This is a genomic window from Exiguobacterium aurantiacum (genome assembly GCF_001766415.1).
GTDB classification, from domain to species: domain Bacteria; phylum Bacillota; class Bacilli; order Exiguobacteriales; family Exiguobacteriaceae; genus Exiguobacterium; species Exiguobacterium aurantiacum_A.
Window position 1 is genome coordinate 171,741 of the sequence record NZ_MKXO01000004.1, and the last position, 57,671, is coordinate 229,411.

The following is a 57,671-nucleotide window of genomic DNA, read 5'->3' on the forward strand; positions in this document are numbered from 1 at the left end:
CATAGGTAACTAGAGTGTGATATTTAAGTTTTGTTGTAATAAGTAATTGATTTTACTTTGCTCAGTCTCGCTCAGCATTTGGTTTTGCTTCGGTACAACAATCGTTTCTCTTGCCTCAACGTACAGGTAATGATTTGTCTCGTCCCCACTCACTCGTTCAATCGCGTCCCATGCGACTTGAAGGCGTTTATTGACGTTGTTGTGGAGTGAATTGCGCTCAATCCCGTTTTCGTTGATGTACAACGTGATGTCACGTGGCCATTTCGTCTCTTGTTTCAGTAGATAGCGGAATTGCCAAAGTGTGATGTTTACATACGCTTTTTTTAAGAAGGGGAACAATAGAAGCGCTAGGAACAAACTTGAACCGATGGCGAGTCCAAGGAACAGGGGGACAGAAATCGTTTGAGGTAACAAAAAAATTGCGAGCAAGAATCCCCATAATACTGTAAGCAACATCAATACAATCGTGACGTGTCTAGCTCTTCTTTTATGGTAATCGGAATTTTCGATGAAGTTTTTTTGTAAGGCGAAAAAATCATCTTTTGTCAATTGAAAATGAATCATCAAGCGTTGGCTCCTTTCTTCCGTATAATCGTCTAAATGACTGGACTAATTCCTGCAAATAACGTTAACATACGCTGGGTTAATTTCCCATAAAAAAAGCCCAGTGACTGAACACTGGGCCATCTTACAAGATTATCCGTTTACGACCGTACCGCCGTTGACGTGCATGACCTGCCCGCTGACGTACGTCGAGTCGTCGCTTGCGAGATAGACGTAAGCCGGAGCGAGCTCTGCCGGTTGACCCGCACGCTTCATCTCAGAAGAGTCACCGAACGTGGCGACTTTCTCGGCCGGGAACGTAGCCGGGATGAGCGGTGTCCAAATCGGGCCTGGTGCGACGCCGTTGACGCGGATCTTCTTCTCGGCCAAGTTTTTGGCGAGCGAGCGTGTGAACGATGTGATCGCACCTTTCGTCGACGCATAGTCGATCAACTGGTCGTTACCTTCATACGCCGTGATCGACGTCGTGTTGATGATGCTCGCGCCTTCGTTCAAGTACGGGAGCGCCGCTTTCGTCAAATAGAACATGCTGAAGATGTTCGTCCGGAACGTCCGCTCGAGCTGGTCGTCCGAGATGTCGAGGAGCGACTCTTGCGGATGTTGCTCGGCGGCGTTGTTGACGAGAATGTCCAAATGGCCGAACGTCTCGAGCGTCTGCTTGACGACGTCTTGGCAGAACGCCGAATCACCGAGGTCACCTTGCAGCAACAAGCACGCTTGACCGAGTTCTTCGATCCGTTCTTTCGTCGCCTCGGCGTCCTCGAGCTCGTTTTGGTCTTTGTAGACGATGACCGAGTTTGCGCCTTCGTGGGCGAAGAAGATGGCGACCGATTTCCCGATCCCTGAGTCACCGCCTGTGATGATGGCGACTTTGTCTTTCAATTTGTCGCTTCCTTTGTATCCTTCACGCTCATAGATCGGGAACGGCTCCATCTTCGAATCGATTCCCGGTTGATGGGCTTGCGCTTGTCCGTCCTTCTTGAACGATTCAAAATCCTTGCGGCTGCCGATTGTATTTAAACGATTATCACTCATATTGTTTAGTCCCCTTTCAAAAATTGACTCAATGTGTCTATACCACACACATCAAAAAATAATCGTAAATCAGAAAAATGGAATGAATTTGAAAAATGAACGCTTGCGAATGAATTGTCATTCATTTATGATAGAAGAGTAAACACGATGGTGATTGCGATTTTTTTTACGCGTGAAATGAATCACTATTCATTCTCATTGAGGGGGGAACAATATGACGAGTCACATCGAACAATCAGCCGACCTCCGTTTGACGAGCAATATCCGTTTTGCGGTCGTCATCGGTTCAGGAGTAATGGGGGCGGGGATTGCGGCCCATTTGGCGAACGCGGGGGTTCGTTCGCTCATGCTCGACATCGTACCACGTGAATTGACGGCGCAAGAAGAAGCGAAAGGACTCACGCTCGAATCACCGGAAGTACGGAATCGGATCGCGTCCGAGAACCGTCACAAATTGTTGAAACAAACTCCGGCGCCGCTCGCGACGGCGGAACACTTGAACTTCATCGAGGTCGGGAACTTAGAAGATGATCTCGAACGATTGAAAGAAGCCGACTGGGTCATCGAAGTCATCGTCGAACGGCTCGACGTGAAACAGCAACTGTTCGACAAAATCGCACCTTACATCCGCGAAGACGCGATACTCAGCTCGAACACGTCTGGGATCTCGATCGAAGCGATGGCGAGCGCCTTGCCGGAAGGTTTGAAGTCACGCTTCCTCGGGACGCACTTCTTCAACCCGCCGCGCTACTTGAAGCTGCTCGAACTCATCCCGACGGAGAAGACGGCGCGCCCGGTCATCGATTTCATGGCCCGCTTTGCTGAGGACCGTCTCGGTAAAGGCGTCGTCGAGGCGAAAGACACGCCAAACTTCATCGGTAACCGCATCGGCACGTACGGCCTGCTCGTCACGTTCGAGGAGATGTTGAAACAGAACGCGACGATCGGCGAGATGGACTCGATCACAGGACCGCTCATCGGCCGTCCGAAATCAGCGACATTCCGTACGCTCGACGTCGTCGGTATCGACACGTTCGTCCACGTCGCCGGGAACGTCTATGAGGCGCTCGAAGCGGGCGAGGAGAAAGATACGTTCGATGTCCCTGCTGAAATGAAGACGCTCGTCGAAAAAGGTTGGATCGGACAAAAGTCTGGTCAAGGGTTCTATAAGAAAGACGGGAAAGTCATCCAGGAACTCAACTTGAGCACGTTTGAGTACGAACAATTGAAAGCGATTACAGGACCTGAGCTCGACCAAATCAAGTCGCTCCCAGGCTCGAAAGCGAAACTGAAAGGCGCAATCTTGAACAAGGGACGCATCGGACAGTTGCTCTGGCCGGTGACGGCGAAGACGCTCGTCTACTCAGCACGACTCACAGGTGAGATCAGTGACTCGATCGTCGCCATCGATGACGCGATGAAGTGGGGCTTCGGTTGGAAGTTCGGACCGTTCGAGACATGGGACGCACTCGGTGTCGAAAAATCGGTCGCACGCATGAAAGCGGAAGGATATGCCGTCCCGGCGTGGATCGATGAGATGCTCGCTGCCGGACACACTTCCTTCTATAAAGGGGACCAGTATTACGATCAAGCGTCGCAGACGTACGTCGAGAAGACCGTCAACCCGAAAGAATTGAAACTTGCACCGCTCGCCAAGTCGAACGGGATCATCCTCGAGAACGGCGGGGCTCGCCTCATCGACATCGGTGACGACGTCGTCGCCCTCGAGTTCACGTCACCGAACAACGCGATCGGGGTCGACATCATGCAGATGATCGAGCAATCGATCGACCTCGTCGAGCAAGACTTCAAAGGACTCGTCCTCGCCAATGATGGTAAAAACTTCTGCGTCGGCGCCAACCTCGCGATGATGCTCATGGAAGCGGAAGACGAGAACTGGTATGAGCTCGACTGGATCATCAACAAGTTCCAACAAGTCGTTCAAAAAATCCGTTACGCAGGTCGCCCGGTCGTCGTCGCACCTTACGGCATGACACTCGGAGGTGGCACGGAGATCAGTTTGCCGGCAGCACGCATGCAAGCGGCGCTCGAAACGTACATGGGACTCGTCGAAGTCGGTGTCGGTCTCATCCCTGGCGGCGGCGGCAACGTCAACACGTACCGTCGTCTACTTGAACAGACGCCAAAATCGATGCAAAACATCGAGAAGGCGGCACAGCAGACGTTCGAGAACATCGCGATGGCGAAAGTATCGAAGTCGGCGTATGACGCGAAAGCGCTCGGCTATCATCGTCCGGTCGACGGCATCTCGATGAACCGTGACCACTTGACGTTCGACGCGAAACAAACCGTCCTTGGACTTACAGACGGATACGTCGCGCCGATGCGCGAGAAGTTGCCGGTCGTCGGTCGAACCGGGAAAGCGACGCTCGAACTCGCAGCGTACGAGATGTTCTACGGTGGTTATATTTCAGAGCACGACTTGAAGATCGCCAAAAAACTTGCTCACGTCATCAGCGGCGGCGATTTGGCATACGGCACGATGGTCGACGAGCAATACTTCCTCGACATCGAGCGTGAGGCGTTCTTGAGCCTCATCGGAGAACCGAAATCGCAGCAACGGATGCAACATATGCTCGTCAAAGGCAAACCACTTCGGAACTGACAAAAGGGGGACTTAACAGATGAGAGAAGCAGTCATCGTGGCCGGTGCACGAACACCGGTCGGAAAAGCAAAACGCGGGTCGTTCCGAAACGTTCGTTCGGACGAGCTCGCAGGTCACGCCATCAAAGCGACGCTCGAGCGGTCGGGTTATAACGGACCAATCGACGACGTCATCATGGGATGCGCTATGCCGGAAGCGGAGCAAGGGATGAACATCGCCCGTTATGCGGCCGTACGCGGCGGACTATCACACGAAGTACCCGCCGTCACGATCAACCGTTACTGCTCGTCAGGCCTTCAAGCGATCGCGGACGCGGCAGCGAAGATCATGATCGGTCAAGCGACGGCAATCATTGCCGGCGGAATGGAATCGATGAGTCTCGTCCCGATGGGTGGACACGTCATCCGTCCGAACCCGACGATCATGGAGACGGCGCCTGAATACTACATGAGCATGGGCCACACGGCTGAACGCGTAGCGGCCGAGTACAACATCTCACGAGTTGACCAGGACCTGTTCGCCATCGACAGCCATCAAAAAGCGGCGGCTGCGATCGCGGGCGGCAAGTTCGAAGAAGAAATCGTACCGGTGACGGTCATCGAGCACGTCCTCGGTGAAGACGGGAAAGTCGCGGAACGTGAATTCGTCGTCAAGCACGACGAAGGCGTCCGGGCCAACTCGACGGTCGAAGCACTCGGCAAATTGCGTCCAGCTTTCAAAATCAAAGGGTCGGTCACAGCCGGTAACGCGTCACAAGTATCAGACGGCGCTGCAGCCGTACTCGTCATGGAGCGGGAAGAGGCGGAACGCCAAGGCTTGAAGCCGATGGCGAAGTTCCTCTCGTTCGCAGTCGGCGGGGTCCGCCCGGAAGTGATGGGGATCGGACCGGTCGTCGCCATCCCGAAAGCGTTAGAGATGGCTGGCGTGAAGCTTGAAGAAGTCGGATTGTTCGAGTTGAACGAGGCGTTCGCGAGCCAATCACTCGGCGTCATCCGTGAACTCGGCATCGACCCGTCCAAAGTGAACGTCAACGGCGGCGCGATCGCCCTCGGCCATCCACTCGGTTGTACGGGCGCGAAACTTGCGGTATCGATTCTGCATGAAATGAAACGACGCAATGAGAAATATGGGGTTGTCACGATGTGCATCGGTGGCGGAATGGGCGCTGCTGGCGTCTTCGAATTACTATAAGGGGGAAATGACTATGGAACGTACAGAACACGAATTGATTAAAGGCGGTAGCTTTGTCATTGACGCACTCGACGCGGATCGTCTCTTCACACCGGAAGACTTTTCAGACGAGCATAAGATGATCGGGGACACGACGTCGAGTTTCGTCGACGACCGTGTCATGCCGGTACTTGGACGCATCGAAAAACATGAGTTCGATCTCTCGGTCGAACTGTTGAAAGAAGCGGGCGAGCTCGGTTTGCTCGGTGCTGATGTACCTGAAGAGTACGGCGGTTATCAGCTCGACAAGATCTCGTCATCAATCATCACGGAACGGTTCGCCAAAGCCCGTTCGTTCGCCCTCAGTTACGGCGCTCACGTCGGAATCGGGACGCTTCCAATCGTCTTCTTTGGGACGGAAGAGCAAAAGCATAAGTACTTGCCGAAGCTCGCAACGGGCGAATGGATCGCAGCGTACGCGCTCACAGAGCCAGGCTCAGGGTCGGACGCGCTCGGCGCGAAGTCGACAGCTGTCTTGAACGAGGCTGGAACGCACTACGTCTTGAACGGTGAGAAACAATGGATCACGAACGCAGGCTTCGCTAACGTGTTCGTCGTCTACGCGAAAATTGACGGCGACAAGTTCAGCGCCTTCATCGTCGAACGCGACTACAACGGCGTCTCGACAGGTGCTGAAGAGCAGAAGATGGGCATTAAAGGATCGTCGACGCGGACGCTCATTTTACAAGACGTCGAAGTCCCGGTCGATAACCTGTTAGGTGAAGTCGGTAAAGGGCACGTCATCGCCTTCAACATCTTGAACGTCGGTCGTTACAAACTCGCGGTCGGAGCGGTCGGTTCATCAAAACGTGCATTCGATCTCTCGGTCCAATACGCGAACGAGCGTAAGCAGTTCAAGACGCCGATCAGCCAGTTCCCGCTCATCCAAGAAAAATTAGCGACGATGGCGGCGAACATTTACGCGATGGAGAGCTCGGTCTACCGCACAGGCGGCTTGTTCCAAGACAGCCTCGACGCGCTAGGTGACGAGAACATGCGCGACGGTTCGAAAGTCGCCCAATCGATCGCGGAGTATGCGATCGAATGCTCGCTCAACAAAGTGTTCGCGTCTGAGACGTTCGACTACGTCGTCGACGAAGCCGTTCAAATTCACGGCGGCTACGGCTTCATGACCGAGTACGAGGTCGAAAACTTGTACCGTGACTCACGGATCAACCGGATCTTCGAAGGAACGAACGAGATCAACCGCTTGATCGTCCCGAGCACGCTCCTCAAGAAAGCGATGAAAGGCGACTTGCCACTCCTCGCCGAAGCACAGAAGCTCCAAAAAGAGCTCATGAGCTATATGCCGCAAGAGCTCGACGGTTCACCGCTCGCGCGCGAGAAGATGCTTCTATCGAACATGAAGAAGATCAACTTGATGATCGCAGGGACAGCCGTCCAGAAATACCAGCAGAACCTCCAAAACGAGCAAGAGATCCTCGCCAAGCTCGCCGACATCATCAGCGCTATCTATGCGCTTGAAGCGGCGATTGCGCGGACGGATAAAGCGATTGCTCGGACTGGTATCGATAAGAACCAACAAAAAGTACGTTACACGGAAATCTTCGCCGAGCAAGTGTTCAAGCAAGTCGAGCTCATGGCGAAAGAAGTGTTGTACGCGGCAGCGTCAGGCGACGAGCAACGGATGTTGCTCTCGGCGATGAAGAAGTTCAGCCGCTATCAGCCAATCAACGTCATCGGTACGAAGCGCGAAGTCGCAGCGAGTCTCATCAAAGCGAACAAGTTCATCGTTTGACACTCCCACGGCTAAAGCCGCAAGCTCACCCCTTCGGTATGAGTGGGATTCTGAAGTGCTTGTGCGAACGCAGTCCATTTCTGTTTTGTTCAAGCCTTCAGATGAGGGTGTGGCATCACCCCTCCTGAGACAGACCGTATAGGTTCTCAGGCTGGTCGACTGTTACCATCGACCACAGGTGCGTATCGGATATTCATCGCACCGACTAGATCTCTGTGTTTTTTGAATCCGCACGGACAGGAATATGTTCGGTCTTTCGCTTTATTTTTTGCTCCACAAGAAGGGCATGTCTGGGAGGTGTAGGCCGGATTGACAGATTCGACCTTGATGCCTTCGAGCTTTGCCTTGTACGTGATGAATAGTGCCAAGCGATAGAACGACCAGGTGTGCAGGTTCTTGTTGTGTTTACGGCTTGTTCTTGCCGTCTGTCGGATGTTCGCCAATCTTTCGAGGCGGATGACAGAAATCTTGTTCTCTTTCGCGAAGTCGACGATCTCACGGCTCACCTTGTGATCTTTGTCTTTCATCCAGCGCTGTTCTTTGTTGTTCAGCTTCTTGATCGCATCCAGTTTCTTCTGTTGACCGAGCTCTTTCCGTTTCGCACGAAACTTGCGCTTCATATACTTGTTCTCACGCCCGTTCCCGAAGAACCGCGCCTTGTCACGATCTGTCGATGCGACGGCGGGGACTTTCAGGCCGAGGTCGACCCCGAGCACGTTGGTGCCCCCCTTCTCCGTCGTGGGGATCGTGACGGCGATCTGGGCGATCCACTTGTTCGACTTCTTGATGATGCGGAGCGTCCCGAGCTTGTTGGCGAGGAGCGTGGCGTTCCGGTTGTCCGGGTCGACCATCTCGGCGCGGATCGCCGTCTTCTTGACCTTTCCGTCGATCATGACCGGGAAGGAGATCGACTCGAAGTCGAACGAGTAGTTTTGGTTGTTCCAGGTGCAGTACGGCTTCTTGAGGACAGGGACGACCTGGAAGCCCTTCTTCTTCGCCTTTTTGAACATGCTCTTCGCATCCTGGATGGCCTGATTCTTGACGGCGCTCGGCAGATCGGAACTCACGTTTTTGCTCGTCAGCTTTAAGTTTTCTCGAGCCTGCACCATGTCCGAGACGAGCTGGTTCGTCGTGCCGATGTAGGTGCGCATCATCCGCTCTAAGATCGATTGTTGCTCTTTTGTCGGATGAAGTTTGATGTTCACCGTCAATGTCTGCGACACGGTGTCACCTCCTTGTCTTTTGTTCCTCGACATAACGCTTGATGGTCTCGCTGGAAACATTTCCGGCCGTCGAGACGAAGAAGGATCTCGTCCAAAGGCTTGTGAGATGTGTGAGATGGGGAAATTCCTCTCGTAGTCGCTTCGACGAGACGCCTTTGATGCGCGCCATGATGTCAGACGGACTGAGGGATGGCAACGCCGACAAGAATAGATGTGTGTGGTCCCGATCACACGCGATGGCGATGAGTCGAATGTCGAGCTCTTCGCAGACATCACGGACGATCTCTTTGAATCGTTGCTCGAACGTATCGTCATCAAATAGTTTTCGGCGATACCTCGGGCAGAACACGAAATGATAATGGATCATCGATACGGTGGTTTTGGTTCTTCTGTAGTTGTTCATACGTCCATTGTATCATTAGATTTATTAGAGTGATACATTTTATCGGGATAAGATTCTGCTTGTTGATTTCTGAAATTCCGACTAACGGGACTCCGAAATCAAGCTCACGTTCATCCCACCACTAAAGGAGTGGGCTTTCTCGTTCGCAAATTCTGTAATAAAAATTTCTCGAACAGGGAGGGGTGGCCGGACGCGGTCAGCCCTTTCTTTTTCGTTTGATCAGAACGTACAATGAGGAAAAGGAGGAATGTTTATGAGACGAGATCAACTGTTGGAACGAATGGAACGAATCGGGCGTTTGGTCGCGAAACAAGAAGGGGCGCTGATGCTGCTCGCCCTCGGTTCGATTGGCCTCGAGACCGAGCGGCTCGACGACTACTCCGACCTCGATTTCTTTTTGATCGTCGAGGACGGACGAAAAACCCGCTTCATCGACAACTTGGACTGGCTCGAGGTTGAACCGATCGCTTACCAATTCCAAAACACGAAAGACGGCCACAAGATCATGTACGCGGACGGTATTTACGGGGAGTTCGCCGTGTTCGAACTGTTCGAGATGCCACACATCGCCTATACCCCGGGACGGATCGTCTGGAAACGGGATGAAGCGCTCGAATCGTTTGCGACGCCTAAGCTCGTCACGGACGTCCCAGACGCAGCGTATTGCTACGAAGAGGCGCTGACGAACCTGTACGTCGGTCTGCTCCGTGAACGACGCGGAGAGCGTCTCGCCGGCTTCGAACTCATCCAAGTCGCGGCCGTCAACAACGTATTGAAAGCACATGGAGAGACGGGCGACCCGTTCAATCCGACGCGCCGGGTCGAGGCACGGCACCCGGAGCTCGTCGCCGGGCTCAACGAGTGGCTGCCAGGTTACGGCAAGTCGGCCGAAGCGGCCGCGGCGATGTTGCGCTATATCGAAACAAGACATCCGGTCAACGCGACGTTGAAGCGAGAGATCGAACGCTTGCTCGAGGCGTGATTTGCGGGAATGGAGTATGCTACAGTAAAACAAGAGGTGATAAATATGGTGACACTATATGGCTATCCGCCATGCAGTACGTGTAAGAAGGCAGAGAAATGGTTGAAGGAGAACGACGTCGCGTATACATACGTTCATATCGTCGAGGCGACACCGTCAAAAGATGAACTCGCGTCGATCTGGCAACAGTCAGGGCTGCCGCTCAAAAAGTTTTTCAATACGAGCGGGCAAGTGTACCGCAACGAAGGCATTAAAGATAAGCTCCCGAATTTGTCAGAAGACGAACAAATCGAGCTTTTAGTCAGCAATGGTATGCTTTTAAAGCGTCCAATCGTCACTGACGGTCAAAAATCGACGGTCGGTTTTTCAGAAAAGTCATTTACAGACGTTTGGGGCTAAGTGCTATAATACACATGTGAGTCTAATTTATTTGAGGGGGAAGTCATGATGAGCAAAGTACCTGCAAATCTACGTTATTCAAAAGAACACGAATGGGTTGAAGTGAACGGAAGCGTTGCCCGCATCGGGATCACGGATTTCGCACAAAGCGAACTAGGGGACATCGTGTTTGTGGAACTTCCTGAAGTCGGCGGCACGATTTTGCTCGACGAGCCGTTCGGTTCGGTCGAATCGGTCAAGACGGTGTCTGAACTGTACGCACCGATCTCTGGGAAGATCACGGCGGTGAATGAATCACTCGCGGATTCGCCGGAACTCGTCAACGAAGCACCGTTCGAAGGCGCATGGATGATCGAAGTCGAGTTGAACGATTCAACGGACGTCGACAAACTCATGTCAGCCGAAGAATATGAAGCGATGATTCAAGGCTAACAAAAATCCCGGTTTCTCTTTATGAGAAGCCGGGATTTTTTGATTTAGTCGAAGTCGAGGCGGTAATGTTCAGGCTGGATGAGTGATGTCCGGTTGAACAGTCGGTAGAAGACAATCCCGAGCGTCACCGGAATGAGGCCGAACAAGACGATGACGAGCATGACGTTCCAGAGCGCGAAGCCGCCTGGCATCAAGTGCAGGGCGTTGACAGGTCCGATCAGTCCAGAGACACCGAATCCGGCACTGATCGGTGTTCCTTCGATACGAAGGATACCGGCGAGCGCCCCGAGAATGGCCGCGTTCGCGAGCACCGGCAGCATCATGATCGGACGACGGACGAAGTTCGCCATTTGAATTTTCGGTGAGCCGAGGAAGTGAGCGAGCGACGTCCCGGTCGCGTTCATCTGCCACCCGGCGATAGCGAGACCAAAACCGGCTGCGACGACGCCGAGGTTAGCGGCCCCGGCGGCAACACCGGACAGACTGATCGCCGTCGCAATCCCGACTGTCGAGATCGGGGAGACGATGATGAGCGAGAACGCCATCGCGATCAACATACCCATCACGATCGGTTGGAGTTCAGTCATCGTCATGATGACGGTGCCGATGTACGTCGTGATCTGTGAGATGTACGTGAGTAAGAACATGCCGATTCCGCCGGCGACGACGATGACCGTCATCGGTAAAACGAGGACGGTGTACGTCTTTAAGCGTGGCGACAGCTGCATAACCATATATGTCGCGAGGGCGGCGGTCACACCGGCCGTGATGACGTCGCCGATTCCGGCCATGAGGAACGCGCCTTCCTCGATACGGATAGCGCCGCTCCCGACCTGGGTCGCGATACCGATCGTCCCGGCCTCGAGCGCCGAGCGTCCGAATTGCATCGCGACGGTGACACCGATGATGACCGGGAGTAGGCGCATCGCGATCGTCGTCGCGTCTAAGATGAACTGCAAAGACGGAAAATACGGTAAGATGGCTTTCGTTAATTCACCGAGCAACGCGCTCGGGATGAGGGCGATTAAAATAGCGAGACTGAGTCCGTTCAATACGTTCATCAAAAATTGTTTGCCTGTCAGTTTCGTTTGTTCCGTCATAAGTCGATTCACCTGTCCTTTTCTACGTATACGCTGTTATGTACGAAAGCGTTAAAGTTAATGACCATACTATGCCTCTTTTCGTGAAGCGTCAACAGGAAATGTTGAACGATTCAGAAAATTCGTGGGGTGAGCACAACTTTTGAACAGATCGGCTCACATTCATATACTTATAAAAGAGGTGAGAACAATGATTACAGACGGATTGTTATATATATACGCCCCGATGTGTGGAACATGCGCTGTGGCCGAGCGGATGCTCGCCGTCGTCGAAGCGGTCGACCCGACTCTCGCGATTGACAAGCAGGACGCCAACTTTATCCCGCAAGAGTTAGAAGCGTATCAAGTGATGAGCGTCCCGGCGCTGTTAAAGCTTAAAGACGGCCAAGTCGAAGACCGATTATATGCGTTTCAAAACGTACAGCACGTCCTATCTTTCGTTAAATGAGATAGGATGATTAGAATAATCAGAAAATTTTAAATAATCAGTTGACACAGAAAGTTCACGAATGGTATATTCATTACAACATCTTACTTGAACACAATATAGGACGAGATTCTCCAGCCATCAAGACGTTTTAGAACAGCCGGTGCATCACTTTACGCGACTTTTAGGTGGACCTTCCCTTCGATTGTCCCCCAAAAAAATCAAGCGCAGGGACACCTACCGCGTAACCGCATGGTACGTTCTAAGGCCGAGTGATGGATGGCTTGAATCCCCCATATAAGGATGAACACTCTGATCGGGCAAAAGAGTTTCATCTATGGGTTGTCCTTCCGTGACTCAAGGTGCTACGTTCTGTGTCATCCTCGGATGGCACCTTTTTTTGATTTTTCGCACAAAATAGTTTGACATGAAAATAATGTGTCGCTATTATAAAGCTAATCGAATAAACAACACTCTTATCAAGAGAGGCTGAGGGACTGGCCCTATGACGCCCAGCAACCGCGGAGCAATCCGAAATGGTGCTAATTCCAGCAAGGTGAGAACCTTGGAAGATGAGAGCAATCGTTGTCCGTACCGATAAAGTACGCACGTTTGCTCAAACGTGTGTACTTTTTTTGTTGTCAGGAGGGAAAGGTATTGATTCAATTACGTAATGTGGCCAAATGGTTCGACACGAAGAACGGTCGAGTCCAGGCGGTCGATGATGTGTCGCTCACAATCGAGAGCGGCGAAATTTTTGGAATAATCGGATATTCAGGGGCGGGGAAGTCGACGCTCATCCGTCTGCTCAACCGACTCGAGTCACCGTCAAGCGGTGAAATCGTCGTCGCAGGGAGCGAGCTGACGAAGCTCACTCCGAAAGAACTGCGCGGGGTGCGCAAAAACGTCTCGATGGTATTCCAACACTTCAACTTATTATGGTCGCGCACGGTCGCTGAGAACATCAGCTTCCCGCTCGAACTGATCGGGGTACCGGCCAGTGAACGTAAACGCCGCGTCCAAGAGCTCGTCGATCTCGTCGGTCTCGCCGGACGTGAAGACAGCTATCCGTCGCAACTTTCGGGCGGTCAAAAACAGCGAGTCGGGATTGCCCGCGCGCTCGCTACAAATCCAGACGTGCTCCTCTGCGATGAAGCGACGAGCGCACTCGACCCGAAGACGACCGATTCGATTCTCGAACTGCTCGTCAGCATCAATAAAAAACTCGGACTGACGATCGTCCTCATCACCCATGAGATGCACGTCATCCAAAAAATCTGTCATCGCGTCGCCGTCATGGAGGCAGGGAAAGTCGTCGAGACCGGCCAAGTCGCGGACGTGTTCCAACATCCGGAACAGCCGATCACGAAAGAGTTCGTCAAACAGATCGGTGCCGTCGACGACATGTCGCTCACGTTCGAGCATTTGAAAGCACGTTATCCGAGCGGCCAAATCGTCAAACTCAAGTTCTTGAACGAGACGGCCGAACAGCCGATTTTATCGGAAGTGTTGAAACAGCACGACATCGGCTTCAACATCATCGGCGGTAACGTGACGCAGTCGCAAGTCGGTGCGCTCGGGACGCTATTCATCCAATTGATCGGAGAGCCGGCTGAAGTCGAGCGGGCCATCGCCTCAATCCGGTCGCAGGCAGTGGAAGTGGAGGTAGAAAACGATGTTTCCTAATGTAGACTGGCAAGTCATGTTCGAACAGACGTGGGAGACGCTCTATATGACGCTCGTCGCGGGAGCCGCGACATTCGTCATCGGTCTCGCCCTCGGCATGCTCTTATATGTCACGAACGAACCGCTCATGACGAAGAATCGTCCGATTTACACGATCATCAGCGCGGTCGTCAACGTGTTCCGCTCGATCCCGTTCATTATTTTGATCATCTTGCTCATCCCGTTCACACTCCTTCTCGTCGGAACGATGCTCGGCTCGACGGCGGCGCTCCCGGCGCTCATCATCGGGGCGGCCCCGTTTTATGCACGTATGGTCGAGCTCGCGCTTCGTGAAGTCGACCGCGGCGTCATCGAGGCGGCCGAGTCGATGGGCGCGACGAAATGGCAGATCGTCTATAAAGTGTTGTTCCCAGAAGCACTCCCGGCCATCGTGTCAGGCATCACGGTGACGATCGTCGCCATCGTCGGTTACACGGCCATGGCCGGAGTCGTCGGGGGCGGTGGCCTCGGGAACTTGGCGTTCCTCGAAGGGTTCCAGCGTTCACAAAGCGACGTCACGTTCGTCGCGACCGTATTGATCTTAGTCATCGTCTTCGTCGTTCAGTTCATCGGCGATCGACTCGTTTCAAAAATCGATAAGCGTTCCGCTTAATCAAATAGAAAACTTGGAGGGTATCACAATGAAATCATGGAAAACAGTACTCGGATTGACAGCAGCTTCAGCACTCACAATTCTCGCGGCATGTGGCGGCGGGGACTCAGAATCAGGCTCGGGCGACGATAAGACGCTCATCATCGGCGCGTCGAACGTACCACACGCCGAGATTTTAGAGCACGTCCAAGACGAATATGAAGAAAAAGGCTACACGCTCGAAATCAAGAAGTTCCAAGACTACGTGCTCCCGAACAAGACGCTCGCAGCTGGTGAACTCGACGCGAACTACTTCCAACACGAGCCGTACCTCGAGTCACAAATGGCTGAGAACAAAGACTATAAATTCGCTTCAGCCGGGGGCGTCCACATCGAGCCGATCGGTGTCTACTCACAAGACTACAAATCACTCGATGAGCTTCCGGACGGCGCTGAAATCATCATGAGCTCGTCGGTCGCTGACCACGGACGAATCTTGACGATGCTTCAAACTGAAGGCTTGCTCACGCTCGCTGACGGCAAGACGACAGACGCGACAGTCGCTGACATCGTCGACAACCCGAAAAACTTGGAGTTCAAGACGGACGTCGAAGCGGCACTTCTCCCGCAAGCGTTCAACAACGGTGAAGGCGATGCCGTCCTCATCAACACGAACTACGCGATCGATGCCGGCCTCAACCCGCTCGAAGACGCAATCGCTCTTGAAGGCGAAGATTCACCGTACGTCAACTTGATCGTCACGCGTGAAGGCGACGAAGACGATGAGCGCGTCAAGGCACTCCTTGAAGTATTGACATCAGAAGAGACACAACAGTGGATCTTGGATGAGTACAAAGGTGCGGTCGTACCGGTTAAATAATGATTGATCTGAGGGTCCGGGACATCCCGGGCCTTTTTTGTTTGCAGTGGTTTTGCTTCAATAATAGAAGTAAACTATTTATATGTAGAAAAAGGGGGGATCCGGGTGAGCATACGACAGATTCATCCGCTGACGCTTGGCGTCTTGTTCGGTACATTTTTTGCACGGCTGTCGACGTTTTTTGTCATGCCGTTTTTTGCGATTTATCTCGCGACGCTCGGTTTCTCGGCGAGCGTGATCGGGACGGTGTTCGCGACGTCGGCATTATCCGGTCTATTTATGAGCTTTTTCGGGGGGACGCTGTCTGACCGCTACGGGCGCAAACAGCTGATGTTGATCGGTATCGGCTTGAACGCTTTGACGTTCACCGGCTTCGCGCTCGCAACCGAGTTGATTTGGTTTTACATATTTTCGGTATTGATGGGGGTTTCACGTTCATTCCTTGAACCGGCGTCTCGGGCCTTGATCAGCGACACGACGCAACCCGACCAGCGTGTCATCGTCTATAACGTGCGCTACTTCATGATCAACATCGCTGCGGCAATCGGACCGCTGCTTGCGGTCGTCTTATCACTTACGGGAGCGAAGAGCGCGTTCTTCGTCGTGACCGCCGTCTATGTCCTTTACGGCCTCGTCATCTCGACGTTGTTCCGGAAATATCCGTTTGAAGAAGGGGACGGTGTTAAAGCTAGGCCGCGCCTGACGGAGACGTTCCGTGTGTTAAAAGAAGACAAGACGTTCCGCTTCGTCATCATCGGCATGATCTTCGCCATCATCGGCTACAGTCAATTCAATTCGACGTTGCCGCAGTTCATCGCGTTTCACGACGGATTCAGTGACGGGTCGCGCCTGTTCGCTTATCTGTTGACGGTCAACGCGATCACCGTCCTCATCGTCCAGTATCCGATCATGCGGTTCGGCATTCGCGTCTCGCCGATCAAGTCGCTGTTCTTTGGGATCGCGACGCTCTCGATTGGGCTGTTGTTAATCGGCTTCGCTGCCGAGGTGTGGGTACTATTCGTCGCGATGGTCATCTTCACGGTCGGGGAAGTGCTCATGTTCACGATGACGGACGTGTTGACAGACGAGTTGGCACCGGAACATTTGCGCGGCACGTATTTCGGGGCGATGGGGTTGACGGCACTCGGTCAATCGATCGGGCCGGTCATCGGCGGACTGCTGCTCGACGGCTTCGACAACGCGTCGCTCCCTGTATTTGGGAGCCTAGCCGTTCTGACCGCGTGTGGCGCCTTTTTCTTCACCGGCGCGCTACGGGAAAAACAAGCGAATTCGGCTCAAGTCGAGGAAAATGTTGGATAATATCTTGATTTCCCGATGTTCTCATTCTCAACATTTATGTTCTATTGAGAATGAAATATAAGGTGAGTCGCTTGAAATAAAAAATTGCCTAGATTAAGATTAGAATATATCTAATCTACGCCACAAATGGCGAGAAAACGGAAGGGGTATCCGAATGTCTAACGTACCACACATGAAAATTGATGACCTCCGCGTCTCAATCGAAGGAAAAGAGATCGTCAAAGGTCTTAATCTTGAAATTAAAGGTGGCGAAATTCACGCCATCATGGGTCCTAACGGGACTGGTAAATCAACACTCGCATCTGCCCTCATGGGTCATCCATTGTACGAAGTGACAGGAGGAAGCGTCGACTTGAACGGAGAAGACGTCCTCGAGATGGAAGTGAACGAACGCGCGCAAGCAGGCATGTTCCTCGCGATGCAATATCCGGCTGAAATCAGCGGAGTCACAAACGCCGACTTCTTGCGTTCAGCGATCAACTCGCGCCGCGAAGAAGGCGAAGAGATCTCACTTATGAAATTCATCCGCGAACTTGATTCGAAGATGGGCGTTCTTGAAATCCCTTCAGAAATGGCACACCGCTATTTGAACGAAGGCTTCTCGGGCGGAGAGAAAAAACGTAACGAGATCCTTCAAATGATGATGATCAAACCGAACATCGCGATTCTTGATGAGATCGATTCAGGTCTTGATATCGATGCGCTCAAAGTCGTCGCCAAAGGCGTCAACGAAATGCGCACTGAAGAGTTCGGTTGCTTGATCATCACGCACTATCAGCGTCTCCTCAACTATATCGAGCCAGACTTCGTCCACATCATGATCGACGGGAAAATCGTCATGTCGGGTGGCAAAGAGCTCGCACAACGACTCGAAGCAGAAGGTTACGACTGGGTGAAGCAAGATCTTGGGATGACAGTAGACACAGAAGCGTAAGGGGGCTGTACGATGACCGTACAATTTGAATTAGATGCACAAGCAGTAGCGGCACGTGCAGAGGCGCTCGGTGGACCAGCATGGATGGTCAACCGACGTAAAGAAGCAGCAGAACTTGCGCCGACTCTCGCCTTGCCTAAAGTTGAAAAGATCAAGATTGATAAATGGGATTTCACAAGCGGAGACGTCGAACTCGCGAAGCTTGACGGGTTGACGCCTGAAATCGAAGTATTGCTCGGAGACCACCGGACAAACGTGCTCGTTGAACGCAACGGTCATGTCGTCTATAACGAACTTACGATGCCAGAAGGCGTCTTGTTCATGGGAATCCAACAAGCGATGGAACAACATCCGGACCTCGTCGAGAAATACTTCATGACAGAAGGCGTTCGTGTTGACGAAGATCGCTTGTCTGCCTTGAACGCAGCGCTCACGAACGGTGGGGCTTTCTTGTACGTCCCGAAAAATATGCAATTGAAAGACCCGCTCCAAGCCATCTTCACGATGGAACAAGCGAACGGTTCGTTGTACCACCATACGATCGTCGTCGCCGACGAAGGCAGTGAAGTGACGTATGTCGAAAGTTTCTTGTCGAACACGAATGAGCCGCACACGGTCAACGCCGTGACGGAAGTGTTCGTCGGAGCGAACGCGAAAGTCGTATTCGGTGGGGTCGACCAGCTCGCTGAGTCAGCACTCACGTTCATGAACCGCCGCGGTGTCGTCTACGAGAACGCTCATCTTGATTGGGCACTCGGACATATGAACGACGGCAACTCGCTCGTCGAGACGAAGACGCATCTCGTCGGAGACAACACGTACTCGAACACGAAAGCAGTCACGATCGGTCGTGGCGCACAGAAACAAAATTTCAACATCCGGACCGACCACTTCGGGAAGTCTTCGGAAGGGTTCATCTTGATCCACGGTGTTCAAAAAGACTCGGCAACAGCGATCTTCAGCGGGACATCGATGATTCATCACGGTGCCTCGAAGTCGAACGGTGTCCAAACGGAACGCATTCTCATGTTGTCTGAAAAAGCACGGGGTGACGCTAACCCGATCCTCCTCATCGATGAGGATGACGTTATGGCCGGCCACGCCGCTTCAGTCGGACGCGTCGACGACATTCAGTTGTACTACTTGATGAGCCGCGGCCTGTCACGTAAAGAAGCAGAACGTTTAATCATTCACGGATTCTTGAACCCGGTCGTCGAGCAACTCGCGATCGAGTCGGTCAAAGACCGTCTCCGTGAAGTCATCGAAGGGAAAGTGCGTTAAGATGATTGATGCCTCGATTCGTAAACAGTTCCCGATTTTAGATCAGGAAATCAACGGCCATCCGCTCGTCTATCTCGACAGTGCGGCGAGCTCCCAAAAACCGCTTGCTGTCATCGAGGCGATCGAGGATTACTATCGCCGCATCCACTCGAACGTGCACCGTGGCGTCCATACGCTCGGCACGCACGCGACGGATGCGTATGAAGGGGCACGGGAGCGTGTCCGTTCATTCATCAACGCCTCAGTACCGGAAGAGATCATCTTCACGCGTGGGACGACGACGGCGATCAACCTTGTCGCTTCAAGTTATGGGGACGCCAACGTCAGCGCGGGAGATGAGATCGTTCTCACACCGATGGAGCACCACGCGAACTTGATTCCATGGCAACAGCTCGCCAAGCGCACAGGTGCGAAACTCCGTTACGTCGAAATGACGCCAGACGGCCGGATCACGCTCGACGCGGTGCGGGAAGTGTTGTCGGACCGGACGAAGATCGTCGCCATGAGCCACGTCTCGAACGTGCTCGGCACGATCAACCCGATCGCGGAAGTGGCGAAACTCGCCCACGAAAAAGGCGCGGTCATGGTCGTCGATGCGGCGCAAAGCGTACCGCACCGGAAGCTTGACGTCCAAGCGCTCGATTGTGACTTCCTTGCCTTCTCTGGCCATAAGATGCTCGGTCCGACCGGGATCGGTGTCTTATACGGGAAGAAACAGCTGCTTAAAAACATGGAGCCGGTCGAGTTCGGCGGTGAGATGATCGATTACGTCGACTTGTATGAGTCGACGTGGAAAGATATCCCGTACCGCTTTGAAGCGGGAACGCCGATCATCGCCGGTGCGGTCGGTTTGGCTGCCGCCATCGACTTTTTAGAAGACCTTGGTCTCGAGAATGTCGAGGCGCACGAACGGGCGCTCGTGACGTACGCCATCGAACAGATGCGTACGATCGAAGGGATCGAGATCTTCGGTCCTGAGGAACGCGTCGGGCTCGTCACGTTCAACTTGAACGACGTCCACGCCCACGACCTTGCGACCGTCTTGGATATGCAAGGGGTCGCGGTACGGGCCGGTCATCACTGTGCCCAACCGCTCATGCGCCTCCTGAAGCAATCATCGACTGCCCGAGCGAGCTTCTACTTGTATAACACACGAGATGAAGTCGATCGCTTCATCGAAGGGTTACGTCAAACGAAGGAGTATTTCAATTATGAGTTTTAACAATCTCGACATGTTGTACCGACAAGTCATCATGGATCATTATAAAAACCCAAGAAACCGTGGCGTCATCGAAGATGGCGTGACGATCGACTTGAACAACCCGACGTGCGGGGATTCACTCCGACTCCAACTTCAAGTCGAAGACGGAATCGTGAAAGATGCCAAGTTCGAAGGGGAAGGCTGTTCGATCAGTCTCGCCTCGGCATCGATGATGACCCAAATCGTAAAAGGCAAGTCTGTAGACGAAGCGCTCCAATTGGCGAACATCTTTTCACAGATGGTCCAAGGGAAAGACTACGATACAGACACGTTCGACCTAGGCGACATCGAAGCGTTGTCTGGTGTCTCAAAGTTTCCGGCTCGCATCAAGTGTGCCACGCTCGCGTGGAAAGCGCTTGAAAAGGGAGTCGACGAGGAAGCGTAAGTAGAAGGAGGAGACCGATATGGCGAAAAACATGCCAGACGTTGGCGATTATAAATATGGCTTCCATGATCGAGACATCTCGATTTTCCGTTCAGGCCGCGGCTTGACGAAAGAAATCGTTGAAACGATCTCGAACATGAAAGAAGAACCGGCATGGATGCTCGAGTTCCGTTTAAAATCACTCGAACAGTTCCGGAAGATGCCGATGCCGACATGGGGCGGCGATCTCACGTCACTTGATTTTGATGAGATCACGTACTACGTCAAACCGTCTGAGAAGACGGAACACTCGTGGGACGAGGTTCCTGAAGAAATCAAACGGACGTTTGATAAGCTCGGAATTCCAGAAGCGGAACAAAAATACTTGGCAGGTGTCTCGGCTCAGTACGAGTCAGAGGTCGTCTACCATAGCATGCAAGAAGACTTCGAAGAAAGAGGTGTCATCTTCAAAGATACGGACACTGCTTTGAAAGAAAACGAAGACTTGTTCCGTGAGTATTTCGGGAAATTGATCCCGCCGACGGACAACAAGTTCTCGGCACTCAACTCGGCCGTCTGGTCAGGTGGCTCGTTCATCTATGTGCCAAAAGGCGTGAAACTCGAGCAACCGCTCCAAGCCTACTTCCGGATCAACTCGGAAAACATGGGTCAATTCGAGCGGACGCTCATCATCGTCGACGAGGGCGCTTCGGTCCATTACGTCGAAGGATGTACGGCACCGGTCTACACGACGAACTCGCTTCACTCTGCTGTCGTCGAGATCTTCGTCAACAAAGACGCATACTGCCGCTATACGACGATCCAAAACTGGGCGAACAACGTCTATAACTTGGTCACGAAGCGTGCCGTCTGTGAAGCCGGCGCGTCGATGGAGTGGATCGATGGCAACATCGGATCGAAACTCACGATGAAGTACCCGGCCGTCATCTTAAAAGGTGAAGGCTCACGTGGAATGACGCTCTCGATCGCACTCGGCGGTAAAGGGCAGCACCAAGACGCTGGGGCGAAGATGATTCACCTCGCGCCGAACACGTCGTCGTCGATCGTCTCGAAGTCGATCTCGAAACAAGGCGGAAAAGTCTCATATCGCGGAATCGTCCACTTCGGCCGTAAGGCGAAAGGTGCCCGTTCGAACATCGAATGTGACACGCTCATCATGGACAACGAGTCGACGTCGGACACGATCCCGTACAACGAGATTTTGAACGACCAAGTCTCGCTCGAGCACGAAGCGAAAGTCTCGAAAGTGTCAGAAGAGCAACTCTTCTACCTCATGAGCCGTGGGATCTCGGAAGAAGAAGCGACCGAGATGATCGTCATGGGCTTCATCGAGCCGTTCACGAAAGAATTACCAATGGAATATGCTGTCGAAATGAACCGTCTCATCAAGTTTGAGATGGAAGGTTCGATCGGATAATTCTTAATATGTCGAGCTCCTAAATCAGGGGCTCGACTTTTTTTGTCGTGAAACAGCTAAGAGTCGGGTATGCTAAAAGAGAGACTGTTTTTAGGGAGGAATGATTGAATGGAAACAATTGATCCAAAAGACATTACCCGCATCGCTGTCGTCGGTGCCGGCTGGGTCGGCATCAGTTTTGCTTACCAATTATCGATGGCGGCACTTTGTGAAGAGCTCGTCTTGATCGACTCGAACCACGCGAAAGCGGAAGGGGAGGCGATGGACTTGAACCACGGCATCTCGTTCGCACCGAGCCCGGTCCGGATTTGGGCAGGGGATTACACGGATTGCCGTGACGCCGACATCGTCATCATCACGGCAGGCGCCGCCCAAAAGCTCGGGCAGACACAGATGGACCTGGCGGGGCAAAACGCTATCGTCGTCCGTGACGTGACAGAACAAATCATGGCGAGCGGCTTTGACGGGATCATCGTCGTTGCGACGAACCCGGTCAACGTGATGGCCCACGTCGCCTGGAAAGCGTCGGGCTTGCCGAAACACCGCGTCATCGGCTCAGGGACGGTGCTCGATACGGCACGTCTGCGTTTTAAGCTCGGCGAGTACTTCGACTTGTCGTCGCGCAACTGTCACGTCTATTATATGGGCGAACATGGTGCCGGTGGTTTCGTCGCCTGGGACAACGCCCGGATTTACGGGAAATCCATGAAGCAACTGCTCGCAGACAATGAATCATATCACCAAGAGGATTTAGACGCGATCTATCAAGAAGTGCGCGATGCGGCGAACCAAATCATCGGCTATAAGAGTGCGGCCTATTACGCGATCGGCCTCGGCTTGCTGCGCATCGTCCGGGCCATCGTCCGGAACGAGAACACGGTCGTGACGATCGGCGCCCACCTCGACGGGGAATACGGCGCCTCCGACCTCCATATCGGGGTACCTGCCTTGATCGACCGGAGCGGTATCAGTCAAATCATCGAGATCGACTTGACGGCTGAAGAGCAACAACAGTTCGACGCCTCGGTCGGACGGATTCGCCAGGCGATTGACAAAATCGATACAAGTTCATAACAAAAACCCGGCTGCCCTTGCAGCCGGGTTCGTTGTTACGACGCCTTTTTCTCGGCGACGTCTTTCTTGTAGTATTTTTCAGACGAGAAGAATTCAGTCGTCAGTCGCTTCACTTCACCGCTTAGCATCAATACGGCGATCATGTTCGGGATAAGGATCATCGCGAGCATGAAGTCAAGGAAGTTCCAAATCATCTGGGCGCCACCGATCGAACCGATGACGATCGAGGCGATATAGACGACTTTCATCACTTTACCGGCCGTTAAACCGAACAAGTACTCGGCTTGGCGTGAACCATAAAAGATGATGACGATGATCGTCGACAAGACGAAGAAGATGAGTGAGATCGTCACGAGCAAGCTACCCGTATACCCGAAGTATTCACGGAAAGCGATCGTCGTGAGGGCGGCCGGGTCGCTCATCGCGCCTTCACGCGTCCAAACGCCAGACGACAAGACGACGAACGCGGTCGTGCTACAGATGATGAGCGTGTCGATGACGATCCCGATGACGGCCCAGAAACCTTGGCGGACCGGATGATCGGTCTGGGCGGCCGCGTGCGCGATCGGTGCCGTCCCAAGACCGGCCTCGTTCGAGTAGAGTCCGCGGGCGAAGCCCCAACGGATCGTCTCGGCGATGGCGGCCCCGGCAAATCCGCCGAGCGCGGCCATCGGTTGGAACGCGTACGAGAAGATGAGACCGAGAACGTCAGGGATTTGCGAGAAGTTCATCAAGACGATGATGAACCCGGCCCCGACGTACACGAGTGCCATCGCCGGGACGATGATCTCCGTCACTTTAGCGATCCGTTTCATGCCTCCAAAGACGACGAGCGCGACGAGGCCGGCGACGATAAAGCCGGTGACGAGCGTATCGCCGTTGAACGTCTCACGGACGGCCGAGCTGACGGCGTTGCCTTGGACCATGATGCTCGGGATGAGCTCGATCATGAGGGCGAACGCGAACCAGGAGGCGAGCCATTTCCACTTCAGCCCTTTGGCCATGTAGTAGACCGGACCGCCGACAAATTCCCCGGCTTCATTTTTCTCGCGGTAACGGACGGCGAGGACACTTTCTGAGAATTTGATGGCCATCCCGACGACGGCGATGACCCACATCCAGAAAATGGCGCCCGGTCCCCCGAACATGATCGCGGCCGGGACACCGATGATGTTGGCGGCACCAATCGTCGACGATAACGCCGACGTCAACGCCTGGCGAGGACTGATGTCGCCTTCGCCTTTCGGTTTTTTAAAGACGCTTCCTAACGTTTGTTGAACTATGTAGAGCGGGTATCGGAATTGGAAGAATCCTAATTTGATGGTCAAGTAAAGACCTGATAACACGAGCAGGGAGATGATTGGGACTCCCCATAGCCAATTCGAAAACGACGTCACGATATTCACAATCTGTTCCACATCACCACTCCTAATCCAGTATTTTATTTATATAGTTTTACCTAAGCAGCGTCTCGCTAAACCTGTTATTTCATATGAAGGAGGAGAATGCGCATGAAACTGGCTAAACAATTGATCGTCTCAGGACGCGTCCAAGGGGTCGGCTTTCGCTATTTTTGTCAAGCGACCGCAATCGAATCGAATCTAAAGGGATGGGTCCGGAATTTGAGCGATGGTACGGTCGAGCTCCATGTCGAAGGGGACGAGGCCGACTATGCATCGTTCAAACGAGCGCTCTATGACGGCAATCGGTTCGTCGGCGTCGAACAGATCGAAGAAACGGATATCGCGGAAGCATCATACCGTAAATTCGATATCCGCTATTGACTATTTTTTTGAAAAGATGACATGAATTCGGTTGACAAGTAGGCTCCTGCTGTAAAAAGAGGGAGCTTTTTTTATATGAAAATCTACTTCTCAGAAAAATAAACATCTTTTTTAAAGATAGGGTGGTCAAAAAAAGGATAGTGTGTATAATGGAATAGACCAAGCGCTTTATTGTCAGAAAATTTAGTCATTTAGTCGGAATTTGTTCAACACGGAAGGTACTACAATGTATGTGGAGGTAGTTGTATGAAAAAATCAACATTATTCCCGTTAGCGTTTACGATTTTCGCATTATTCTTCGGAGCCGGGAACTTGCTGTTCCCACCGATGCTAGGAGCGTTGGCAGGTGAGAACCTGTTCCCAGCCCTAGTCGGATTCGTCATTACCGGCGTCGGACTTCCTTTACTCGCCTTGTTCGCAGTCGCGCGGGTCGGTGGAGGGTCTGATCAAATCGCAAGGTACATTCCGAAGCGTCTTGCTCTTCTTTTGACGGGATTAATGTACGTGGCAATCGGACCGTTCTTCGGGATTCCTCGGACGGCAGCGGTCACGTATGAGATGGGAGTCGTGCCGTTCCTCGGTGCGCCGTCAACGTTCACACTCGCCATCAGTTCAACTGTCTTTTTCGGCTTGACGTTCCTTTTGACGCTCCGCGCTCAAAAATTGATCGAGATCATCGGACGGATCATCACACCGATCCTCCTCGTCTTGCTCGCTGGCATCGGGATCACAAACCTTGTGGCTCCACTCGGCTCACCGGCCGCGCCAGCAGCAGGGTATGAGACGTGGCTCGGGGCACTCGGTGAAGGCTTTAAACAAGGTTACTTGACGATGGACGTATTCGGGGCACTCGTCTTTGGTGCAATCGTTCTCGTCACGCTTAAAGCGAACGGGATGTCGGATCAAAAAGAAGCGTCATCGCTTCTCCGGACATCGGGATTGCTTGCCGTCACGTGTTTGATGCTCGTCTACATCTCGCTCGCATCGATCGGAGCGAACATGACGGGTATCACGGGAACTACTGACGGAGCAAGCCTCCTTCAAACGTTTGCCGGTACATCGTTCGGTCAAGTCGGCATGCTCGCACTCGGGGCAGCGGTCTTCCTTGCTTGTTTGACGACAGCGGTCGGACTCATCACCGAGTTCTCACGGTTCATGAGTAACACGTTCGAGTCGCTCAAGTACTACCAAGTTGTCATCGGGACAACGTTATTCGGTTACTTGATCTCACTCGTCGGCCTCGGTACGTTGATTGAAATCGCGATACCGTTGCTCACGCTCTTGTACCCGGTCATGATCGCACTCGTGCTCGTTTCGGTCACGGAACGGATTCAACGTAACCCGCACGTCGCGATGAAGGCGACCGTTTACACGGCGCTCGTGTTCTCGTTGTTCGAGACGGCACAAGGCTTGGCTCCAACAGCCGTGACTGCATGGATCACGAACTTACCGATGGCTGAGATCGGGCTCGCCTGGGCAGTTCCGACGTTGATCGTTTATGTCGTCACACTGTTCTTACCGAAACAGCGGTCGAGCGGGTCACTCGCTGAGTCACGCATCTCATAATCACAACGACACCCATCCTCTGGTCCAGGATGGGTGTTTTGCTGTCTTATCGTTTGCTCATTCCATTCATCAACAAGTAAAATGAATAGATGAAAAGGAAGTGACGTGCGTTGACGACAAAACAAAAGAAACAATTGGCGATTCTCATGCTGAACATGTTCATCGCCGTAGCAGGATTCGGGATTATCATTCCAATCATTCCCGACTATTTAAAAATGATTGGCGAAGGCGGTACCGCCGCCGGACTGATGATTTCGGTCTTTGCCGGGGCGCAGTTGCTCATGTCACCGATCGCGGGGAAATGGGCGGACGTCTACGGTCGCCGACTGATGATCATTTCAGGGCTCATCGGGTTCACCATCTCGATGGCAGTCTTTTACTTATCGGACAATTTGACGGTCTTACTGATCTCGCGCGCCATCGGCGGAGTCGGGGCCGCATTGCTCATTCCAGCCATCTTTGCTTACGTGGCCGACATTACGACGCTCAAACAACGGGCGAAAGGAAATAGCTATATTTCCGCGGCAATGTCGCTCGGGATCGTCATCGGACCAGGGATCGGGGGCTTCGTCGCCGAGTTCGGGCTGAAGGCACCGCTGCTTTTGTCGGCGATCGTCTCATTCGTCGCCGTCATCTCATCGATCATTCTATTGAAAGAACCGGATCGGGAAGCTTACGTCCGGACGAACGAGACCGAATCGCTGCCACGGCAACTCTTGTCGTCGACTCGAAAGCCGTACTTCTTCGTGCTCGTCATCAACTTGGTCATGGCGTTTGGGCTCATGGCATACGAGTCGGTGCTCGGATTGTTCGTCAGTGAGACGTTCAGTGCGACGCCGCAAGAAATTGCCGTCATGATCACAGGTACGGGGATCGTCAGTGTCATCGTTCAGCTGTTTGCCGTCGACCGACTCGTCTCGCTCTTCGGTGAGATCAAAGTCGTGCTCATCTTCATTATGCTCGCGGCACTCGGTTTCTTGTTCTCGCTGTTCGCGGGATCGTATGCGATCTTCTTCGCGATCACGCTCATCATCTTCTTGTCGACCTCGATTCTTCGTCCGGTGTTGAATACGCTCGTGTCGAAGATGGCGGATAAGGAACAAGGCTTCGCGATGGGGATGAACAACGCCTATATGAGTATCGGCAATATCGTCGGACCGACGCTTGCCGGGATCGCCTTCGATATCGACATGCGCTATCCGTTCATTATGGGACTTGTCTTGTTGCTCGTGACGTTTAGCGGGACACTCAATTGGTCGAAGCGAAACGCGGAGACATCGTTCGAACAATAATGTGAGGAGGGAACACGATGATTTATGTCGGTGTGACCGGTTGGGGAGACCACGACCTGCTCTATACGACGCCGGAAGAGCGGAAGCACAAACTGTCGACATACGCCGGCCACTTTCCGACGGTGGAGGTCGACTCGTCGTTCTATGCGATCCAACCGGTGAAAAACTATGAGAAATGGAATCGTGAGACGCCGGACGGCTTTCAGTTCGTCGTCAAAGTTTCCAGGGAAATGAGCGGTCACGACCGTGAACCGAAGCTGCCGCTCGCCGAACTGTTCGAGCGCTACCGGACATCGGTCGAGCCGCTCAAACAGGCGGGGAAACTTCGGGCCGTCCTCGTCCAACTCCCGCCGTGGTTCGACGTCTCGAAGCCGCATCTCGACTATTTGCGGACGATTCGAGCGGAGCTGATCGACTATGACATCGCCGTCGAGTTTCGGAACCCGACGTGGTTCTCGGAAGCATTTCGCGACCGGACGCTCGCGTTCTTGACCGAGCAACACTTCATCAACACGGTGTGCGACGAACCGCAGACGAAAGAGAGCAGCATCCCGTTCGTCCCGGTCGTCACAAACCCGGAAGTCGCAGTCGTCCGTCTGCACGGCCGCAATACGGCCGGGTGGCTCCGCAAACCCGGGATGACGAGCCAAGAGTGGCGTCACGTCCGCTGCTTGTATCGATACAGTGAGGATGAACTGCAAGAACTTGCGACGGCGTGCCGGGCACTCGAACGAGATGCCAAGTCGGTCTACGTCTATTTCAACAACAACTCGGCCGGGGATGCGGCACCGAACGCAAAACGTTTGATTGAGATTCTCGGTGCCGAGTATGAGCTCGCCCCGAGCCAAATCAGCCTGTTTTAGGAAGAGGGGATGGCCGTGCGTACGATTAAAATCTTTCATTACAATGACTTGCATTCAAAATTTCATAATTGGCCCCAACTTGTCTCCTTTTTGACCGAACGCCGACACGAGGACACGCTCGTCTTCGACCTCGGCGATCATGCCGATCGAACACACCCGGCGACGGAAGTGACGAAAGGGCAAGTGAACGTCCGCTTGCTCAATCGGCTCAATCCGACGGCCGTGACGATCGGCAACAACGAAGGCATCACGTTTCCGCACGACTGGCTCGATTCGCTCTATGAGGATGCGACGTTCCCCGTCTTGCTCGCGAACGTCTATCAAGCGGACGGGACGCGACCGGACTGGGCGACGGAGACGCTCGTCCTCGAGCGATCCGGTGTGCGTGTCGGTCTGTTCGGCGTGACCGCACCGTATGAAGAGCTGTATCCTGAACTCGGTTGGCAAATTGAGTCACCGCTGACGGCGACTGCTCGGGCACTCGAGGAACTCAAAGGATGTGACGTCATCATCGCGCTCAGTCACCTCGGTTTCTATGCCGACGAACGACTCGCCGAAGCGTTCCCGGCCATCGATGTCATCCTCGGGGCGCATACGCATCACGTGTTGGACGACGGCGTCATGAAGAACGGGGTATTGATCGCCCAGGCCGGGAAGTACGGGCAATACGTCGGAGAAGTCGAGTTGACGCTTCGGGACGGCCAAGTCGTAGAGAAGAAGGCGTGTCTCCATGACTTGACAGATCACGTTCAGGACGACGACACGCTACGGGCGTTGCGGTTCGAGTATGAACAAGCTGAGAGTTTGCTTGACGTGACGATTGCCGCCACGCCAGGCTATGTGAGCGATTGGTTCGGACCATCTCCGATTGCGGAATTGTTGGCGGACGGATTAATGGACTGGTGTGATGCCGAAGTAAGCATCCTTCCATCGGGCATCCTGCTTGAAGGGTTGGCACCCGGACAAGTCACGCTCAATATGCTCCATCGCATCTGTCCGCACCCGATCAATCCATGCCTGTTGACACTCGACGGCGCAACGTTGCTTCGTTTCTTGAGCGATGTTCATGATGAGCCGTTCACGACGATGCACGTGCGTGGGCTCGGCTTTCGCGGGACGGTGCTCGGACAACCGATCGTCCACGGTCTTGAATTGAAACAAGGGCGCTACTTGCTTCGCGGCAACGAGATTGGTCTTGAACAGACGTATCGTGTCGCCACGGTCGACATGTTCACGTTCGGTCCGCTCCTGCCGTATTTGGCGGACCAGCCGAAGCGTTACTACATGCCGGAACTTCTGCGTGACGTGCTGCGTGAAACGATCATGGCGCGTCATGATGTGATCCGAAAACGATAGGGGAACTGCCGACGGGCGTGATATGATAGGAAAGTGGAGGTGTGAAAATGATTAGAGTGAATCACCATGGATATACCGTCATCGAAGAGAAACGCGACGGGTTTGACGAAGAGGCATTCATCGCTCGTTATAGTGATGTGCTCGATAAATATGATTACATCGTCGGAGATTGGGGACATGGTCAACTTCGTCTCAAAGGATTTTATGAAGTGAAGTCGAAGTTTGCCACGTACGATAATCGAATCGATCATGTGATGGACTATGTGTATGAGTATTGTAACTTTGGTTGTCCGTTCTTCGTCCTGAAGAAAGAGACAGAGATTGATGAAAGTGAAGACGGTCCTGTGTTCGGCGGAACGAAACAACCGCTCAAACTAAAACGAAAATTCAATAAAGCGGAAGAAGCTGAAACTTCGACCGGTTCATGACGCGCTGATGACATCAGCGCTTTTTTTATTACATATATTTCCTAGATGTTTCGTTTAGGTGAAAAGACGGTGTGACAGGTTTAGGGATAAGAAAATTGTGATAATTTATATATAAGATAACTTTTTCTGTTCGGGTTTTGGAAGTGAGGTGGAAGGATGCAACACGTACAAACGACGACCGTCGGCGATCGCGATGACGTCCATAACCGAATCCATAACTTAGGATTGGGCTTACTGGCGATGCTGTTCTTCGGGTTAGGTAGTATCATGACATTCTATTTCACAGCCGCGGTCCTTTTGTTTGAGTTGGTCCATGTCTTGCTCGTTCGCCGGTTCGAGTATCGGAATGCATTTCTAAAAAGCCGGTTATTTAAAGCGATCTCACTGACTGTTGTCGCTACAGGTGTGCTCTTATTTATTCTATCGATGTCGCAGTTTTTTATGGGCAATATCTTATATTAACAGGGGAAAGGAGAAACCTTTCCCCTGTTTTCGTGTTTTTTGAAACCTTCTGCCGGCCAATGACGTACACTAAGGAAAGAACACAAACAAAGGATGGATACTATGACAGCACAATGGAAACAACACGCACAAAAAATGTTGACAGGTAATCGCTGGCTGCTCGCCGGGATTTTGATTTTGTTCGTTGTCTTGAACGGGATTCCCCAATCGTTCGCACCTACGATTGACGCAGAGTCAATGGAGCCATTGACGTCGACCGAGATGACGTTATCGTTCTTATCGTTCCTTCTGACGTTGTTGATCGCACCGCTCACGATCGGATGGTCATGGCTCGTCCTCTCCGTGTCACGCGGCGACAAGCCGGCCGTTTCGAAATTATTTGAACCGTTCCAAACCGGCTATGTGAAGCACGTGCTCGCTCCGTTCTTCGTAGGGTTGTTCATCTTCTTATGGGCATTGTTACTCGTGATCCCAGGAATCGTCAAAGCGTTCTCGTACTCGCTCACGAACTATATTTTACGTGATCAGCCGGAACTGTCGGCTCTCGAGGCAATTACCGAGTCGCGCCGGATGATGGACGGTCACAAGATGGACGCGTTCAAGCTCGTCCTTTCGTTCATCGGTTGGTTCTTCGTCGGCGTTCTTACGCTCGGAATCGGCTTCTTGTACGTATATCCGTACTTCTCGACGACGTACGCCGCGTTCTATGACTCGCTTCGAGGAGCAGATCAGCCACGCACGAACCACGTCGGTACGCCTGATATGGAACAAGGCTTCTAAAAAAAACCTCCGCTCAAATTTTGAGCGGAGGTTTTGTCATGCTTCGACTTGTTGTTTGTTCAGGTACGGCTTCAACGACAACGTGTGTTCAGCGACGACTTTGCGGATCGTCTTCGTCTTCGAACGCATGACGAGCGACGTCGTCTCGACGATATCGTCCGTCAAGAACTTGACGCCGTCGAGCAGTTCACCTGTCGTGACACCGGTCGCGGCAAAGATGCAATCGTCACTCTTGACGAGATCGTCGATCGTGAGGAGTTGGAGCGGGTCCTCGATGCCCATCGAGATGACGCGGGCCGTCTCTTCTTCGTTCATCGGGTGAAGGCGGGCTTGCATATCGCCGCCGAGCGCCTTGACGGCTGCTGCCGTGATGACGCCTTCTGGTGCGCCGCCTGTCGAGATGAAGATGTCGATCGGGTTCGATTTGATGGCTGCGGCGATCCCGGCCGAGACATCGCCGTCATCGAACAGTTTGACGCGTGCGCCCATACGCATCGCCGCTTGACGGAGATGTTCGTGGCGATCGCGGTCTTGCATGATGACGGTCACTTCTTCGATACGCTTGCCGTTATAGAGCGCGGCTTTCTCGATGATCGACTCGAGCGGTTCGTCGAGCGAGACTTTCCCTTTCAGGTTCGGTCCGACGACAAGTTTATCCATATACATATCAGGTGCGTGGAGGAGAGCGCCTTTATCGGCGACTGCGATGACGACCATGGCGTCGCCGAGTCCTTTGGCGACGATCGATGTCCCTTCGAGCGGGTCGACCGCGATATCGACTTCCGGCCCGAACGTCGTACCGAGGCGTTCGCCGATGTAAAGCATCGGCGCCTCGTCTAATTCGCCTTCACCAATCACGACAGTCGCATCCATATTGACCGTACCGAGCACTTCGCGCATCGCTGACGTCGCCGCGTCATCGGCCTCGTTCTTTTGGCCGCGACCAATCCATTTTGATGATGCCAGTGCCGCTGCCTCGGTTGCTCGTACGATCTCTAACGCTAATTCTCGTTCCATAGTGTTGAACCCTCCACGTGATTTCTATTTAATGTGACATACTAATTAAAGTGTTAATCCGTGGATTAGTGTATCACAATCGGATAAATGATGTAAATAGGGGAGATTCTTTTCTCGAGTCGGAAAAAAGATTATGATAAGGGGCAGGGGGGATGACGATGTATTTTGTAAATAGAGAAAAAATCAATGAGACGCTGGCCCACATGGAAACGATGTTGCATCGGATCGATCAGCTCGAAGGGGACGCGTTCACACTTGAACTTGCGAAAGAGCGTTTGGCCGTGCATTTGATGGAAGGCGTCATCGATGTCGGCAACTCGATGATCGACGGCTTCATTATGCGCGATCCGGGGAGCTATGAAGATATCGTCGACATTTTATTGGACGAGCGCGTGCTCGACGCCCAGACGGCTCAAGCGGCGAAAGAGCTCGTCATGATGCGTGCCTATTACGTCCGGGAGTTCGTCACGTCGGATTCGGCTCGCTTTGACGCCTGGACGGAGCGTCAAAAAGAGACGTTCGCAGCATTTCCCGAGCAAGTCCGCCGCTATTTAGAAGTGGAACTTGGACCAGTATCAGCATTTTTACCGGAAAGCGAGTGATTAGATGAATTTAATTAAAGGATACTTATTTGATTTAGATGGAACGATCTATGCGGGCACCGAGCCGATCAAAGCAGCGGTCGACTTCGTGAACCGGCTCGAGGCGACGGGCTTCCCGTACTTGTTCGTCACGAACAACGCCTCGATGACGCCGAAACAAGTCGCGGATAAGCTCGTGTCGATGGGTGTCCACGTGACGCCCGAGCACGTCTTGACGAGTGCGATGGCAACGGCCCGTTATATCGAGAAGATGACACCAGGGGCGACCGTTTATATGATCGGGGAAGACGGTCTCCGGATCGCGCTTGAAGAGCGTGGCTTCCATGTGACGGACGAACCGAAAGCCGACTACGTCGTCATCGGGCTCGACCGCCACATCACGTACGAGAAATTGGCGAAAGGTGCGCTCGCGATTCGGTCCGGCGCCCGCTTCATCTCGACGAACGGAGATATCGCCATCCCGACCGAGCGCGGCTTTTTACCGGGCAACGGGGCGCTCACGTCCGTGCTCACGGTGACGACGGAAAAAGACCCGTTCTTCATCGGCAAGCCGGAGCCGGTCATGATCGACATCGCCCTCGAGATGATCGGTCTGACGAAAGACGAGGTCGTCATGGTCGGGGACAACTACCATACGGACATCTTGTTTGGGATCAACGGAGGGCTACGGACGCTGCACGTCAATTCAGGCGTTCACGGTCCGGCGTTCATCCAAGAACAAGAAAAGCTCCCGACCTATATGGTCGAGAGCTTGGACGAATGGACACATGCATGAAAAAAAGGGATGACGCTTGTCTCCCTTTTTGTTTAGAATACTTGTTCGACTTCGACGATGCCAGGTACTTCTTCAATGAGCGCGCGCTCAATTCCGGCTTTCAAAGTGATTGTTGAAGACGGGCAGCTGCCGCATGCACCCATCAAACGAAGTTTGACGATGCCTTCATCTACATCAACGAGTTCGACGTCACCGCCGTCGCGAAGCAAGAACGGGCGTAATTTATCGAGTACTTCTTGGACTTGATCAAACATTTCCATGGTATCTACCCCTTTCTGGTTCTATTCCATTCTAGCAAGTTTGAGATTGTTTCTCAATCTTTAACGCTGAGCGTTTTGTGACAAGGGCGCTGCGTGATTTTTGTATAATAGAAATGGATAGGGGGAATGACGATGAAAATCACGGTATACGGGGCAGAAGTACAGTGTGCGAGCTGTGTCGGGGCACCGAGCTCGGTCGAGACATATGAATGGTTACAAAGTGCGCTCGCCCGGAAATATCCGGAGCGCAAGTTCGAGTTCGAATACATCGACTTCGAGCAAGCGGACGATGAGATCGCCGAGGCGATCAAGCAAGACGAATGGTTTTACCCGCTCGTCCTCTTGAACGGGGAAGTCATCGACGAAGGTGTCGTCCAGTTGCGTAAAGTATATACGGCGATTGACCAGAAGTGAACGACATCATAAAAGAAGGTTGAGCGAATACACATTCGTTCAACCTTCTTTTCGATTTAGCGAAGTTGGAACGACGTCGTCGCTGAACTTGCCGTGTATCCTGAGAGCGTCGCATCCGCTTTCACTTGGTACGTCCCTCGTTGTGAAGAAGAACCGGTCGAGAGCGTGAACGTGATCGCTCCGCTTGAGTTCGTTTTACCTGTCCCTGTGAGCGTCGAGCCGTAAGGTTGTGTCACCGTCACACGAACGTCCGCGTTCGCGACCGCTTGACCGTTCGCGTCACGTACCGTCGATGAGATTGATACAACTTCACCAGCGTAGTATGTCGACTTAGACGTCGATACAGTCGCCGCGAGCGCTTGAACCGGTTGTGACGTGCCGCCTGACGTTGGCGCTTGAACGAGTCCGTTGCCGAATAGTGTATCGCGACCTGCCGTGCCGAGGTCGATTGTATCTTGTGACAGACGCGTCCGGAGCTGTGAAGATGAGAGCGTCGGGTACGCTTGTTTCATGAGCGCTAAGTTCCCGGCGACGTATGGTGTCGCCATCGACGTCCCGCTCAATTGACCGTAGCCGCCGCTTGAGAGTGTCGAGTTGATGTTCACACCTGGAGCCGCGACTTCGACTGTACTGCCAGTAGCGGAGAACGAAGCGCGATTGTTGTTGATGTCCGTCGCCGCGACCGCGATGGCCGAGCTGTAGCGCGCCGGGTAGTTGACGAGGTCGCCGCTGCCGTCGGCTCGGCCGTTGTTACCAGCCGCTGCGACGACGAGAATGCCTGAATTGTTCGCCCGGTCGACGACTTGTTGGAGCGTCGTCGAAGGACTCGTCGTTCCGAGGCTCAAGTTGATGATATCCATTTGATTCGAAATCGACCAGTCGATACCGGCGATGATGCTCGACAGGCTACCGCTGCCGTTCGCCTCGAGCGCTTTGACGGCGTAAATACTTGCCTCGTGGGCGATCCCGACCGTTCCGATACCGTTGTCACGTGCCGCGATGATCCCGGCGACGTGCGTGCCGTGTCCGTTGTCATCGGCATATGAACTCGTCACACTGCTAAATGACGCTCCACCTGCAATCGTCAAGTCAGGATGCGCTGAGATTCCGGTATCGACGACGGATACTTTAATACCTTTTCCGGTGAAGCCGTTCTGCCAAGCCGAGGGTGCTTTCAGTTTTGGAATTCCCCAGTCTTGGGTTTGATTCTCAATTTGTACCGTCTGATCGACTTCGATGTGGGCGACGTTCGGATTGTTTTTCAATCCGTTCAGCGCTGCTTTCGGCACTTCGATGGCAGCAGCCGGGATGTTGGCGTATTGCTGATTGACTTCCATGCCTTCAATCGAGAGCGGGATTTTCTTCGCCGACTGTTTGAACACGACGATGACACGTTCTTTTTCCTTGTCAGGACTGGCGTCTACTGCTTGTGGGACGGTTGACAAGACGAGAAGCGAGGCGAGGACGGTGCTACAGATCTTCTTCAATGGATTTCCCCCTTTGGATTATGTAGGCGAGATGACATGATGTCGAACTGCCGTGCTCATAGAGTAACAAGTTTTTCCATCGGGTAGAATATGTCAATCGAATCAATAATCTGAAAATTTAGACAAGTGTATCGGGCACAGAGATACAAGACTTTTGGCGCAAGGAAAAGAAGTATGAACGGGTAAGCGGCTGTCATCACATAAAAAAATCGCGAGATGGCAAGGTAGCCATGTCGCGATTCGGTCGTATTATTTGATGACTTTATGTTTCCATAGAATACCGGACTTGAGAAGTCGAGCCACTTTCCCAGTCAGCGACTGTTTCCCCATGAAGACGCCGAAGCCAGCCTTCTTCCCGAGCGACCCGAGCGTGCCTCGGAGTTTAATATCCGGCAACTCAGGATAAGCCACGCCTTTCCACTTGCAGAGCAGCACTTGGACGATCTGTTCGGCTTGTGCCTCGGCGAGTTGACCTGAAGGTGCGTACGGGAGGCTGGCGTTGTCACCGACGACGAAGACGTCAGGCAAATCAGGGACGTAGTGATGCGGTGTCAGTTTCACGCGGCCGCCCCCATCGAGCTCCCAGCCTTGGTTCCGGACGACAGCGACCGGTTGGATCCCGGCCGTCCAGACCGTCAAGTCAGCGACAAAGTGTTGTTCGTGGTTCCACAGACCGTCTGGGTCGACCCGGACGATGTTGGCATTGTTGATGACTTCAACGCCATGCTCTTCAAACCACGATTGAACGTACATCGAGACACGGCTCGATAAAAAGGACAGGACGGAAGGGCCACGGTCGAACAATCGGACGGTCAGATCGGGACGGCTCTCCCGGAGTTCGCTCGCGAGCTCGACACCAGATAGCCCGGCCCCGACGATCGAGACGATCGAACCGGGCGACAAGCCGTTGATCGCTTGTTGCGTCTTGCGTGACTCTTCTAACGTTTGGATACTGTACGTGAACTCGGCGGCGCCGGGCACGTTATGGTATTTGTCCTCGCAGCCTAAGCCGATGACGAGGTCGTCGTACGGCACCTTTTCCCCGCTTGCGAGCAACACCATCTTGTCGGTCGTATCGATGTCGGTGACTTGCCCGTATATGTAGTCGACTTCTTCCGGGAAATCGACACGGATGTCACGATCGGATACCGTTCCTGCGGCTAGTGCATAATACTCTGTTTTTAATCCGTGATAAGGTAGACGGTCGATTAATGTGATCGATACGTCCTTCAGCTGATGGCCGAGGACGCGTTCGATTACACGCATACCCCCGTAACCGCCTCCTAAGACGACTAATTTGCGCATAAAAATCCCCCTTTGTTACTCTCTAACTGTACCATGATATAATACCTCGTAGAAGAACCATTTTCCCGCAATAGGGGAAGAAAGACGGTGAAAAAAATGATGAATCCGATCATCGAGTTTTGTGCCTCGAACTTAGCGATGGGTTCACAGATCGCCCGGGCAAAACTAGAGTCCGATCCTGACCTAGACGTCGTCGAATATGGCTGTACCGGCTACTGTGGGGTCTGCTCGCTCGACTTGTTCTGTCTCGTCGACGGAGAAGTCGTGATCGGGGAGACGCCGGAGCAACTCGTCACGAACGTGTATGAAAAAATCGAAGAGATGGCCTGGTAAAAAAGTTTGAGATTTCTCAAACTTTTTTCTTTTTGACCCGTTGCTTTTTTTAAAACGGTTTGGTATATTCTAAGAGGTTCGAATGTAGGTTGTCTGACGTTTAACAACATAAAAAGAAAGCGTTTCAAACGGTAGGGCACATCTCGATTCGGGTATAACACAATCGTCGGTTTTTCAATATGAAAGGAGCACAACACCAATGAACATCATGAGCGTGGTTGGTATTTTGGCATTAATTGGAATCGCTTACATCTTCTCGACCAACCGTAAAGCCATCAAATGGCGTACCGTTCTTGCCGCCTTCGCGATCCAGTTTACGTTCGCATTCCTCGTCCTCTTCACATCGGTAGGACGCGCGGCGTTGCAATTCATCTCAGGAGGCGTCCAAAACGTCTTGAACACGGCGAACGCCGGGATCGGCTTCGTCTTCGGTACGGCAGTCGGGGGAGACAACTTCGTCTTCGCGTTCCAAGTCTTACCGATCATCATCTTTATGTCTTCGTTAATTGCCTTTCTTTACTACATCGGTGTCATGCAGTGGGTCATCCGGATCCTCGGTACGGCACTTGCGAAAGCACTCGGTACGTCACGTAAAGAATCGCTCTCAGCGACGGCGAACATCTTCGTCGGTCAGACGGAAGCACCGCTCGTCATCAAGCCTTACCTCCCATCAATGACACAATCAGAATTGTTTGCCGTCATGGTCGGTGGTCTCGCATCAGTTGCCGGTTCGGTACTTGCTGGATATGCCGCACTCGGTGTTCCGCTCGAGTACTTGCTCGCAGCGAGCTTCATGGCAGCGCCTGCTGGTTTGATGTTTGCGAAAATCATCGTCCCGGAAACAGATGTACCGGATGATGATATCGAAATTGCTGAAGATGAAGAGAACAAAGCAGCAAACTTCGTCGATGCGGCCGCTCGCGGTGCGTCAGACGGTTTGTTCCTCGCGTTGAACGTCGGTGCGATGCTCCTTGCCTTCGTTTCATTGATCGCACTCGTCAACTTGCTTCTCGGTGGAATCGGTGGTTGGTTCGGTCTAGAAGGTCTCTCACTTCAATTGATCCTTGGTTACGTGTTTGCACCGCTCGCGTTCGTCATCGGTGTACCATGGGCAGATGCCGTACAATTCGGTAGCTTCCTTGGACAAAAACTCGTCTTGAACGAATTCGTTGCCTTCTCTGAGTTCGCACCGATCATCGGTTCAGGTGATTTGTCAGCTCGTACAGAAGCGATGATCGCGTTCGCACTCTGTGGTTTCGCCAACATCTCATCACTCGCCATCCTTCTCGGTGGTCTTGGTGGTATGGCTCCGAACCGTCGTAACGACATCGCACGTATGGGTGTCCTCGCGATTCTCGCAGGTACGCTTGCGAACTTGATGTCAGCGACTCTCGCTGGTCTTCTTCTCTAATCGTTATTCACAAACAAGAGCGCTCACTCCGGTGGGCGCTCTTGTTCATGGTTGCCATATAGTGACTACAAAAAATCACCCAAGGGATGTCTCCCTTGGGTGATTGGGCGTTAAGCTTGCAGTTGCATTTGTTGACGTTCGATCCACGGCTTCAACTTCAGGAAGAGCGGGACGAACAAGGCGGTGATCAATAATGCCTTAATCAAGTTGAACGGTAAGATGCCGTACAGGACAAGGTTCGTTTTGACTGCCGGATCGGCCATCTCGGCCATTCCGAAGAAGAACGCGTAAGCTGGTAAGATGAGTAGGTAGTTCAAAATCGCCAAGCTGAGCGCCATCGTGATCGTACCTGCCACGAGGCCTGAAGCGAGCGCTTTATTCGTTTTACGTTTATGGTAGAACCAAGCGACCGGATATATGAATGCGACACCTGCAAAGAAGTTCGCGACTTCACCGACCGGGACGCCGCCACCGTTAAAGACATAGTAGAGGACGTTTTTGAGAGCGACGACCACGACACCTGCGAGTGGCGAGAAGACGATACCGGCGACGAGCGCTGGGATGTCACTGAAGTCCACTTTTAGGAATGGTGGCAGGAAGGGTAGCGGGAAGTTAAAGAGCATGAGGACGAATGAAATCGCCCCGAGCATCGATAGCGTCACCAGTGTTGTCAATCGTTTGTTGCGCGTTGTTTTCATCAAAATCTCTCCTTTTGTCGCTCCTTGATGAATGGCACCCGTCGCATAGAAAAACCCGATTGTGTGAACAATCGGGAGAGTTTACGCGCATACGAAACAGATGTTCTCGTCAACGTTTAAGCCACGCCAAAGAAAACATCCAAATATCGGTCGGATGCCGCCATCTTCTCCCATCCAGACTTTACTGTCGGCTTTCGAATCTCACGAAATCAGCAAGCAACGCCTTGCTCGCTCACGGGCTGAGAAGAACTTGTCTTCAATACCGCCGGTCGGGAATTTCACCCTGCCCCGAAGATGGAACGATTTAATTTTTTTTGTTACAGTTTAGTTATACAAGATATTTCACAAAATCACAAGTCAGTTGACTTGAAGTGAAGATAAATGAGGAGGAGTTCAGATGATTCATTTGACAGAGCCAGCCGCACTACAAGTCATCGATATGATGAAACAGACCGAACGCCCTGAAAATCAGTTCTTACGGATCAAAGTCCAAGGCGGTGGGTGTACCGGCCTATCCTATGGGATGGGGTTCGATGAAGACAAGACGGACAAGGATGTCCAGTTCGACCATTACGGTGTCCGCGTCATCGTCGCCGAAGCCGACCATGGTGTCGTCGACGGGCTCGAAATCGACTACAAGCAGTCGATGCTCGGCGGGGGCTTCACGATCAAAAATCCGAACGCGATCGCGACGTGCGGTTGCGGCTCGAGTTTCCGGACGGCGGCGAACGCCGGCACGCCCGGGGATTGCTAAACGATAGACGGGTTGCCGACATGTTCGGCAACCTTTTTTGGTGAGCATGTTAATGAGAGGAAATGAACGGGAATATTGGATGGAGAAGGATGAGAAGGGGGTAGGTACGATGAGGAAAGTGTTGATTTTCGGTGGCTCACGTTACTTTGGGAAACGGCTCGCGCTCCGTCTCGCTGAAGCCGGGGACGACGTGACGATCGTCACACGCGGTCAGCTGCAAGTGCCGGAAGCGGAAGGCATCCGCTCCATTAAAGGCGACCGTCAGTCGGTCGCGACGATGAAAGACCTCGCACGCAACGAGTATGACCTCGTCTACGACAATATTTGTTTCAATCCGTATCAGGCGAAGATCGCGACAGACGCCTTCATGGACCGGGTCGGGAAATATGTGCTCACGTCGACGATGTCCGTCTATGCGCCAGAGGCAGCTTTAAAAGAGAGCGACTTCAATCCGCTCCATCACGAATATCACCTCGACGCGGAACACGATTACGGACAAGGGAAACGAGAGGCCGAATCGTACTTCTTCCATCGGGCCTCGTTCCCGGTCACGACGGTGCGGTTGCCGATCGTCCTAGGGCCGGATGATTACACCGACCGGTTAAAATTTTATGTCGACGCGGTTCGGAACGAAGAACCGATCGTATTACATCACCCGGAGGCGCTGATGGGATTCATCTCGAGTTTCGAGGCGGCAGCTTTCTTGGAATGGGTCGGCCGTGCCGACGTGAGGGGGCCGTTCAACGCCGCGAGCGACGGCCTCATCTCGTTAGGTGCGCTCATGGAACGAATTGGACAGCATATCGGTAAACCGGTCCAAATCATTAAGGATGGGGAGTCGTCCCCATACGATACGGACGTCGACTACTACATGTCGAACGCCGAGGCGAAAAAAGCTGGCTTCGTGTTCACGCAACTCGATGATTGGATTGACCGTGTCATCATTCAAACGATCCGCAAATGAAAAAACGGCCTCTCATCTGCGAACGATGAGAGGCCAGTCTTTATTTCCCGGCAAATACCGAGGTTGAATGTTGTGGGTGACGCGCTGTCGGGTCGACGAGCTGCTTCACTTGGTTGATGGCGATCGGTGCTTCACCGAAGCCGGTCGCGATCAATTTCACTTTGCCTTCGTACGTGGCGATGTCACCGCAAGCGAAGATGCCTGCGACTGTCGTCTCCATCCGTGAGTCGACACGGATCGTGTTTTTCTCAAACTCCATGCCCCAGTTTTTGATCGGGCCGAGCGATGAGACGAACCCGTAGTTACAAATCAAGTCGTCGATGTCGACGAACTTCGATTCGCCATCTTTGTCCGTCAGTTCGACCGACTCGATATGCGTCGCGCCTGAGAGTGATTCGATATTATAAGGCGTCCAGACGTTGATCGTCGAGGCCTTCATTTGTTCGACCGTATGCTCGTGAGCCCGGAAGCGGTCACGACGGTGGACGATATGGACTTCTTTGGCGATACCTTCGAGCATGAGTGCCCAGTCGACGGCCGAGTCGCCGCCGCCGGCGATCATGACGCGACGGTCGCGGAATTTCTCCATGCTGTCGACGAAGTAATGAAGGTTCGCATAATCTTCACAACCGTCCAGTCCGAGCGGACGTGCGGCGAACGCGCCGTTGCCGGCTGTGATGATGATCGCTTTCGTATGGTACTCGTCCTTGTTCGTCGAGATGTGGAACGTACCGTCTTCGAGTCGCTCGACCGTTTCGACCGTCTCGCCAAGGCGATAATCTTGTTCGAACTGATCGGCTTGCGCTTTCAGTTGGTCGACTAGATCTTGGGCCTTCACTTTCGGGAAGCCGGCGATGTCATAAATATATTTCTCTGGATAGAGCGTCGATAATTGCCCGCCTAGTTGCGGCAAGCTTTCGATCAACGTCGCATCGAGTTGGCGCATACCTGCATAAAATGCGGTGAACAGTCCGATTGGACCACCACCGATAATGACTACATCTTTCGTCGATTTCATCGAATTCCTCCTCATGAAGCGTGTACTTCTATTATATGGTCTAACGTGAACTAAATCCATTCAGTACAAAGATGCAATACTTTCGAAAAAAATTCAAGAAGATAAGCTTTTTCATTGAGAAAACGGATTAAACGTCGTACAATGAACGGGAAGCAATTGTGAACATTGGTTGAACAAGAATTAGGCTTTATTGTGAACGTCTATGTGAAAAAACACACAACATAGTTGTTCAGGAAAACAAAACTTTTAAAATAAGGTGGAAATGAACATGAAACGACCTAACATTGTTATCCTCGGCGCAGGTTTCGGTGGACTCATCACGGCAGTCAACCTGCAAAAGACGCTCTCAGCTGGAGATGCAAACATCACGTTGATCAACAAACACGATTACCATTACCAAACGACTTGGCTTCATGAGCCGGCGGCCGGAACGATGAAGCCTGAGCAAGCTCGTGTCTACATTAACGATGTCGTCAATGCGTCACGCGTTAAACTTGTCAAAGGGATCGTCGATCGCGTCGATACTACAGCCAAACAAGTGATGCTCGAAGACGGATCGACTGTCGAGTACGATTACGTCGTCTTCGCCCTCGGTGGCGTACCGGAAACGTTCGGTATCCCAGGCCTCAAAGAGAACGCGATGACGATCAACTCGCTCAACAGCGTTCGTAAAATTAAAGAACATATCGAGTACTCGTTCGCACAATACAAGACGAACGGATCATCTGACCGTTCATTCGTCACGATCGTCGTCGGTGGTGCCGGATTCACAGGTATCGAGTTCCTCGGTGAGCTCGTCAACCGTGTCCCTGAACTTTGCAAACAGTACGATGTTCCCCGTGAAGCGGTCCGCATCGTCAACATCGAGGCAGCGCCAACGGTTCTTCCAGGGTTCGACCCGGAACTCACGACGTATGCGCAAAAATGGCTCGAGCGTAACGGCGTCGAGATGAAACTCGGCAACGGCATCAAAGGTGTAGAGCCAGGTGTCGTCACGTTCGGTCCACTCAAAGGTGAGACGACAGAGACGATCGCAGCGAACACGATCCTTTGGACAGGCGGCGTCAGCGGTAGCCCGATCGTTGAGAAGTCTGGCTTCGAAGCGGTCCGTAACCGTGTCATGGTCGAGGCGGACAACCGTGCCCCTGGCCACGATAACGTCTTCATCATCGGTGACTGCTCAGCGGTCATGGATCCGGTCTCGAACCGTCCGTACCCGCCGACGGCGCAAATCGCGACACAACAAGCGCACAACGTGGCGAAAAACATCGCTGCGCTCATCAACGGCAAGTCGACTTCGAAGTTCACGTATGAGAGCAAAGGGACGGTCGCGTCACTTGGTCATAACGATGGAATCGGAATCGTCATGGGCAAAAAGATCTTCGGTCGCAACGCTTCATTCATGAAGAAAGTCATCGACAACAAACACTTTATCGAGCTCAAAAAATACGGTCTCGTCCTTAAAAAAGGTAAATTCTGATTCGGTTGAGCCAACGAGCAGCCTGTTCATTTGAACGGGCTGTTTTTTCATGTCAACGATTCAGTGAACTTCTTTGACCAAGCGGATTTCTTTTCGGTATAATAGACAACGGGAAAAGGGGGCAATCACATGCATATCATCCAAGCCGTCATTGGCGCGATTTTATATTTAGTCATCTTCTTCAGCATCGGGTTCATCTTGAATATGCTGCTCAAAAAGACGTGGACGCTCGTGTTCATCTATCCGATTTTCGTCATCATGATGATCGACAACGTCAAGCTGTCAAGCTACGTCACGGAAACATCGACCGCGCTCGCGAACGTCTATGAGCGTCTGCTCGGTCTGCAGTTTCTCGACATTTTTATGCTCGGATTCGGATTGCTCGGTGCCATCTTGGCAGGGGTCACCATCCGGTACTTGCGTAAGAGCGGTTACTCGATGTTTTAAAGGCGACAGAAATGTTCGTCTTTTTTTGGTTTCTGCCTACTTTTTTAGAAGCTGAACCGATATACTAGATAAGATAACGATTTAATTAGTAAGGGATGCGATACGAATGACATTACCGATGTATACGATCAAAAAAGTGTTGAATAATAGCGTTGTCATCTGTCAACATGATACGGATCCGGAAGTCATTCTGCTTGGGAAGGGGATTGGCTTCGGCAAGAAAGCGGGCGATCTCGTCGACCCGGCCAGCGTCCCGGAGAAAGTGTATCAATTGACGGATAAGGAAGAGCAATCTCAATACCGTGAGCTCGTTAAGCACGTCGATGAAGACTTCATCGCCTTCATGCAAGACATCGTCGGCTTCATCGAGAGCAGCACGGGGAAAAAAGTCGACCAACATATCCATATCGGCCTGACCGATCACTTGTTCTTTACGATGAAACGGATCGAGCAAGGGATGGAAGTGACGAACCCGTTCTTACTCGAGACCGAATCGCTCTATCCGAACGAGTATGCGCTCGCCGAACGGATCGTCGACATGATCCATGAGCGTCTCGACGTGTTGCTTCCTGATGCCGAGGTCGGATTTATCGCCCTTCATATCCATTCGGCGACGACGTTTAAAAACGTCCTCGAAGTCAATCGTCACAATCAGATCATCGGCCAGATCGTTCAGACGATTGAGAGTCGTTTGAACGTCAAAATGGACCGGACTTCGCTCGATTATAAGCGCTTACTTCGGCACTTAAGGTACGCCGTTGAGCGGGTTGCGACGGGTGAGACGGTCGAGGCCCCACAAAAAATAGAAAAGGTATTGCGTGAAGAATATCCGCTATGCTATAGTACTGCTTGGGAGCTGATGGGCATCATGGAACGCGAATTAAAGCGTCCTGTCCCACGAGGTGAAGCGACATATTTGACGATGCACCTCCAGCGACTGACTACAAGTAGATAACTGATACCACGTATCTTACGTGTTACTGATTCGATCAGGCATGAGTAAGGAGTGGAACGGCTACGATTTCTCTATTGAGGAGAAGTCTACGTTCTGTACCTTATTCATGCCTGTTTCTGTTTTTATAAACGTTCATTATGAAAACGTTTAGATACGTCGGTTGTCTGACATCTACGTTCGGTTTCAGCACAAACAATTACAAAAGGAGGATTTATCATGTTTAAGCAGATTTTTGGTGTTCTTCAAAAAGTCGGTAAAGCGCTTATGCTTCCTGTTGCAATCTTGCCGGCAGCCGGTCTTCTTCTCGCATTCGGTAACGCGATGCAAAACCCGGCCCTTACGTCACGCGCTGGTTGGTTGACGAACGCAGGCGTTGTCAAGTTTGCTCAGCTCATGGAGCAAGCAGGCGGAATTATCTTCTCGAACTTAGCACTCTTATTCGCAGTCGGTGTCGCGATCGGTTTAGCAGGGGACGGCGTTGCCGGACTCGCAGCCATCGTCGGGTTCCTCATCATGAACAAAGTCATGGGTGTTTGGCTCGAACTCACACCTGAGATCATCGCACAAGGTGACCCGGCTTACGCGTCAGTCCTTGGTATCCCAACACTTCAAACAGGTGTCTTCGGTGGTATCATCGTCGGTCTGATAGCGGCCTGGGCATACAATAAGTACTTCAATATCGAATTGCCGCAATTCCTTGGCTTCTTCGCTGGTAAGCGTTTCGTCCCGATCGTCACAGCTGTATTGGCTGTCGTCGCTGGTTTCGTCATGCTTCTCATCTGGCCACCGGTTCAGCACGGATTGAACACGTTCTCGAACTTCATGTTGACTGAAAACCGCACGTTAGCGGCATTCGTCTTCGGTTTGATCGAACGTTCATTGATTCCGTTCGGTTTGCACCATATCTTCTACTCACCGTTCTGGTTCGAATTCGGATCATACACGGATGCAGCTGGTACGATCGTCCGCGGTGACCAAGCGATCTTCTTCGCTCAAATCCGTGACGGTGCCGAGCTTACAGCCGGTACGTTCATGACTGGTAAATACCCGTTCATGATGTTCGGTCTTCCTGCAGCAGCACTCGCAATGTACCATGAAGCACGTCCTGAACGTAAAGCGGTCGTCGGTGGTCTCTTGGCTTCGGCAGCACTCACATCGTTCTTGACTGGTATCACAGAGCCGATCGAGTTCTCATTCTTGTTCGTTGCTCCACTCTTGTTCGCAGTACACGCAGTCTTCGCTGGTCTTTCATTCATGGTCATGCACATCTTGAACGTCAAAATCGGGATGACGTTCTCGGGCGGTTTGATCGACTACCTTCTCTTCGGTGTTCTTCCTAACCGTACAGACTGGTGGCTCGTCATTCCAGTCGGACTTGCGTTCGCAGTCATCTACTACTTCGGATTCCGTTTCGTTATCCGTAAGTTCAACCTTAAAACACCGGGCCGTGAAGATGAAGTCGTTGAGCAATCAACTGCTACTGGTTCGGAACTTGCACAAGATATCCTCGTTGGTTTCGGTGGTTCACAAAACATCAAACACCTTGACGCATGTATCACACGTCTTCGCGTCGAAGTTAAAGATAAGAGCCAAGTGAACAAAGAAGAGTTGAAACGTCTCGGGGCAGCTGGTGTCCTCGAAGTCGGTAACAACATTCAAGCAATCTTTGGACCGCGTTCGGATGCATTGAAATCAGAGATGCAAGCGGTCATCGCTTCAGGTAACGAAAAGAAAGCAAACTAAGTATGAAGCCAATCCGTTAAGGGTTGGCTTTTTTTGTATGGGGAAACGGTTTCAGCCTGGTATCAGATGGGGAAAAGTAAGTATTCTGACAAAAGGAGGAACCATGATGTGGAAGAAAGTGTTTGGCGTATTGCAGCGGATCGGGAAGGCGCTCATGCTTCCGGTTGCGATTTTGCCGGCAGCCGGTCTATTACTCGCATTTGGTACTGCGTTCCAAAATCCTGATCTCGTTTCGCTGTTACCTTTCTTGGCAAACGATGCACTCGTCCTCATTTGGCAAGTCATGACCGATGCCGGGGATATCGTGTTTGCCAATTTAGGTCTGTTGTTCGCCGTCGGGGTCGCCATTGGGCTGGCCAACGGAGACGGTGTTGCCGGGTTAGCAGCTATCGTTGGTTATTTGATCATGAACAAAGTTATCAGCACGTGGAACGGGATTACTGCAGAAATTGTCCAGGGGGATCCTGCCTATGCATCGGTACTTGGCATCCCGACGCTCCAAATGGGGGTATTCGGTGGTATCATCGCCGGTTTGATTGCCGCGTTCGCGTATAACAAGTACTTTAACATCAAGTTGCCGGACTTCTTAGGATTCTTTGCCGGGAAACGTTTCGTTCCGATTGCGACCGCCGCGTTCAGTTTAGTGATCGGGATCGCGCTCGCCTACGTCTGGCCGCCGATCGGTACTGCCATCAATACGTTCTCGAGCACAATCATTGAGGCGAACGTGGCGGTTTCCGCATTCGTCTTCGGTTTGGTCGAACGGTCATTGATTCCTTTCGGTCTTCACCACATTTGGTACTCGCCGTTTTGGTTCCAGTTCGGGGAATATACGAACCAAGCCGGGGATCTCGTCCAAGGGGACCAACGGATCTTCTTCGCCCAACTTCGTGACGGCGTCGAGTTCACAGCCGGGACGTACATGACCGGGAAGTTCCCGTTCATGATGTTCGGATTGCCTGCCGCCTGTCTCGCCATGTTCCACACCGTCCCGAAAGAGCGTCGTAAAGACGTAGAAGGACTTTACTTCTCAGCAGCCCTCACTTCATTCTTGACGGGGATCACAGAACCAGTCGAGTTCTCGTTCGTCTTCGTCGCACCACTTCTCTTCGGTATTCACGCCGTGTTCGCTGGACTATCGTTTATGACGATGCATTTGCTAAACGTAAAAATCGGGATGACGTTCTCGGGCGGACTCATCGACTACATGTTGTTCGGGGTATTACCGAACCGGACCGCTTGGTGGCTCGTCGTTCCAGTCGGTCTCGTCTTCGCGGTCATCTATTACTTTGGATTCCGTTTCGCGATCACGAAGTTCGATTTGAAAATTCCAGGTCGTGATGTCGTCGCTGAAGGGCGTGGCGCCCGTAAGGTCGTCGACGATGACCTTCCGTACGAAGTGCTCGTCGGTCTCGGCGGTCCTGAGAATATCAAGCATCTTGATGCTTGTATCACACGACTCCGTGTCACCGTGAACGATGTCAAACAAGTCGATAAAGACTTGCTGAAAGATCTTGGTGCCGCCGGTGTGCTTGAAGTCGGGGATAACATCCAAGCCATCTTCGGACCAAAATCCGACACACTCAAGTCGCAAATTGCCGCCATCATCGAAGGTGGCGAGTACAAACCGAAAGAAAAAGCGGTCATCACGCCGGAAGCGGCCGAGCATGCCGACCATCGCTTCCTCGCACCGATGTCCGGTGTCATCTTGTCGCTTGACGATGTACCGGACCAAGTCTTCTCGGGCCGGATGATGGGTGAAGGGTTCGCGATCGAGCCGAGTTCCGGCCAAGTCGTGGCACCGGTCACCGGTCAGATCACGACGTTCTTCCCGACGAAACACGCGATCGGGCTGCTCGCGGACGACGGACGCGAGATTCTCATCCACGTCGGTCTTGATACGGTCAATCTGAAAGGGGAAGGGTTCGTCGCCAAAGTGAAAGAAGGCGACCGCGTCGAAGCGGGAGATATTCTGCTCGATGTCGACCTCAACTTGATCCGTGACAAAGTCCCGTCGCTCATCACGCCGATCATTTGGACGAACGGGGACGGCAAAGTCGTCGTCGTACCGTTCGGAGAGACGGTCGTCGCCGGGGAAGCGCTCGATTTTAGAACGGATGACAAAGGCGCGGAATAAGCGCAAAAAAAAGTGGCTCTCGCAATTTTGCGAGAGCCACTTTTGATTATGCTTTAATATCGAATTTTTGGCTGATGAAGTTGACGACTTCTTCGGCTGTATCCATGTTGAGGACGTCGTTGACGATCGCTTCTGTTTCAGCTTTCGTCAAACGTTTTACGAGGCTACGTGCGCGAAGGACGCTTGAAGCCGACATCGAGAACTCGTCGAGACCAAGTCCGAGCAGGATTGGAATCGCGAGCTCTTCTCCAGCCATCTCGCCACACATGCCGACCCATTTGCCTGCTTTGTGTGCTTCTGTGATGACGTTGTGGAGAAGGTTCAAGATGGCCGGGTTGAACGGCTGGTACAAGTACGAGACTTTCTCGTTCATGCGGTCAGCTGCCATCGTGTATTGAATCAAGTCGTTCGTGCCGACAGAGAAGAAGTCGACTTCTTTCGCGAATTGTTTCGCCATGACGGCTGTCGAAGGAATTTCGACCATCATCCCTGTCTCGTAGTTACCGACAGCGACGCCTTCTGCTTTCAACTTCGCTTCTTCTTCGAGAAGAAGGGCTTTCGCCGCGCGGAACTCTTCAAGTGTCGCGATCATTGGGAACATGATGGCGAGGTCACCGTGAGCCGAGGCGCGGAGAAGGGCGCGAAGTTGTGTGCGGAACAAGTCCGTTTCTTCAAGGCAAAGGCGGATGGCGCGATAGCCGAGGAACGGGTTCATCTCTTTCGGGAGGTCGAGGTAAGACAATTCTTTATCTCCACCGATGTCGAGCGTACGGATGACGACTTGTTTGCCTTCCATGCCTTCGATTACTGTTTTGTATGCTGTGTACTGCTCTTCTTCAGTCGGGAACGTTTCTGAATCCATGTAAAGGAATTCTGTCCGGTAAAGACCGATCGCATCAGAACCGTTTTTAAGAACGCCTTCAAGGTCGTTCGGTGTCCCGATGTTCGCCGCGAGTTTCACTTTATGACCGTCTGCCGTGACAGACTCTTCGTTGACGAGTTGCTTCAACTCTTCTTTGTAAGCTTCGAATGACGCACGTTTTGCAACGTATTCATTGACGAGTTCTTCAGACGGATTGACGAAAACGTCTCCTTCTGTCCCGTCGATGACGACGAGGTCGCCGTTCTTGATTTCTTCGAGTGCGACTTTTGTTCCGACGACTGCCGGGATTTCAAGTGAGCGCGACATGATGGCCGAGTGTGACGTACGACCGCCGATGTTTGTCGCGAACCCTTTGACGTATTTGCGGTTGAGCTGAGCCGTGTCAGACGGTGTCAAATCTTCAGCGATGATGATGACTTCCTCTGAAATTGAAGCAGGTGTCATGAACGTGACGCCGAGGATGTGGGCCATGACGCGTTTTGTGACGTCGCGGACATCAGCCGCGCGCTCGCGCATGTACTCGTTGTCCATCGATTCAAAGATCATGATCATCGTTTGAGCGACTTCATCGAGCGCTTTCGCAGCGTTCATGTGTTCGCTTTCAATTTTTTCGTTCACTTGCGAGACGATCTCTGGGTCTTCCACGATGAGCAAGTGAGCCGAGAAGATCTCAGCCTTGTCTTCTCCGAGTTCACGCAGTGTGATCTGGCGGATTTCTTCGAGTTCTGTTTTCGACTGAGCGATGGCTGCTTGGAAGCGCGCCTTCTCAGCGGCTACGTCCTCGATTTTGTTCGTCGGGATGTCAAATGAAGGTGTCTCCATGACGAATGCTTTCGCAACTGCGATTCCTGCAGATGCGCCAATACCTTTAATGTGTGACATAAGCGTAATCCCTCTCTTCAAAGAAATAGTGTTTTTTCCGACGGTTACCTCGTTAGTTCTTACCCGAAATGAAAAAGGAACTAACGAAAACCCGGAAGATTAAAGTAGCAACGGTCTACTACTAGGGGAAGCCTCGACCGAACAAAGTGGCCTCGCCTCGAGCACGAGGGATGCCTGATTGCGTACTTTCCTATCCTATCATAAAATAAATCATCGTCACAACGAGGAGATAGCCTTTGAATTTGAAGAATTAGCGACGATTGCGCATACTATTTCATTATTTCGATGAAGTTCGTTATGCTTACCTTATATAAAGAAGGGAAGTGGCAAATATGTATCAATTCGCTGAATTAGACTGGACCGGTTCACACGACACGGTCGTTGTCGGAATCGGGGCGGCCGACGCCGTCGAAGCAGGGCTCGACACGTTGTTCAACGGGCGCGTCAAATCGCTCATCCAGTCAGCTGACATCTCGACGAAGACAGGGGAAGTGTCGATCGTGCCGACGTTTGAGGGGAACATCAAACGCGTGCTGTTCGTGGGTTTAGGACAACGTAACGATTCGTCCGTCGAAAACTTGCGGAATTGGTTCGGGAAAGTCGCGAAAGAAATCAAAGCCCGCGCCTTCACGGACGTCGCGGTCGCGCTCGACACGTTTGAACCAGGCGTGGCGAGCTTGTTCGCCGAAGCGTATGAGATGGCGACGTATGAGCATCCTACATACAAGTCGGCGCCAAAATCGGCGACACCGGACGTGACGATCACCCTTTTAGGAGACGCGAACGAAGCGGACGTCGAAGCGGGTGCCGCATACGGGCGTGGGGTCAACGTCGCTCGGACGTTGACGATGATGCCGGCTAACATTTTGGACGCAGTGGCGCTAGCCGACTACGCTGTCGACCTGGCCGAGCGTCATGGTTTCAGCTATCGAATCATTGAAAAAGAAGAGATGGAGGCGCTCGGTATGGGGGCGCTGCTCGCCGTCAATCAAGGTTCGATAATTCCGCCGAAGTTGATCGTGCTCGAGTACAACGGTGCCGGGGACGATGCGCCGATTGCCGTCGTCGGAAAAGGTGTCACGTTCGACACGGGCGGTTACTCGATCAAGCCGAAAGACGGGATCGTCGGGATGAAAGGCGATATGGGTGGTGCGGCCACCGTGCTCGGTCTGTTTGAGACGCTCGCGACGACGAAACCGGCTGTCAACGTGCTCGGCGTCATTCCGGCAACGGACAACATGATTTCAGGAGACGCGTTCAAACCGGACGACGTCATTACGGCGATGAACGGGAAAACGATCGAAGTGCTCAATACCGATGCGGAAGGACGACTCGTTCTTGCCGATGCGGTGACGTTCGCGAAGACGTATGAGCCGAAAGCCATCATCGACGTAGCGACGCTGACAGGCGGTGTACTCGTCGCGCTCGGTACTGAGGTGACTGGTTGCCTGACGAACGACGACTCGCTCTATGAGGCACTAGAGACGGCGAGCCGAGCAACGAATGAGCTCGTTTGGCAAATGCCTTACTTTGATGTGTTCATCAAGCAAGTTCGGAAATCTGAAGTCGCCGACTTGAACAACTCACCGGGCCGTTACGGTCATATGATTTTCGGTGGCGCGTTCGTCGGCGAGTTCGTCGGTGACACGCCGTGGCTCCACCTCGATATCGCGGGAACGAGCGAGCGTTCTGCGGCGAGTGATCTCGGTCCGAAAGGCCCGACCGGTGTCATGGTACGTACACTTGCGTCAATGCTCGAAGGATGGAAGCGTTGAAATTCGGATTGATGTTGATCGGTTTGGCCATCGTCGCAGGCCTCGGCTATGCGGCTTGGCCGAGCCAGTTGTTGTTGGGGGTATCCGTCTTTAGTGCGGTGCTCGGAGTTTTGTTTTTGATTCAGGAGGGACGCCGTGGTCGGAGTAGGAATTGATGGGGCACGCGGAGGCTGGGTGCGAATCACGTACGATAGCATCTCGCTGTGCTTGACCATCTCAGAACAGTTGGAAGATTTATTGATTGACGGGGCAATGCACTTCGTCGACATGCCGAACGATCTCGGGACGATCTCAAACCCGGACCGGACGTGCGATGCGTGGATGCGGGCCCAGTTGAAGCAACGGAAGTCGTCGATCTTCACGCCGCCGATTCAAGACGTCGTGATGGAACAGACGTATGAAGCCGCCAATGTGAGAAGCCGCGAACTGATTGGAAAAGGAATCAGCAAGCAAGCATGGAACCTCGTGCCGCGTATTCGTGAGTTTCAAACGATTACGGCAGAAGACGTGTATGAGTCGCATCCGGAAGTCTGTTTCGCCGTCATGACCGGACATGAGGCCGAGTTCAGCAAGAAGACTGAGGCCGGCGAAGCCGAGCGGATCGAACTGCTGCGCCGCTATTCGAAAAGTTCGCCGTGGAAGTGGAAGATGTCGAACGTCAAAGTCGACGATATCATCGACGCATGCATCCTTGCCGTCGCCGCCTATGAGGCCGGGACGACAGGCTTAGAGACGCACCCGCATCAAACAGAGGGATTACCGTTCGTAGCGGTACCGAAGCCAAAAGAGCGATGACCGCGTCATCGCTCTTTTGGTGTCTGGATCGGTCCGAGGACGAACTTCCATATGTAATGAAATACTTGAGCATTGTAGAGTGCTTTCAGCAATACCGCGAGGACTGGTCCTAAAATGAAACCGAGGACACCAAACAGTTGCAGACCGACAAAGATCGAGATCAAAGCCGCGAGCGGATCGAGGCCGATATGAGAGCCGACGATCTTCGGCTCGGCCAAGTTGCGTTGGACGATGACGAGGATGTAGAGCACGAGAAGTCCGATCGCGCTGAACCAGTCGCCTGAGATGGCCGCGTAGGCTGCCCATGGCACTAGGAGTGTCCCGACACCGAGGTAGGGCAACAGATCAAAGAACGCGGCTAACAAGGCGAATGAGAACGGGTTGTCGACACGTAGAATGAACATCCCGACCAAGACGATTCCGAACGTGATGGAAATGAGGGTCAATTGGGCCCGGACATAGCCGAACAAAGCCGAACGTAAATTGAGCATGACAAGTTCAAACTCTTTAAAGCCTTTGCGTTTGTTCAACCGTTCGATCGAACGCATGTAAGACGGCCAGTCTTTCGTGATGAAGAACCAGGCTAGGACGATGACGACGAACAAGAGCAGGACGAGCGGGAGTGCGCTCAGGATGTCTTGCAGGAGCCCGGCGACACCTCGAGACAGGACGCCGATCGCGGCACCGAGTTGGACGCCGATTTCAGTGATGCCGCCCTCGAGCGATGTCGTTTGACCAGGGTTTAGCCGCTGGATGCTGTCGTAGGCATCGTTGACGAGTGGTGCGATTTTTTCGTTGAACATACGTTGGGCATAGATGGTGAACGTCTCAATTTGAGCAGGAAGTCTTTCTGCCGCAATCGTCAAATAACGAATCAATTGGGTGACAACGATGGCGATTACGCCGCTGACAAGACTCATGACGATTAGCAGTGAAACGAGGGTGCCAAGGGCACGCGGCATCTTCGTTTCACGCTCGAACAAGTTGACGAGGGGGACTGTCAACAAGGATAACAAGAAAGCGAACACGAAAGGATATGTGTACGTAAAGAGGACGCTCAGTCCCCAAATAACGAGCACGAGTCCGATGCCGACAAGGAGAAATCGAAGTAATTGCCAAAGTCTTACAGGAGACATGAGGCGTTGCCCCTTTCCTAACAATTGGATTGAGCATAGTATACCACGCAACTGGTAAATGAAGAGGATGGATAGGTGATTAAATATGAAGGAGATTCAACAGAAAATCGATCGGATGATTATCCACTTAGGAGGGTATTGGCGGCCGTTATCAGGCTTGGCCAGATTATTAGAAGAAGTGGGAGAAGTGGGTGGTGCCTTGCATGACCAGGACGAAGCAGCGCTCGTGGAAGAGCTGTTAGACGTATTCGTCATTTCAACTTGTCTCGCCAATCAGTATGCGATCGAACTTGACGATCAATCGAACGGACGAGGCGAGCGCCTCGTTCATCGCGCTTACTATTCGCTCGTTCGGGAAGCGGGGGAGGTGGCCCGGACCTTGAACGCCTACGAAGGGGATAAAAAATTGAAAGCATCATCGACGCCGGGTTCGTTGCAGCACCGAATCGAGGGCGTCCAAGCAGCGGTGTTCGATATCGCGCGCGAGATTGAGCTTGATTTGTATGCAGAAATCGGTTCGCTGATCGATGAGAAATCAACACGGGATTTCGGACGGTTCGACCATACGCCTGACCCGATCACCGAATCGGCGGTGCGATTGTACACGCGTTTTAAATCTGGTCGATATTGGGGAGGAATTGAGGCTAAACCTTCGGAGGAAGCGAGCCGATATAGAGAACGAGAATATAACATGGAACGATTCTTTAAGATTGCCCATGTCGAAGGGCTGGATGGGTTCGTCATTCGTCAACCGGACGATCCGTTCATCATGACGTCCTCTCTCGAGCAAGACTGGAAGGTGCCGGAATCGTTCATAATCGACGAAGAATGGCATGGAATAGACAAATTTATCATCATTCGTAAAAACTGGTAGAAAAGTATTCCCCTTTTTATCAAAAATATTCATCTTTTTTTCAAATACTTACTTTTTTTTAAAAAGCGTTATGCTACTATGAAGGTGTTGTTAGTAGAAATTAGCGCGAGAAGAAAGGAATATTTTGGATGAAAATGAAGCTATTGAAAGTTGCTCTCATCTTATCGCTGTTGTTGTTCGGTGCTCAAATCCCTGCGGTTGAGGCATCGACATTAGATGGCGAAACGACTGTCAATTTAAACGTTCGATCGAAACCAAGCACGACGGGAGCGGTCATCACGACGTTACCGAAAGGCACAAAAGTAAAGTATGGGACTTATAACCAATCATGGCATAAAGTGTATTTAAATAGTCGCACTTACTATGCTTCGGCCCCGTACATTAAACAGATCGCCTCGTCACCGACGACGATCAAGACGCAAGCAGCATCATCGACAGGCGTCACAACAGAAAACTTGAACGTTCGAGTGACGTCACACCGTGATGCGAAAATCGTTACGACGCTTAAAAAAGGCACTGAAGTGAACTATGCCGTCCATAACTCATCATGGGCCAAAGTGTTCTTGAATGGAAAGACGTACTACGCGGCGAAAGCGTATATCGCGCCAAAGCTAGTCGCTTCAGCGCCTAGCAAACAATCGGGCTACACGAATCGCGACATTCAGCTGTTCAATCGCACGCTACAAACATCACCGGTCGCGAAAACGATCCCGGCCAAGCGTACTGTCACGTTCAGCGTCCACAACTCGAGCTGGTCGGTTATTTATGAAGGCACGAAGACCTACTACACACCGACTCGAGGAATTACAGCCGGAACACTGAAGCCGGCGACGACGACAGAGACTGGCTACGCGAACCGGGACTTGAAATTGTTCGATACGCGCAACCAGGCATCAAAAGTCGTTAAAGTACTCCCGTTGAACACGGTAGTCGCATCGAGCAAGTACAACTCGAGCTGGTCGACCGTCTATATCGGCAGCGACACGTACTACACGCCGACGGCATGGATCACGCCAGGCGTTGCCCCGGTCCAACCGCCGACGACGACGAAGCCAGTAGAGACGAAGATTCAAGGGTACGCCAACCGCAACATCAACCTGTTCGGTAAAACGCACCAGAGTTCGTCGGTATTGCTCGTCTTGCCGCAGTACACGGCCGTCACGTACAGCCCATATAACTCAAGCTGGTCAAACGTTTTCGTCGGGACGAAGACCTACTTCACACCGACTTCATGGTTGACTGCTGGTGCGGCACCATCGGCACCTGCTGCATCGCCACAAGGGAAAGTGTATATCAACACGCCGGGTGATGTCTTGAACGTCCGAGCGACGGCTTCGGCCAGCTCGACGATACTCGGGAAACTTACGCACGGCATGCAAGTCGACCACTACGGTTCATCGAACGGCTTCTATAAGATTAAGTACAACGGACGCGATGGGTTCATCTCAGCCGCCTTCACGATGGCAATAAAGCCGAGTGCGTCTACTGGACCTATCATCGTCATCGATCCTGGTCATGGCGGTAACGACCCTGGTGCGATTAACGGTTCATTCTATGAAAAGACAGTTGTATTCGACGTATCCAAGCGAGTTGAGGCATATTTGAGTTCGAAATATAACTATCAAGTCCGTTTGACGCGTACGACAGATATTTTCTATAAACCAGCAGAACGTCCGGTTATTGCAAAAAATCTTCGTGGTGATTTGTTCGTCAGTATCCATGCAAATGCGTCTAGAGATCCAAAAGCGAACGGGATTGAAACGTTCTATTCAAGTTCTACAGCGCAAAGTGCCCGCAGTCGAGTATTAGCGACGAATATTCAAAACAATCTCGTTTCGAATATGTCCGGAACTGGGATGCGGAGCCGAGGCGTGAAGTCCGCGAATTATATCGTCATTAATCATAGTTTGATGCCGTCAGCGCTCGTTGAACTCGGATTCATCAC

Annotated in this window: 54 protein-coding genes, 2 pseudogenes and 2 riboswitches (1 of these 58 only partly in view); of the genes and pseudogenes, 42 read left to right on the forward strand and 14 right to left on the reverse strand. The window is 52.5% G+C overall.

Annotated elements, in window-relative coordinates:
* Nucleotides 1-9: 9 nt before the first annotated feature.
* A complete protein-coding gene (locus BJU60_RS09980; protein ID WP_141737243.1) occupies nt 10-456 on the reverse strand; it encodes a hypothetical protein in 447 nt (148 codons plus the stop codon).
* Between the two features lie 240 nt (nt 457-696).
* Complete coding sequence (locus tag BJU60_RS09985) at nt 697-1,599, reverse strand: SDR family oxidoreductase (RefSeq protein ID WP_070328729.1); 903 nt, start codon at nt 1,597-1,599, stop codon at nt 697-699.
* A gap of 214 nt (nt 1,600-1,813) precedes the next feature.
* Between BJU60_RS09985 and BJU60_RS09990 the strand changes: the two genes are divergently transcribed.
* Genes BJU60_RS09990 through BJU60_RS10000 form a run of 3 tightly spaced genes read left to right on the forward strand, consistent with a single transcriptional unit; the run spans nt 1,814 to nt 7,215 of the window.
* Entirely contained in the window at nt 1,814-4,225 is a 2,412-nt protein-coding gene (locus tag BJU60_RS09990) for a 3-hydroxyacyl-CoA dehydrogenase/enoyl-CoA hydratase family protein (RefSeq protein WP_070328730.1), read from the forward strand.
* Between the two features lie 19 nt (nt 4,226-4,244).
* Nucleotides 4,245-5,417: an acetyl-CoA C-acetyltransferase gene (locus tag BJU60_RS09995; RefSeq protein ID WP_070328731.1), complete on the forward strand. Its 1,173-nt coding sequence runs from the start codon at nt 4,245-4,247 to the stop codon at nt 5,415-5,417.
* Nucleotides 5,418-5,430: 13 nt separating this feature from the next.
* Nucleotides 5,431-7,215, forward strand: coding sequence for an acyl-CoA dehydrogenase family protein (locus BJU60_RS10000; protein WP_070328732.1), 1,785 nt, complete (start codon nt 5,431-5,433; stop codon nt 7,213-7,215).
* 146 nt (nt 7,216-7,361) lie between these two features.
* On the opposite strand, the gene BJU60_RS10005 is transcribed toward BJU60_RS10000, so the two are convergent.
* Together BJU60_RS10005 and tnpA are read right to left on the reverse strand one after the other, a co-directional pair.
* Nucleotides 7,362-8,438: an RNA-guided endonuclease InsQ/TnpB family protein gene (locus BJU60_RS10005; protein WP_070328733.1), complete on the reverse strand. Its 1,077-nt coding sequence runs from the start codon at nt 8,436-8,438 to the stop codon at nt 7,362-7,364.
* Between the two features lie 4 nt (nt 8,439-8,442).
* Nucleotides 8,443-8,841, reverse strand: coding sequence for an IS200/IS605 family transposase (tnpA, locus tag BJU60_RS15035; protein WP_083274102.1), 399 nt, complete (start codon nt 8,839-8,841; stop codon nt 8,443-8,445).
* A 253-nt stretch (nt 8,842-9,094) separates the two neighbouring features.
* Here tnpA and BJU60_RS10010 point away from each other — a divergent pair, with 253 nt between their 5' ends.
* Genes BJU60_RS10010 through gcvH form a run of 3 tightly spaced genes read left to right on the forward strand, consistent with a single transcriptional unit; the run spans nt 9,095 to nt 10,654 of the window.
* The gene (locus BJU60_RS10010) at nt 9,095-9,823 is read left to right on the forward strand and encodes a hypothetical protein (protein WP_254281687.1); all 729 of its coding nucleotides are present in this window, start codon (nt 9,095-9,097) and stop codon (nt 9,821-9,823) included.
* Between the two features lie 45 nt (nt 9,824-9,868).
* Entirely contained in the window at nt 9,869-10,222 is a 354-nt protein-coding gene (locus BJU60_RS10015; RefSeq protein WP_070328735.1) for an arsenate reductase family protein, read from the forward strand.
* A 48-nt stretch (nt 10,223-10,270) separates the two neighbouring features.
* Entirely contained in the window at nt 10,271-10,654 is a 384-nt protein-coding gene (gcvH, locus tag BJU60_RS10020) for a glycine cleavage system protein GcvH (RefSeq protein ID WP_070328736.1), read from the forward strand.
* A gap of 44 nt (nt 10,655-10,698) precedes the next feature.
* Here gcvH and BJU60_RS10025 read toward each other — a convergent pair whose 3' ends face one another.
* Nucleotides 10,699-11,754, reverse strand: a complete 1,056-nt coding sequence (locus tag BJU60_RS10025) for a PTS transporter subunit IIC (protein WP_070328737.1) — start codon at nt 11,752-11,754, stop codon at nt 10,699-10,701.
* Nucleotides 11,755-11,944: 190 nt separating this feature from the next.
* Here BJU60_RS10025 and BJU60_RS10030 point away from each other — a divergent pair, with 190 nt between their 5' ends.
* From BJU60_RS10030 to BJU60_RS10080, 11 genes are all read left to right on the forward strand, one after another.
* Nucleotides 11,945-12,202 carry a thioredoxin family protein gene (locus BJU60_RS10030; protein ID WP_131441425.1) on the forward strand — a complete coding sequence of 86 codons (258 nt, stop codon included), beginning with the start codon at nt 11,945-11,947 and terminating at the stop codon, nt 12,200-12,202.
* A 452-nt stretch (nt 12,203-12,654) separates the two neighbouring features.
* Nucleotides 12,655-12,760, forward strand: a riboswitch (SAM riboswitch).
* A gap of 78 nt (nt 12,761-12,838) precedes the next feature.
* Nucleotides 12,839-13,867, forward strand: a complete 1,029-nt coding sequence (locus BJU60_RS10035) for a methionine ABC transporter ATP-binding protein (protein ID WP_070328738.1) — start codon at nt 12,839-12,841, stop codon at nt 13,865-13,867.
* Nucleotides 13,857-14,519, forward strand: a complete 663-nt coding sequence (locus BJU60_RS10040) for a methionine ABC transporter permease (protein ID WP_070328739.1) — start codon at nt 13,857-13,859, stop codon at nt 14,517-14,519. The genes BJU60_RS10035 and BJU60_RS10040 overlap by 11 nt, the downstream gene beginning before the upstream one ends.
* Before the next feature lie 28 nt (nt 14,520-14,547).
* Complete coding sequence (locus tag BJU60_RS10045) at nt 14,548-15,378, forward strand: MetQ/NlpA family ABC transporter substrate-binding protein (RefSeq protein ID WP_070328740.1); 831 nt, start codon at nt 14,548-14,550, stop codon at nt 15,376-15,378.
* A gap of 105 nt (nt 15,379-15,483) precedes the next feature.
* Nucleotides 15,484-16,698, forward strand: a complete 1,215-nt coding sequence (locus BJU60_RS10050) for an MDR family MFS transporter (RefSeq protein ID WP_070328741.1) — start codon at nt 15,484-15,486, stop codon at nt 16,696-16,698.
* A gap of 172 nt (nt 16,699-16,870) precedes the next feature.
* Nucleotides 16,871-17,632, forward strand: a complete 762-nt coding sequence (gene sufC, locus BJU60_RS10055) for a Fe-S cluster assembly ATPase SufC (protein WP_131443294.1) — start codon at nt 16,871-16,873, stop codon at nt 17,630-17,632.
* Between the two features lie 12 nt (nt 17,633-17,644).
* Complete coding sequence (gene sufD, locus BJU60_RS10060; protein WP_070328743.1) at nt 17,645-18,913, forward strand: Fe-S cluster assembly protein SufD; 1,269 nt, start codon at nt 17,645-17,647, stop codon at nt 18,911-18,913.
* Nucleotide 18,914: 1 nt separating this feature from the next.
* Complete coding sequence (locus tag BJU60_RS10065) at nt 18,915-20,135, forward strand: cysteine desulfurase (protein WP_070328744.1); 1,221 nt, start codon at nt 18,915-18,917, stop codon at nt 20,133-20,135.
* A complete protein-coding gene (gene sufU / locus BJU60_RS10070) occupies nt 20,125-20,559 on the forward strand; it encodes a Fe-S cluster assembly sulfur transfer protein SufU (RefSeq protein WP_070328745.1) in 435 nt (144 codons plus the stop codon). The genes BJU60_RS10065 and sufU overlap by 11 nt, the downstream gene beginning before the upstream one ends.
* A 19-nt stretch (nt 20,560-20,578) precedes the next feature.
* The gene (sufB, locus tag BJU60_RS10075; RefSeq protein WP_070328746.1) at nt 20,579-21,976 is read left to right on the forward strand and encodes a Fe-S cluster assembly protein SufB; all 1,398 of its coding nucleotides are present in this window, start codon (nt 20,579-20,581) and stop codon (nt 21,974-21,976) included.
* A gap of 108 nt (nt 21,977-22,084) precedes the next feature.
* Nucleotides 22,085-23,050, forward strand: coding sequence for an L-lactate dehydrogenase (locus tag BJU60_RS10080; protein WP_070328747.1), 966 nt, complete (start codon nt 22,085-22,087; stop codon nt 23,048-23,050).
* 35 nt (nt 23,051-23,085) lie between these two features.
* Here the strand turns inward: BJU60_RS10080 and BJU60_RS10085 are convergent, their stop codons facing one another.
* A complete protein-coding gene (locus BJU60_RS10085) occupies nt 23,086-24,468 on the reverse strand; it encodes an alanine/glycine:cation symporter family protein (RefSeq protein WP_070328748.1) in 1,383 nt (460 codons plus the stop codon).
* Between the two features lie 93 nt (nt 24,469-24,561).
* Here BJU60_RS10085 and BJU60_RS10090 point away from each other — a divergent pair, with 93 nt between their 5' ends.
* The 8 genes from BJU60_RS10090 (at nt 24,562) to BJU60_RS10125 (ending at nt 31,581) form a co-directional block, all read left to right on the forward strand.
* Nucleotides 24,562-24,834 (forward strand): acylphosphatase, encoded by a 273-nt coding sequence (locus BJU60_RS10090; RefSeq protein WP_070328749.1) that lies wholly within the window; start codon nt 24,562-24,564, stop codon nt 24,832-24,834.
* Between the two features lie 246 nt (nt 24,835-25,080).
* Entirely contained in the window at nt 25,081-26,400 is a 1,320-nt protein-coding gene (gene brnQ, locus BJU60_RS10095; RefSeq protein WP_070328750.1) for a branched-chain amino acid transport system II carrier protein, read from the forward strand.
* Between the two features lie 110 nt (nt 26,401-26,510).
* On the forward strand, nt 26,511-27,692 hold the full coding sequence (locus BJU60_RS10100) for an MFS transporter (RefSeq protein ID WP_070328751.1): 1,182 nt from the start codon (nt 26,511-26,513) through the stop codon (nt 27,690-27,692).
* Between the two features lie 17 nt (nt 27,693-27,709).
* Nucleotides 27,710-28,555 carry a DUF72 domain-containing protein gene (locus tag BJU60_RS10105; protein WP_070328752.1) on the forward strand — a complete coding sequence of 282 codons (846 nt, stop codon included), beginning with the start codon at nt 27,710-27,712 and terminating at the stop codon, nt 28,553-28,555.
* A gap of 9 nt (nt 28,556-28,564) precedes the next feature.
* Nucleotides 28,565-29,911, forward strand: a complete 1,347-nt coding sequence (locus tag BJU60_RS10110; RefSeq protein ID WP_070328753.1) for a bifunctional metallophosphatase/5'-nucleotidase — start codon at nt 28,565-28,567, stop codon at nt 29,909-29,911.
* 47 nt (nt 29,912-29,958) lie between these two features.
* On the forward strand, nt 29,959-30,339 hold the full coding sequence (locus BJU60_RS10115) for a YutD family protein (protein ID WP_035386184.1): 381 nt from the start codon (nt 29,959-29,961) through the stop codon (nt 30,337-30,339).
* Nucleotides 30,340-30,495: 156 nt separating this feature from the next.
* On the forward strand, nt 30,496-30,801 hold the full coding sequence (locus BJU60_RS10120; protein WP_016509162.1) for a hypothetical protein: 306 nt from the start codon (nt 30,496-30,498) through the stop codon (nt 30,799-30,801).
* 102 nt (nt 30,802-30,903) lie between these two features.
* Nucleotides 30,904-31,581 (forward strand): DUF975 family protein, encoded by a 678-nt coding sequence (locus tag BJU60_RS10125; RefSeq protein ID WP_070328754.1) that lies wholly within the window; start codon nt 30,904-30,906, stop codon nt 31,579-31,581.
* Between the two features lie 36 nt (nt 31,582-31,617).
* Here the strand turns inward: BJU60_RS10125 and glpX are convergent, their stop codons facing one another.
* Nucleotides 31,618-32,598, reverse strand: coding sequence for a class II fructose-bisphosphatase (gene glpX / locus BJU60_RS10130; RefSeq protein ID WP_070328755.1), 981 nt, complete (start codon nt 32,596-32,598; stop codon nt 31,618-31,620).
* A gap of 158 nt (nt 32,599-32,756) precedes the next feature.
* Here glpX and BJU60_RS10135 point away from each other — a divergent pair, with 158 nt between their 5' ends.
* Both BJU60_RS10135 and BJU60_RS10140 read left to right on the forward strand, forming a co-directional pair.
* Nucleotides 32,757-33,200: a DUF86 domain-containing protein gene (locus BJU60_RS10135; protein WP_070328796.1), complete on the forward strand. Its 444-nt coding sequence runs from the start codon at nt 32,757-32,759 to the stop codon at nt 33,198-33,200.
* Nucleotides 33,201-33,204: 4 nt separating this feature from the next.
* Nucleotides 33,205-33,975 (forward strand): TIGR01457 family HAD-type hydrolase, encoded by a 771-nt coding sequence (locus BJU60_RS10140; protein ID WP_070328756.1) that lies wholly within the window; start codon nt 33,205-33,207, stop codon nt 33,973-33,975.
* 32 nt (nt 33,976-34,007) lie between these two features.
* Here BJU60_RS10140 and BJU60_RS10145 read toward each other — a convergent pair whose 3' ends face one another.
* Entirely contained in the window at nt 34,008-34,235 is a 228-nt protein-coding gene (locus tag BJU60_RS10145) for a NifU family protein (RefSeq protein WP_016509169.1), read from the reverse strand.
* 126 nt (nt 34,236-34,361) lie between these two features.
* On the opposite strand from BJU60_RS10145, the gene BJU60_RS10150 reads away from it, so the two are divergent.
* Nucleotides 34,362-34,649: a DUF1462 family protein gene (locus BJU60_RS10150; RefSeq protein WP_070328757.1), complete on the forward strand. Its 288-nt coding sequence runs from the start codon at nt 34,362-34,364 to the stop codon at nt 34,647-34,649.
* A gap of 56 nt (nt 34,650-34,705) precedes the next feature.
* Here BJU60_RS10150 and BJU60_RS10155 read toward each other — a convergent pair whose 3' ends face one another.
* Both BJU60_RS10155 and BJU60_RS10160 read right to left on the reverse strand, forming a co-directional pair.
* Entirely contained in the window at nt 34,706-36,136 is a 1,431-nt protein-coding gene (locus BJU60_RS10155) for a S8 family peptidase (RefSeq protein WP_070328758.1), read from the reverse strand.
* A 249-nt stretch (nt 36,137-36,385) separates the two neighbouring features.
* Nucleotides 36,386-37,441, reverse strand: coding sequence for an NAD(P)/FAD-dependent oxidoreductase (locus BJU60_RS10160; RefSeq protein WP_070328759.1), 1,056 nt, complete (start codon nt 37,439-37,441; stop codon nt 36,386-36,388).
* 96 nt (nt 37,442-37,537) lie between these two features.
* Between BJU60_RS10160 and BJU60_RS10165 the strand changes: the two genes are divergently transcribed.
* Together BJU60_RS10165 and BJU60_RS10170 are read left to right on the forward strand one after the other, a co-directional pair.
* Nucleotides 37,538-37,774, forward strand: a complete 237-nt coding sequence (locus BJU60_RS10165; RefSeq protein ID WP_035386187.1) for a YuzB family protein — start codon at nt 37,538-37,540, stop codon at nt 37,772-37,774.
* 199 nt (nt 37,775-37,973) lie between these two features.
* The gene (locus BJU60_RS10170; RefSeq protein WP_070328760.1) at nt 37,974-39,185 is read left to right on the forward strand and encodes a NupC/NupG family nucleoside CNT transporter; all 1,212 of its coding nucleotides are present in this window, start codon (nt 37,974-37,976) and stop codon (nt 39,183-39,185) included.
* A gap of 110 nt (nt 39,186-39,295) precedes the next feature.
* Here BJU60_RS10170 and BJU60_RS10175 read toward each other — a convergent pair whose 3' ends face one another.
* Nucleotides 39,296-39,883, reverse strand: coding sequence for an ECF transporter S component (locus tag BJU60_RS10175; protein WP_016509149.1), 588 nt, complete (start codon nt 39,881-39,883; stop codon nt 39,296-39,298).
* Between the two features lie 158 nt (nt 39,884-40,041).
* Nucleotides 40,042-40,183: riboswitch (FMN riboswitch) on the reverse strand.
* A gap of 97 nt (nt 40,184-40,280) precedes the next feature.
* Here BJU60_RS10175 and BJU60_RS10180 point away from each other — a divergent pair.
* Both BJU60_RS10180 and BJU60_RS10185 read left to right on the forward strand, forming a co-directional pair.
* The gene (locus tag BJU60_RS10180) at nt 40,281-40,637 is read left to right on the forward strand and encodes a HesB/IscA family protein (protein WP_070328761.1); all 357 of its coding nucleotides are present in this window, start codon (nt 40,281-40,283) and stop codon (nt 40,635-40,637) included.
* 109 nt (nt 40,638-40,746) lie between these two features.
* Nucleotides 40,747-41,601, forward strand: a complete 855-nt coding sequence (locus BJU60_RS10185; RefSeq protein WP_070328762.1) for an epimerase — start codon at nt 40,747-40,749, stop codon at nt 41,599-41,601.
* A 40-nt stretch (nt 41,602-41,641) separates the two neighbouring features.
* On the opposite strand, the gene BJU60_RS10190 is transcribed toward BJU60_RS10185, so the two are convergent.
* Nucleotides 41,642-42,619 carry an NAD(P)/FAD-dependent oxidoreductase gene (locus BJU60_RS10190; protein WP_131455945.1) on the reverse strand — a complete coding sequence of 326 codons (978 nt, stop codon included), beginning with the start codon at nt 42,617-42,619 and terminating at the stop codon, nt 41,642-41,644.
* 268 nt (nt 42,620-42,887) lie between these two features.
* Here BJU60_RS10190 and BJU60_RS10195 point away from each other — a divergent pair, with 268 nt between their 5' ends.
* The 5 genes and pseudogenes from BJU60_RS10195 to ptsG (BJU60_RS10215) all read left to right on the forward strand — a co-directional run.
* Nucleotides 42,888-44,099 carry an NAD(P)/FAD-dependent oxidoreductase gene (locus BJU60_RS10195; protein ID WP_070328764.1) on the forward strand — a complete coding sequence of 404 codons (1,212 nt, stop codon included), beginning with the start codon at nt 42,888-42,890 and terminating at the stop codon, nt 44,097-44,099.
* Between the two features lie 129 nt (nt 44,100-44,228).
* On the forward strand, nt 44,229-44,546 hold the full coding sequence (locus BJU60_RS10200; RefSeq protein ID WP_070328765.1) for a YuiB family protein: 318 nt from the start codon (nt 44,229-44,231) through the stop codon (nt 44,544-44,546).
* 106 nt (nt 44,547-44,652) lie between these two features.
* Complete coding sequence (gene glcT / locus BJU60_RS10205) at nt 44,653-45,501, forward strand: glucose PTS transporter transcription antiterminator GlcT (RefSeq protein WP_070328766.1); 849 nt, start codon at nt 44,653-44,655, stop codon at nt 45,499-45,501.
* Nucleotides 45,502-45,717: 216 nt separating this feature from the next.
* Nucleotides 45,718-47,217, forward strand: a pseudogene (gene ptsG, locus BJU60_RS10210) (glucose-specific PTS transporter subunit IIBC); the annotation flags it as partial.
* Nucleotides 47,218-47,350: 133 nt separating this feature from the next.
* Nucleotides 47,351-49,288: pseudogene (gene ptsG, locus BJU60_RS10215) on the forward strand (glucose-specific PTS transporter subunit IIBC); the annotation flags it as partial.
* 139 nt (nt 49,289-49,427) lie between these two features.
* Here ptsG (BJU60_RS10215) and ptsP read toward each other — a convergent pair.
* Nucleotides 49,428-51,146 (reverse strand): phosphoenolpyruvate--protein phosphotransferase, encoded by a 1,719-nt coding sequence (gene ptsP, locus BJU60_RS10220; RefSeq protein ID WP_070328769.1) that lies wholly within the window; start codon nt 51,144-51,146, stop codon nt 49,428-49,430.
* A gap of 332 nt (nt 51,147-51,478) precedes the next feature.
* Between ptsP and BJU60_RS10225 the strand changes: the two genes are divergently transcribed.
* The 3 genes from BJU60_RS10225 to BJU60_RS10230 are packed head-to-tail and all read left to right on the forward strand — an operon-like array spanning nt 51,479 to nt 53,716.
* On the forward strand, nt 51,479-52,921 hold the full coding sequence (locus BJU60_RS10225) for a leucyl aminopeptidase (RefSeq protein ID WP_070328770.1): 1,443 nt from the start codon (nt 51,479-51,481) through the stop codon (nt 52,919-52,921).
* Nucleotides 52,909-53,076, forward strand: a complete 168-nt coding sequence (locus BJU60_RS15260; RefSeq protein ID WP_161566945.1) for a hypothetical protein — start codon at nt 52,909-52,911, stop codon at nt 53,074-53,076. Before BJU60_RS10225 ends, BJU60_RS15260 begins: the two co-directional genes overlap by 13 nt.
* Nucleotides 53,057-53,716 (forward strand): DUF429 domain-containing protein, encoded by a 660-nt coding sequence (locus BJU60_RS10230; protein WP_070328771.1) that lies wholly within the window; start codon nt 53,057-53,059, stop codon nt 53,714-53,716. The genes BJU60_RS15260 and BJU60_RS10230 overlap by 20 nt, the downstream gene beginning before the upstream one ends.
* A gap of 5 nt (nt 53,717-53,721) precedes the next feature.
* On the opposite strand, the gene ytvI is transcribed toward BJU60_RS10230, so the two are convergent.
* Complete coding sequence (ytvI, locus tag BJU60_RS10235; protein WP_070328772.1) at nt 53,722-54,852, reverse strand: sporulation integral membrane protein YtvI; 1,131 nt, start codon at nt 54,850-54,852, stop codon at nt 53,722-53,724.
* Nucleotides 54,853-54,937: 85 nt separating this feature from the next.
* Between ytvI and BJU60_RS10240 the strand changes: the two genes are divergently transcribed.
* Entirely contained in the window at nt 54,938-55,726 is a 789-nt protein-coding gene (locus tag BJU60_RS10240) for a MazG nucleotide pyrophosphohydrolase domain-containing protein (protein ID WP_070328773.1), read from the forward strand.
* Between the two features lie 128 nt (nt 55,727-55,854).
* A protein-coding gene (locus tag BJU60_RS10245) for an N-acetylmuramoyl-L-alanine amidase (RefSeq protein WP_070328774.1) crosses the window boundary here: on the forward strand, nt 55,855-57,671 show its 5' portion. 103 nt of this gene lie beyond the right edge of the window; only the first 1,817 of its 1,920 coding nucleotides appear in the window; its start codon is at nt 55,855-55,857; its stop codon lies beyond the right edge, outside the window.

Coding starts and splice junctions, on each gene's coding strand:
- BJU60_RS10030 (WP_131441425.1), top strand. CDS start 11,945: ATGATTACAGACGGATTGTTATATATATACGCCCCGATGTGTGGAACA.
- BJU60_RS10110 (WP_070328753.1), top strand. CDS start 28,565: ATGGCCGTGCGTACGATTAAAATCTTTCATTACAATGACTTGCATTCA.
- BJU60_RS10105 (WP_070328752.1), top strand. CDS start 27,710: ATGATTTATGTCGGTGTGACCGGTTGGGGAGACCACGACCTGCTCTAT.
- BJU60_RS10240 (WP_070328773.1), top strand. CDS start 54,938: ATGAAGGAGATTCAACAGAAAATCGATCGGATGATTATCCACTTAGGA.
- ptsP (WP_070328769.1), bottom strand. CDS start 51,146: ATGTCACACATTAAAGGTATTGGCGCATCTGCAGGAATCGCAGTTGCG.
- sufB (WP_070328746.1), top strand. CDS start 20,579: ATGGCGAAAAACATGCCAGACGTTGGCGATTATAAATATGGCTTCCAT.
- BJU60_RS09990 (WP_070328730.1), top strand. CDS start 1,814: ATGACGAGTCACATCGAACAATCAGCCGACCTCCGTTTGACGAGCAAT.
- BJU60_RS10190 (WP_131455945.1), bottom strand. CDS start 42,619: ATGAAATCGACGAAAGATGTAGTCATTATCGGTGGTGGTCCAATCGGA.
- BJU60_RS10200 (WP_070328765.1), top strand. CDS start 44,229: ATGCATATCATCCAAGCCGTCATTGGCGCGATTTTATATTTAGTCATC.
- BJU60_RS10180 (WP_070328761.1), top strand. CDS start 40,281: ATGATTCATTTGACAGAGCCAGCCGCACTACAAGTCATCGATATGATG.
- BJU60_RS10150 (WP_070328757.1), top strand. CDS start 34,362: ATGACGATGAAAATCACGGTATACGGGGCAGAAGTACAGTGTGCGAGC.
- gcvH (WP_070328736.1), top strand. CDS start 10,271: ATGAGCAAAGTACCTGCAAATCTACGTTATTCAAAAGAACACGAATGG.
- ytvI (WP_070328772.1), bottom strand. CDS start 54,852: ATGTCTCCTGTAAGACTTTGGCAATTACTTCGATTTCTCCTTGTCGGC.
- BJU60_RS09985 (WP_070328729.1), bottom strand. CDS start 1,599: ATGAGTGATAATCGTTTAAATACAATCGGCAGCCGCAAGGATTTTGAA.
- BJU60_RS10000 (WP_070328732.1), top strand. CDS start 5,431: ATGGAACGTACAGAACACGAATTGATTAAAGGCGGTAGCTTTGTCATT.
- BJU60_RS10145 (WP_016509169.1), bottom strand. CDS start 34,235: ATGGAAATGTTTGATCAAGTCCAAGAAGTACTCGATAAATTACGCCCG.
- BJU60_RS10140 (WP_070328756.1), top strand. CDS start 33,205: ATGAATTTAATTAAAGGATACTTATTTGATTTAGATGGAACGATCTAT.
- BJU60_RS15260 (WP_161566945.1), top strand. CDS start 52,909: ATGGAAGCGTTGAAATTCGGATTGATGTTGATCGGTTTGGCCATCGTC.
- BJU60_RS10045 (WP_070328740.1), top strand. CDS start 14,548: ATGAAATCATGGAAAACAGTACTCGGATTGACAGCAGCTTCAGCACTC.
- glpX (WP_070328755.1), bottom strand. CDS start 32,598: ATGGAACGAGAATTAGCGTTAGAGATCGTACGAGCAACCGAGGCAGCG.
- BJU60_RS09995 (WP_070328731.1), top strand. CDS start 4,245: ATGAGAGAAGCAGTCATCGTGGCCGGTGCACGAACACCGGTCGGAAAA.
- BJU60_RS10120 (WP_016509162.1), top strand. CDS start 30,496: ATGCAACACGTACAAACGACGACCGTCGGCGATCGCGATGACGTCCAT.
- BJU60_RS10175 (WP_016509149.1), bottom strand. CDS start 39,883: ATGAAAACAACGCGCAACAAACGATTGACAACACTGGTGACGCTATCG.
- BJU60_RS10170 (WP_070328760.1), top strand. CDS start 37,974: ATGAACATCATGAGCGTGGTTGGTATTTTGGCATTAATTGGAATCGCT.
- BJU60_RS10090 (WP_070328749.1), top strand. CDS start 24,562: ATGAAACTGGCTAAACAATTGATCGTCTCAGGACGCGTCCAAGGGGTC.
- BJU60_RS10135 (WP_070328796.1), top strand. CDS start 32,757: ATGTATTTTGTAAATAGAGAAAAAATCAATGAGACGCTGGCCCACATG.
- sufD (WP_070328743.1), top strand. CDS start 17,645: ATGACCGTACAATTTGAATTAGATGCACAAGCAGTAGCGGCACGTGCA.
- BJU60_RS10080 (WP_070328747.1), top strand. CDS start 22,085: ATGGAAACAATTGATCCAAAAGACATTACCCGCATCGCTGTCGTCGGT.
- BJU60_RS10185 (WP_070328762.1), top strand. CDS start 40,747: ATGAGGAAAGTGTTGATTTTCGGTGGCTCACGTTACTTTGGGAAACGG.
- BJU60_RS10040 (WP_070328739.1), top strand. CDS start 13,857: ATGTTTCCTAATGTAGACTGGCAAGTCATGTTCGAACAGACGTGGGAG.
- BJU60_RS10065 (WP_070328744.1), top strand. CDS start 18,915: ATGATTGATGCCTCGATTCGTAAACAGTTCCCGATTTTAGATCAGGAA.
- BJU60_RS10160 (WP_070328759.1), bottom strand. CDS start 37,441: ATGCGCAAATTAGTCGTCTTAGGAGGCGGTTACGGGGGTATGCGTGTA.
- tnpA (WP_083274102.1), bottom strand. CDS start 8,841: ATGAACAACTACAGAAGAACCAAAACCACCGTATCGATGATCCATTAT.
- BJU60_RS09980 (WP_141737243.1), bottom strand. CDS start 456: ATGTTGCTTACAGTATTATGGGGATTCTTGCTCGCAATTTTTTTGTTA.
- BJU60_RS10010 (WP_254281687.1), top strand. CDS start 9,095: ATGAGACGAGATCAACTGTTGGAACGAATGGAACGAATCGGGCGTTTG.
- glcT (WP_070328766.1), top strand. CDS start 44,653: ATGACATTACCGATGTATACGATCAAAAAAGTGTTGAATAATAGCGTT.
- BJU60_RS10115 (WP_035386184.1), top strand. CDS start 29,959: ATGATTAGAGTGAATCACCATGGATATACCGTCATCGAAGAGAAACGC.
- BJU60_RS10025 (WP_070328737.1), bottom strand. CDS start 11,754: ATGACGGAACAAACGAAACTGACAGGCAAACAATTTTTGATGAACGTA.
- BJU60_RS10125 (WP_070328754.1), top strand. CDS start 30,904: ATGACAGCACAATGGAAACAACACGCACAAAAAATGTTGACAGGTAAT.
- sufU (WP_070328745.1), top strand. CDS start 20,125: ATGAGTTTTAACAATCTCGACATGTTGTACCGACAAGTCATCATGGAT.
- BJU60_RS10225 (WP_070328770.1), top strand. CDS start 51,479: ATGTATCAATTCGCTGAATTAGACTGGACCGGTTCACACGACACGGTC.
- brnQ (WP_070328750.1), top strand. CDS start 25,081: ATGAAAAAATCAACATTATTCCCGTTAGCGTTTACGATTTTCGCATTA.
- sufC (WP_131443294.1), top strand. CDS start 16,871: ATGAAAATTGATGACCTCCGCGTCTCAATCGAAGGAAAAGAGATCGTC.
- BJU60_RS10015 (WP_070328735.1), top strand. CDS start 9,869: ATGGTGACACTATATGGCTATCCGCCATGCAGTACGTGTAAGAAGGCA.
- BJU60_RS10195 (WP_070328764.1), top strand. CDS start 42,888: ATGAAACGACCTAACATTGTTATCCTCGGCGCAGGTTTCGGTGGACTC.
- BJU60_RS10165 (WP_035386187.1), top strand. CDS start 37,538: ATGATGAATCCGATCATCGAGTTTTGTGCCTCGAACTTAGCGATGGGT.